The organism is Paenibacillus sp. MCAF9, assembly GCF_052114265.1.
Classification (GTDB): Bacteria; Bacillota; Bacilli; order Paenibacillales; family Paenibacillaceae; genus Pristimantibacillus.
Window position 1 is genome coordinate 1 of record NZ_JBFREL010000012.1, and the last position, 57671, is coordinate 57671.

Genomic DNA, 57671 nt, shown 5'->3' on the forward strand with positions numbered 1-57671 from the left:
AATCGCAGCTGTTGCAGTACTCTTGCTTGCCGCAACTGTCGTGCTCGTCACGTCGTTAGCTACATTTGCGGTGTACGTTAATGTGCCGCTGGCAAATGCCGGACTGAGTGTCACGCCGCTTAACGTCAATGCACTTAGCGTTGCATCTGGGCTTTTAGCACGCATTACGGTTACCGTATAGTATTGTGTGCTGCCGTCTTCTGCTGTTGCATGAACGGTGATCACATTCTCTCCTACCGATAACTGTTTCAAACCTAGATCGGATGCTGTAATCGTTGCTGTTGCATCGCTCTTGCTTGCTGCAACTGTCGTACTCGTCACGTCATTAGCCACATTTGCCGTGTACGTTAATGTACCGCTAGCAAATGCCGGACTGAGTGTCACGCCGCTTAACGTCAATGCACTTAGCGTTGCATCTGGGCTTTTAGCACGCGTTACGGTGACGGTATACTCATTTTTCGTAATGCCGTCTTCCGCTGTTACATGCACGGTAATCACATTCTCTCCTACCGATAACTGTTTCACACCTAAATCAGCTGCTATAATCGTAGCTGTTGCAGTTCCCTTGATTGCCGTAACTGACGTGCTCGTCACGTTGTTAGCTACATTTGATGTATATTCCATTGTTTCACTATCAAACGTTGGACTAAGCGTCACTCCGCCTAACGTAAGCTCGCTAAGCGATGCATCTGCACTCTTCGGATTTCTTACATTCGACTGCACGGTCAGTATTTGCGGCTCAGACTCCGGTTGCAGAGCTGTTGCCGCTATACGAACGGAGATTGTATCATTTTCCTTAACAGCAATATTATCGATGCTTGTTTCAGAAATTCTCTCATACAAATTATTGTTGACTCTATACTCCATCGCTGAGGTAACACCGTTTAACTTGGTTGTCTCACCAATCGTTCCTGGTTCCAAAGTGCCCGTTGTCGGTGCCGCCGCAGACTTGATGTTCTCGCGTGTTACCGTTAACGTTTGGTCAAGTGATGCAGGTTGTGTCGTCACAGCCGCTAATCGAACGGAAATCTTTTCTCCTGCATTGACAGCAATATTGTCCATGCTTGTACCCGTTATTGCCGAGTACGATCCAGAGCCTACTTTATATTCCATTGCACTCGTCACGCCAGTTAGCTTTGTTGTTCCCGCACTTGTCCCAGCGGTCAATGCCGACGTTGTAGGTGCAGTACCCGACTTAATATTCGCTAGTGAAACCGTCAATGTTTTTGTGCTCAATATATCTGCTGCTGCACGAATAAAGACTTTATCTCCCGCATCTGCAATAAGGTTATCCACTTCCATGCCGGTAATTGGAATATAAGTGCTGCCGTCAAGTGAATATTCCATCCCCTCTGCAACGCGGATTAATTTGGTTGAACCGCTGTCCGTTCCTTGAGCCAAGGCTACAAACGCCCATAATTGAGGATATTTTTCCGGGAGAATATACCACTCAGTAATGAAATTCCAGCTGTTAAAATGGGATTTCATTTGCATTTCAGCGGTTAATTTCCCAGTACCTCTTCCTGTATCTCCTTGGTGAGTGGTTTGACTGTCGTAGTAGCTGTTATTGATTGAATCATAAGCTATATTACCGTTCAAGCCACCTACTAAAGAACTCCCCGACACAGCTCCTGTTGCGTAGCTATTGCTTATTGAACCAAATTGAGCGACACCAATCAAACCGCCAACATAACTTACTCCGCTCACACTACCTGTCGCGTAGCTGTTGCTAATGGATCCGTATTGACGAAAACCAACCAATCCGCCAATATAAAAGATCCCGCTTGCATTTACCGCCGCCATGCTGTTTTGTATGGTTCCATTTTCACTATAGCCAACCAAGCCTCCTACAGAGGTAGAACCTTGTACCGTTCCTGTAACGCTGCTGTTGCTAATTTTTCCATAATTAGTACCAGCCAGCCCTCCTACGTTGCTGCTTTGTCCAATTATATTAACATCTTCCAACACCATATTTGTAAGGGTGCCCTCTGCATTCACAGAACCAAATAATCCTATGTTTGCAGCGTAATTAGTATCGATTTTTAAATTTGAAATTGGATATCCGCTGCCGTCTATATATCCTTTAAACGGCTCAATACCATTTCCTATCGGCTCCCAGTTTGCGAAACCGTTTAAATTAATGTTTGCTATGAGCTTGTAATAAGTGCCGCTATCCATATTATTTCTAACCTCATTAAGATGATCAGAGGTTTCTATGAGATATGGATCACTTATTGTTCCCGCTCCTGCTCCTGGATACAGCTTTCTAACAAGCTGGCTTACCCCTACGTCTGGATAGCCAGACGCGGATATGTTGATATTATGATTGCCTTTTGCCAGGACGCCGGCTTTTATCGTGATTTTCCCGTTATTGACCGTATATTCCGTTCCCATAGCGAGTGTGGCAGATCCATCCTTCACCGCCGTGATTGCTTGGCGCCACTCCGAATCGTCAGCGAACGTAAGCTCAATATCATTCGCATTATTGTTATCCGTCGTGTCCGCTATAACTGTGGGCGGGGTGAACGTGATAGCCGTAATTTCTAACGGCAAACCGTAAGGCGTGTTATCGCTATCCAAAAAAGCCCCTGCATCAATCTTTATGGCGTTTGCCGCACCAACTAGATTGTCTTTAAAATTGATTTGAAGCGTGCTAGATGTAGCTGTATATGTTGCGTTCGTAACGGTATCGTCTGCATCAAGAGCTGTAAAGTTGCCGTTACTTGTTTTTTTAATGGTAATCTTGCTTTTCAAATCCTCTAAAGTGCCAGCTTGTATCGCATATACGTTAAACGTAACCGTTAATGTCTTATTGTAATTACTAACGGCTTTGGTCATTTCCCCAGAATCAAGCTGAAGGTTACGGTAGTAACACTTTTTGGGAGTTCCTGCAGCAGGATCATCGAATACGTCATTTGAACAAGCTATACTGTTAGTTGCAATTTTTGTATTAAAGCTATAACTACCACCATCACCCCAGTATCGTACTTCTTTTGTTCCTTCAAAGCTGCACATAGTACGCTCATCCGCACAATATGTCCAACCCGCACTGCCGTCTGGGCCAACGCTTGGCGCATCTGCAAATGCAGGCAACGCAAGAGACGACGAAAACAATGAAAAAACCATTAAACCCAATAGTAAACGAACCATATAACCTTTTAACAATACTCGCGTCGAGCCTGATATTCTTTTTTTAAACATCGCTTTTTTAACTCTCCTATGGATAGACTTTAGTTTTTCCCGATTTCTGCTTTATTCATTTTAGACTTATAGCCTTTATCCCCCTTTTATACTAATTTATTGTTGTAGATTATCTTTTTATGTCGAATCTCCTAATGATCCTTCTAACTATAAGACTATATTTTCAAAAAAAAAACTCCCCGAATGGGGAGGTATGCGTAAGAAAAAGGGGCTATTATACGATTAGCATTAATTGTTTGGCATGCTGCAACGCCTGCACCCGATTGTTAACTCCAAACTTTCTGTACATATTTTTTATATGAAACTTTACAGTTTCAGCCGTTATGTTCAGGCGATTAGCGATTTCCTTGTTTGACAATCCGCCCGCAATCCACATTAAAACCTTTGTCTCTTGTTCGGTTAGCAGGACTTTGTGCGATTTGTCCTCTACCTGTATGACAGTAAATGCTTGAAGCAACTGTCTAACATACTCCAGTGAAACTATGGGAGGAGCGGATAAAACTTTTTCTTGCTTTCCCTTCATATAAGCAGTCAGCAGTACAGCTACTATAGGTCCTTCATCGATAAAGCTGCGTACATACCCCTCTGGTTGCCCTAAGTGTAATGCCTTCTCCAACTGTTTCCTGGCAGCCTCAGTATGACCCAAACGTTGATGCATCACGCTTTGCATAATTAAAACTTTAATTTGATCTCGAAGACGATCCTTCTTCTCTAATATACGATACATCTGTTCCAATAAGAAAAGCGCTTCTTCTATCCGCTCACACGCTGCAAGCACTCTGGCCAAAGATACATACTCTGCCATTCGAGACAATGGAACCTCATCCGTATGCGCCAGACCACATCTTTGCATCCAATCAAAAGCAGCTTGGGGCAAACCTTGCTGCAGTGATAAATAAGCTTGTTCCGCTTCTATGCCCAACATAAATAATTCATAATCAGGTGAGTCAATTTGGCATGTCAACTGAGTGAGCAGCTCTGATGCACGGATTGGATTTCCTTTGGCTTGCTGAATTCTCGAAGCACTTATATAATTCGGAATCATAATCCGGGCATATGGCACGATGTCCCTACGCTCAATAGCCTTATTTACATATAGCTCTGCCTCGTCCAATCGATTCCACTCGTATAGCAATTTGCTATAGGAAGCGTATAAAAAACCGATAAAGGGATATTCTTTTTTATTCTCCCAAACTTTAATCCATTCCAAGAGGAATGTGTCTACGGCATGAAGATCATTGATATGCGCCAAATGATCATCAAATATATCATAAGCTTGATGTCTGTTACGCCCCATCGTTTGAAAAAAGCTGCCTTCCGGCACATATTTCTCTACCAACTCGAGGTAAGTCGACAGTCGCTCCACGTCCTTTTGAAGATACGAGGAAATAGAATAAAAAAAGTAGATATTGCCCATGACCTGGCGCCATTCCACTTCGCTCATCTTTCCCTGCAGCGCTTGTAGGCGAGTTTCTACTTCCCCAATTCTTATGAAGGCGGCTTGCCATTCTCCGATTCCTAGTAAGACCGAAATATACAATAGATCGATCATAGGTTTCTCAGCAAAAGCGTTCTCCGGCAAAAGCGATACCCATTTAACTAACAAAACCGTTTTCGAATGCACTAACTTATGCAAATTTTTCTCAATCAAACGGACAGCGTCCTCTATCTGCTTTCCCTCTAAGTAATGGTCTACTGCTTCTTCGTCAAAGCCATGATGCTCCAGCCAAGCAGCTGCATGAATATGTACCTGCATCCACTTTTCCTGGTCTGTTCGAAACAATACTTGTTGCAAAAAATCTGAAAGCAGATGATGGTACCTATACCAATTTCTCTGATCATCCAACGGGATAACAAACAAATTCAGCTGCACTAATCTCTCCAATTGCTCCTGACTATTCGGGTGGCCCGTTACAGCCTCGCACAATGAATGATTCATCCGACTTAAAATAGAGGTTTCCAATAAAAAAGTACGTATGGATGCCGATTGATGCTGAAATACTTCTTCCAATAAATAATCGGATATATGATGCTGCTGACCCTTAAATTGTTGAATGGTCGCAGCTATGTTATCACTTCGCTTCAGAGAGATTGCTGCAAGCTGCAAGCCGCTGATCCACCCTTCTGTCTGATGGAACAGCTCCGTCACTTGTTCTTTAGACAATGATAAATCAGTCGTATCCCGAAAAAAAAGAACGCCTTCCTCCAGCTTAAAACGTAAATCGTCGATAACGATTCGGTGTAAATCACCTTTTGCCAGCAGTCTGGCGGTAGGTATCGTCAAATCGGTACGGCTTGCGATATAGAGATGAATCTGAGAAGGCAAATGCTCGAGCAAATAGGCCATGGAATGGTTTATAGAGGGAAGTTCAATAACATGATAATCGTCGAGAATGATGACAAGCTCGCTGGTTAATTGACTGAGCTCATTAAGCAGCGCTATAATGGCAAGCTCCATCGAAGTCGATGAACCTTTTTCGAGCAGCACCCCAACTGTGGAGCCAAAGCCGGGAATTCTCTCCTCAATAGAAGCTGTGACATATCTCCAAAACTGAATCCAGTCATTATCCTGCTTGTCCAGTGAAATCCAGGCAACAGCTCCATCGCACTGCCGCACCCATTCACTTAAAGCTGTCGTTTTCCCGTATCCAGCCTGCGCAGAAACAAGCGTCAACTTGGCTTCCATTCCCGCATTAAGCATTTGTATTAGCCGTGGCCTTGATACTAAAGAGTTACGGACATGGGGGATGTGAATTTTTGTACTTACAATCAATGAAAGTTCCTCCGTATACCTGTTGCGATTGGTAGAACATAATTTTTAAATATCGCAGCGAACCTGTTGTTTATAATAGAAAAACCACATCATGAATTTACATTTAATTACCATTTTAGAAGTCTTATCTAATAGGAATAGTATATCAGTTAACTCGGTATTAAAATATGGAAGGATGAATTTGAACCTAAAAAAAGAACCTTACCCCTTTTTACATGGAGTAAAGCTCCTGCTTAATATATTGATATAGCTTTGCACTAGCAAGCTTCAACGTATTGGTTTTACTGACCAATCCAGAGAGCTACAGCGGGCAAACCTTATACCATTTATAGGACACGGTTCTAATGAACGCGAACCTTGTCGCCATCCTGAAGCGGATCTCCGCTCTCGAATACAATCGACTGCTGTTCGAACAGCCCATCTGTAACAGCAGATTGTGTATCATTTGAATCAACGACTGTAATGTACGCTTTGCGAACGTAAAAGGCGTTGCCTAATGGTCCACTCCTCTCCTCCATGGCAAACACATATTTTTTGTCTCCCTCATCGTGAATCGCTTTATTCGGTACCAGAATGGCATCATCTGTCTTCTGAGTCAGCATAACCTCGGCACGCTCTCCCCCCTGCAATTGATTATCCTTTATCGCAACAAGCAATTTCTTCATTGCCGTATGCGAGGCTGCGCTTCCGCCTTCACCTGCTGGGCTAAGAGCATCAGTGTCTTGGATTTCCACTAGGCTGCCCTCGATTTGTCTAGCCTGAGTGCCGCTCAATTGAACATCGAGCTTCGCTCCTTTTTCCAGCGGGGAAGCTGCAGCCTCGGGAACTAGAATTTCAAATTCAAAACCAAGGCTTGTATTGGCAATCATAACAGCAGGCCCTCCTTCGGATGAAGCCAAACCCTCGACCGCGCCAACCTTGGTTACAATCCCGTCAAAAGGCGCAACCAATGTGCTCGTTTCTGCCAGATTATCCTGCAGCTTCTTAATTCTCCGCTGCTGCATATCCCTATCAATCTCGTTTACCTTCAGCGCATGTTTGGCGCTTTCGACGCTCTTCTCATCTCCGCTTTGGGAGGCTTCGACATAGCTTTGCTCCAGCTCTTTATTGAGTAGCTGCAGCTTACTAAGAGCGGCCTGCTCGTCTAGTATTTGATTTTTTGCAGCCTTCTGATCATAAACAATCAATACCAGCCCTTTCTTAACGGGCTCCCCTTCCTTAACATTCACTTTGTTTACCCTCATCCCGGGCTCACCCGACAAAGCCGTTTGCACCCGCCATTTCACAATACCGCTGCCTTGAAAGGCATGATTAAGTTCACCACGGTTTGGCGTGACTAACACGACCTTGGGTAAGGTTAAGGACATTAGCGTATTGCTAAACAGCGTAAATCCGATTAACAGCCCTATAAACAAGCCAAACAGAAGGCGAATTTTTCTTTTGCGTCCAGGCACTGCTTGGCCAGCTAGTTGTAATTCCATTAAAATCCCTCCGTGAATGGGCTAACCTTTAATTCCCGATAGCTGAACACCCTCAACAAAGTACGACTCTGCATATAAAAATAACAGCACCATCGGAGTCATATACAAAACGGAGGCAGCAAAAGCAACGCCCCTTGCACCCTCGCTAATACGCGATAAATAGAGTGACAACGGCTGCTTGAATGTGTCCTCAAGAAATATAAGCGGCTGCTCAACCATGTTCCAATTATCAACAAATAACAAAACAATTAAAGCGGCGATTCCCGGCTTGACGAGCGGCACAATGATTTTACAAAAAATGGTTGCATGCCCTGCCCCATCTATTTTGGCTGCTTCAACGTACGTATATGGAATATGCATCATGAACTGCCTGAGCATAAACACGCCAAAAGCGCTGAATATCCCCGGCAGTATAATGGCGGAAGTTGTATTCATGAGCCCCAGCTTATCCGCAATAATATAATTGGGCACTAACGTCACTTGAAACGGCATAAGCATGGTCATCAAATATACGACAAACAGCTTATCCCTCCCCCAAAACCGCAGCTTGGCAAATGCATAAGCGGCTAGAGATGCGATCATCACTTGCAGAACAATGATGGGTACAACAATAAACACGGAATTCCAAAACATATGGAGAAACATCGGTTTATGAACCAATACCTCCGCATATTGACCGAATGATACCCAATCGGGAATCAGCTTTAGATTGATATATCCGTCTTTTTCTCCTGCCGCAATATTAACCATCTTGCCAATGAGATTGTAGTTATAATCAATTTCGGTCTCTGTCATGAATGAGTTGGAAAACGTAACAATAATGGGGAATAGCATTGCCGCAGCAAGTCCCCCCATGATAATTGACAACACAAGCTTTTTAAATAATGGCAATCCTTTCACCACCCTTTCACCCATCCATGGAATTCCGAAAACGCCGTTCGATGGAAAGCATGATCATTACAAAAGCAAGAATACAGCCTACCATTAGAACTGCAGCGGCTGTCAGCTTCTGTACATCAAGGGATAAAAACATATTATTCATGTAATGCTGCAGCATATAGATGCGGTCATGAGGATAATTGCCTGCGATCAGATACGTTTCACGAAACACTTTAAACGAATTAATAATAGATATAAGGACGACAAAAAACATGGTCGGAGTCAAATAAACGAGCGTAATATGAATCCATTTATGAAAAATGCCCGCACCCTCAATATCCGCCGTCTCATAATAGTCTTTAGGAATGCTTTGGAGCCCCGCCAAAAATAATATGATGTTGTACCCGATGTTTTTCCACGTATATACGATGGCAAGCACACCGATTGACCATTCCGACTTCATCCAATCTATTCGATCCAGATGCAAGCTCTGCATCCAAGCATTCAATGTCCCATTCCAGTCGAACATGATTTGCCATATCATCACAATAGATGCGACAGGCACGACAAGCGGCAGTACAAAGGCAGTCTGCAGCCAATTTCGAATAAACAGCTTTTGATTCAGCAAATGCGCAAACAACAAAGACAGAGCAATAATAAGCGGTACACTAACACCAGTGAACAGAAATGTATTGGCTGCCGCTTTCCGAAAGGATGCGCTGGCCTGCAAATCCTTGTAATTGTCCAAACCAACAAATGAACCGTTAACGGTACTATCCTGAAATGAATATACAAATCCCATGGCAAACGGGACAAGATAAAATAAGGAAAAACCAATCAGGCTCGGTGCCAAAAAGCAGGCTGCCGCAGCACCATCCTTGCGCAGCAGCCTGATCAGAACACTTTTGATGCTTTTCCTATTCATTTAAAACAGTCGTCACTCTATTTTGAATTAGCTTTGCCACGGCTTCAGGCGTTTTCTGTCCGGCGAAGTAAGCTAAGGACTCTTCTCTTACAATGTCATCAATATGAGTATTGTTGAACTGAACCGAATATTTGGCCCCAGTAAGGAATTTATCTAGATCGTCAATATCCTTTTGAGTAATTTCAAACACTTTGCCTTTCATCGGTCCGATCGGTTGAATAGACTCAACCGTCCCTTTTTTTAATACATCCTGGACGACCCTGCTGTATGAAGCTTTACTGAGTGGGAAGCCGGCACTGCCTGCTCGATGCTGCATCTCATTAGAGTGCATAAATTTCAAGAAATCCCATGCCTCCTCTTTTACAGAAGACTTTGCGTTTATGCCCAGCGTTTGATACGTTCTGAAGGAGCCGCCTGCCTGCTGACCGCTTGCGATCGGCTTTAAGTATAGTTTTGTTTTGTGGGATAGGCCTCCTGTCAAAAACTCGCTTTGTTTTACCTCACGAATATAATCTTCAGGCGAGTTAATTTGGGTGTCTCTAAATATAGGAAAGCCTTTATCTCCACTCATAATTTTGTCATCGAACACGGATTTTACTTCTTTCAGCAAATCAGTAATGGCAGCAGAGTCGAAATTAGCCTTTCCGCTCTCCTTATCCACAAACGTCCCATATTGATCATTAACCAGCTGCGTGATCAAATATTCTGGCTCAGTTGTGCCTAATACGGATTGATTTTCATCTGTATGCTTGACGAGCTCTCTAGCCGTTTCTATAAACTGAGTCCAGTTCCAATGGCTGTCATCAATTTTAACGCCGCTTTTTTCGATCAACGTATTATTGCCGAAAAGACCATAAATAAAAAAGCCAAGCGGCATCCCGTATAATCCTCCGTTCACTTTCATTCCGTCCAAAATATTGCCAAAATACTGTTCCTTCTTAAAAGTTGGGTCCTTATCAATCAGCTCACTCATGTTGACCAGCAGCTGTTTTTTTATATAATCCCCTGATGGCAGTTGATCCATCTCAATCAGGTCAGGCCCTTTACCGGACAACAAAGCCGTACCTGTCGTTTTGATAAACTTCTCCAAATTGACTTCTAAATCCGCGTCCTCTGTATCTATGTATTTGAGATCAATGGTGATATTGGGATGCTTGGCTTCATATTTCTTTTTGGCTTCTACAAAAAACTCGTTCGAAAAAAAGGTCGAGAACACAATCGTTTTTTTCTCATTGCTGTTTTTCGGTTCAACCGTTTCTTCCTTCGGCGGATTTGTACCGGCCTGCCCCTCGCTCTTTGTCTGCGTACCTCCTGAATTTCCGCCTGCAGCAGAGCTGCATGCAGATACAACCATCATCATTATCGTCAACAAAATGAACAATGCCTTTTTCATAGGTTCTCTTCCTTTCAATTGCTATCATTGTCTACTGCTTGAACTTTTATCGTTCCGAGGCATTACTTCATCAGTATAGTGACTGGATATATGATAAGTGAGATAGAGTTGTATTGAAGTTGTAAAATATAAAAATGCAAGCAAAAACGCCTTCGGCGTCCTTTAGACGCTGAAGTAGCTTTGACGGTGAAATATAAGCCCTTTATAAGCTAACAAACTTATAAATTCTTATATTTCAAAAAAGCCAATTGCACATGCAATTGGCTCTCTTCATCTCACTCTATTTATAGTCTAGAATAGTAGCTTAACAACGCCATAACGTCCTTGCTAAACCCGACAACCTTATTTTGACTCACATTCACCGTGACGCAATATTTCAACTTCCCATCTTCCTTGCTCGCATAATACAATTCCACAACGCTGTCCCAGCGGGTAATGTCCTCATTCAGCGACAATTCAGATATGGGGTAACTTCCTTTTTTATCGATAAACGCATTTGCGAGATCAATGATTTTCTCTTGTTCACTTTGACTGCTGGAGGAAGGAGCTCGCACGACGCCCACCTCGGAGAGTTTAATCACATCGCCGTCCTTGGCGTTCAGCACAATGTCATACACTTCATTAGGATCAGACAACCTAGTCAGTGTTATATAATACAAGCCGCCAGAAATGTCATCCAGTTCTGTTTGATAATCCAGCTTGGCCTTAGCGCCCTGTTCAATCACCTGCGCCCTTTCCGGTCTGGGGTTAGTTCCATACTCCGCTTCATTTAGCAGCTCTCTAAATTTATGCTGGTCAATAGCCATCAGCTCGAATTGCAGCTCATCGATCGTTAGACTCTTTTCCAAATACTTATTGACTGAATTCAAACTAAGCGTCTTCACCGCCTCTTGGGACAGAACACCCTCGTATTCCACATCGTTGTTGCCCGTTTCTTTCGTTATTTTTTTAACCATTACCGTGTCTTTGGGGGTTCTGTCCAATACGTTGCCACACCCCGTCGAAATGATTGCGAGCGCTGCGAGCACCATAACCAGAATGAGCTTGTTCATTCCTTAATCCCGCCTTTCGGATGACCCGGAGTGAACACAACTTCTACGATTGTGCCCTGATTTTCATTGCTTGCAATATGGATTGCAGCATGATGTACGCCTGCAATACTTTGACATATCGCAAGCCCTAGACCTGCTCCGTTGCTGCTTCTTGTTCTAGACTTGTCCGCCATATAAAAAGGTTCAAATATTTTATCCTGATGTTCCTTGGCAATGCCGATGCCCTCGTCCTGTACCTGCAGAATATATTGATTTCTGCGCCACAGAGCACGCAGTATAATGGTTTGCTGCGGGGCTGAAGCTTTCAGCGCATTGTCAACAAGATTGGAGATCAACACCTTTATCAAATCCTTCTCCACCAGCAGCTCGCACGGTTCGCATTCCACGATCATACCCACATGCTTCTCGCTCGCCATCACACTAAGCGTCGGTTTTAATTCAGCAAAAATCGCACCTAAATCGTGCAGCTCCATCTGGAAATCGTCCTCCTCCAGCAAAATCAGGTTCATGAGCTTCAATGACAACGACTCTAGGCGCTTTCCTTCCGAATAAATGACATTCAAGCTATCCATGAACATTTCCTCGTTATATTTGGTTGTCCTCATAAAATTGGCGTAGGCAATAATGGAAGTCAAAGGTGTCTTCAATTCATGTGTAAAATTGTTGATGAACCGCTGTTTCTCTTCATTATTTCGCTCGAGAATCGTAATTTTGTCCTCAACAACAGCAGCCATGTCATTAAAATTTTGAGCCAGCATGCCAATTTCATCCTTTGATTTTATCCGGACGCGCTCCGAGAAATCGCCTTGTGCAATAACCTGCGCGGTCTGGCTAAGGTGATCAATCGACCTCGTCAGCCCTCGGCTTACAAAAAACATAATCAGCATATAGAGGAAGCAGGCTGCCACATCTACTTTTGCAAAAAACTGATATTGATCCACGCGGTCCTGGTACACAGAAGTTACGTCGATCATATAGGTGAAAACATAGCTTTTATGGTTTATATTCGCAATATTTGATGTGAACAGTATCGTTCGCTGATCGATATCACGCAAAATATAACTAATTTCGTCTACGGCCAGCTTGTCCAGTTCCTCACGCTGCTTTGGGATTTGAAAATCGGTATTGTTAAAGACTGACCGATTTTGCTCGTCCCTAATATCCAAATAAACGAGCTGCTCGTTATTTTTACCAACAAATTCGTTTGCAATTCTCGTTAATACCGTTTTTTCGTAATCAATGGAGTCATAGATTCGAAGGATGGGTACAATCGCATCGACGCTGGAATGAATGCTCATGTTCTGGCTTAAAGCATTGTTGATTTCCTGCTTAAGCATTCGATTATGGCTTCGCTCAATCACCATAATAGAGGCAGCGTTAAAAATAATGATGAAAACTAGAATAGAGAAGACATAAATTTTTTGCCAAAATTTCATCCTCTTAATCCTCCAGCCGATAACCGAGTTTATAAATCGTCTTGATGTAATCCTGCAGCTCTAGCTTCTTGCGCAGCGATTTAATATGCATATCGACCGTTCTCGTCTCGCCATAATAGTCGCCGCCCCATACCTTACTAATGAACTGCTCTCTCGAGAGGGCAATGTTCTTATTTTTTAGCAAAACAACAAGCAATTCATATTCCTTCGGCGTCAGCTCGACTACTTCCCCTTGACTGGTTACTTCTCGTTTATCCATATTGACTGCAATAGATTGAAATTGTAATACACTTTCTTCTTTGCCGTATCTTCGCAATACCGTCTCTATGCGGGCAAGCAGCTCGATAGCCTCGAAAGGCTTAACCATGTAATCATCGGCTCCCAGTCTTAATCCATTCACTTTATCGTAGACAGAGTTTTTGGCCGTCAAAAAAATAACCGGTATTTGGTAAGGCTTCATTCGTTCCATCAGCGCAAATCCATCCAAATGAGGGATCATCACATCCAGCAATATAAGATCAACCTTCTCCCGCTGAAGCAGCTCCAGCGCCGCCAAGCCGTCATAAACCTCCGCCGTATCGTAATTCACAAGGTTGAGATTCATTTTAATGATTTTGGATATGTGAATATCATCTTCAACAATCAAAATCTTTTTTTTCATCGTCCGAATCCCCTAACACGTATTATTAATGTATCGCTCTTAATGCTACGATAACGAAGCAACGTTAAAGATGCAATTCATTAACTTATTTTGTTCTCTCCCAACACTTTTAAATGTCATACGTTATATTTAGTGTAATTACAAAATGATGGGAGCGTGAAGCGTATGGAAAACGTACAGCAAGCTAATGTTCAAGAAAGAGCTTTGGAGAATATGGGTCTTCTCGATTTGACCGGAGTGAAAGCTGAGGATTTGGCCGATGTGACCTCCATTAGCAACATTGGTATCATAATTGCCCCAGAATCGCTAGCTAGTGCTTTGAATCGCATACCCCAGCAAAATATTGGATACGTTTGCTTAGTCCCTTCTACGGCAGGCAAAGTGAAAATCTTGTCCGGGCAAGTTTCATTGGGAGGCGAGTTTTTTGCCAACAGCAATGGCGCTCCTGAGGACATCGTCGTCATTGCGGGGCAGGCGGTCATCACTTCACCGGTGGAGAAGATCGGGTTTCAGGATGTGATTTTAGCTGGACAGCTGATACTGCCTAAAGGGAGCGAAGTCGTATTAGGAAGCGCCATATCGCGCATGATCGGCCAAATCATTTATTATTCCAATACATCCTCCAATGTACGGTTATTTCTAGGAGATGACACGTTCTCCAACAGCTTCTTTGAATTCGTCGAGGAAAAAATGTGTATGGTGCTGATTGGAAATTTCGAAATGGATGATGATGTGCAACTCGAATTAATTAAAAGCAAAGTTTCCGAGATTGTAGTCATTGGCGATATAACAGCTTCGAAAGCTATTGTACCTCTACTCCAGTACCTTGCCATTTCAAAAACAGGAACGATCAAAACCAGAGATGATGAATGAGAAACAAGCTATGCCGATAAACGCAGAGGCTTTGTTTCAGCAATTGTATCGTACACATTCAAGGCAAATCTATTCTTATCTACTTGGACGAACAGAAAGTAAAGAAACGGCCTCCGACTTGCTGCAGGACGTATTCATGAAAATCTGGAACCGCAAAGATGTCGTCGAAAGCATACCCGAGGATCAACAATTGTATTGGATATTTTCGATTGCTGCCAATCGGGTAAAGGATTATTATCGGAAATCACAGAGCTATAAACAAGCTGTATCAAAAATCCAGCTGTATAGCTTTCCAAGTCCGAATGGTGACCTATCACAATTGTTGGCTGGCCGTGAGCAATTTCACGAGCTTGAGTCAGCCATTCGAGAGCTGCCCGAGGAGCTTCGTTCTATACTGCTCATGAAGGCTGTTGGCGGCATGAAAAGCGGTGAAATCGGCGCAGCGCTTGGGCTGCCCTCTGGCACCGTTCGCTACAAAATACTGCTGGCACGCCGTCAGCTTGCCGAAATGCTTGGTATGATGCCCAAAGAAAAGGCTGTAGGAAGGAAGGGAAATGCATGAGCGATTACGAGTCAGACTTGAAGCTGCCTTCGGATGTCGAGCTAATGCTGGATGAATTGCTGGATACCTGGGCTCATCATGTCCAGCTTTCTTCACAGCAAACAGATGAAATCAACACACAACTTTTTACGGTTTCGGACGATCTAGGCTGCGAATGGTGGCATTCTTTATTTAACCAATTGCCATTTCATCATAAATCCTTTATCGTTCCACCCTATTTATATAAACGTTCTGGATAATCGTCTTAACAAATGGAAAGGGACCGCCTTGAGCGGTCCCTTTCTTGCTGTCCTGCAAGCCTAAGCTCTTAAAATGCCACTTCATTCACATCAAGAATAGTAACAAATCTTCTATTCCAAACCTTCTCATGATGTTCGATGATTTTTTGGGCAGTCAGGACGGTGTTATCTAATGTACTATGGCTGTTTTTCGCTAAAATATTGTTCTTGTAACCACGGCTGTAAGCTGTCCGAATGGTGGTGTCCAAACAAAACTCCGTTTGTGCTCCAGCAAATATAAGCTGCTCAATCGACATTTCCTCTAGCGTAGAAGCCAGTTCGGTATCGTAGAACGAATCCCAGCTTGTTTTGCGAATCACTGTGTCTTCAGCCCTTATGGCGAGTCCATGGTGCAGCTTCCAATCCGGCGAATCTACGTAAAATTCATCATCTGCGTTGTCATAATCCGTATGCTGGATAAAAATGATGGGGACATTGCCCTCCCGCGCGGCAGTAATCCACTCATTAATCCGCGCTACCAGCTCTTCTTTTTTGTGAAGATAATTTTCCGGCAACGAAAAAAAAGCTTCCTGTACATCGATAACGACCAATGCTTTTTTCATGAAAACTTCCTCCACATTCGTTATATTCGCAAGAAAAAAACCTAAAACTTAGGTATTACTGGTATAATTTTTAACTATAATCCCTGTTTAATAGGAAAACAAATATTATTTCAGCTGGCTCCCAGAGACTGCTTACTTGGAGGCTTCACCATGATTGATATCCATTCTGAAGAACGTCTGACAAAACTGCTAGAAAGATACGGCAATAACTCACACACGCATTTATACTACCTTGGCGATAAAGAATGGTTCTGGGATTCCAATTACGAGGCTTTGATTGTGTACCGCACAGCCTTAAATAGAAGAATTGTACTTGGCGACCCTGTTGGAAACCCCCGGTTTACTAGGCGCGTTATTGAGCAGTTTGTAGCAGACTGCAATGAGAATAAGCAAATACCCGTATTCTATCAAGCAAAATCCTCATTTCTATCGCTGTATGAGAAGCTTGGGCTGCGCTGCTCCAAAATCGGAGAAGAAGCTCAGGTCGACTTATCTACCTTTCAACTGAATGGTAAGCAATGGCTTAAGCTGCGAAATCGCATGAGTAAATTTGGTCGCTCCGGGTTTACCTTCGAGGTTCTGCACCCGCCATATTCCGACTCATTCCTCCAACGTCTTCAAGACATTTCGGATGAATGGCTGGGGAATCGGAAGGAGAAAAGCTTTTCTGTAGGCTCTTTTGCCAAGGAGTATGTCATGCGTTTTCCAGTCGCGGTGCTTGTTGGGCCTGACGGAAATTATGAAGCTTTTGTCACCATTGCAGGCGATCATCAGCCATTGATTAAACCAACGGAAGAAGAATCTGTTTGTCGGCGATTAACGGTTGATCTCATGCGTTATACAAAAGCATGCCCGCATGGCACAATGGATGTTCTATTTGTTTCACTATTCCTTTGGGCCAAAGAACAAGCCTATGATGTTTGCAGCTTAGGCATGGCTCCGCTTGCTAACGTTACTGATTCGCACATCATCAAGCTTCTCTATAAGTATGGGAACAAGCTGTATAACTTTAAGGGGCTTTATGAATATAAAAATAAATTTGCTCCGAACTGGGAAAATGTCTACCTCGTTTCGCAGGCTGCAGCTACTTCCATAAACGTTGCACTGCTAGCATTAATTATCCATTCCAACGATTCCAATAAACAATCACCCAGCCATATTCCGCCTAAGCATTTTATACATAAAGTGCTGTCTTCAAAGAAAAGGGCTTAGTCGCAGAGCAATGAAGCCACAGCATTACTATACCGATTTTATAAGCAGGCAAAAATCAAGGGCACCCATGCGGGTGCCCTCGTTCTTTCTGGTAAGTATGACGCACAGCTATCCTGCATTACACTTTTTTAAATTCAATCCATTCAATCTGCAAGCCTGGTTTGATGAATTCCAGCTTCAGTTCATAAAGACCTGCTTCCAGCTCGACTTTCACAAGCTTCTGCTTGATCCACTTGCCTTCCGTCCCATTCGTCTGAATAGTCGTCATCAATTGATCGTTCAGCGTCACGTTGCAAGCACTTTGAGCCAGTTCAGGCTCAGGAGACATAATGCTGACAATAATCCGGTATTGGCCAGCTTGATCCACTTTCATAAGGCTTGATCCTGCTGCCGCTGGTTTAACTTGTGCATTCTCGGAAAGTGCTTGTGCTTGCTCCGGAGATAGAGATGCATTCGCTTTGAATGTATCGACCTTCTCTTCAATGACTTGTTTTCTCGAGAATACAGGCGCATGCATAATGAACTCACATATGTTCATCGCAGAGCGTTGAAGCTCGCCCCTTGTTAACGTTCCATTCTCCAGCGATTCAATCGTATTGTCATCCCAGCCATTGATTTCCGCGCCATAGTTAGGAACAACCATATACAGATCATTTTGTGCACGAACCATCCAGTTCGTATATTTACGATCCGCTGCTCCTCCATTGACGACATCGTTCATGATGGCCCACCAGTCTGTCATGACAATGCCTTTAAAGCCCCATTCGCCGCGAAGCACGGTAGTGTTCATATCATAATTAGAAGCCGCCCAATGTCCGTTAATTGGATTATAGGAGGTCATAATTGAATTCGCGCCGCCCTCTTTTACCGCAATTTCAAAGCCTTTCAAATAAATTTCACGAAGAGCGCGCTCTGATACGATAGCGTCTACTTTACTGCGATGCTTTTCTTGGTTGTTGCAGGCAAAATGCTTCAGCGTAGCATTAGAGCCGCCTTTCATAATACCTCGAGTACATGCAGCTGCAAATACACCGGAAATGAGCGGATCTTCTGAAAAATATTCAAAGTTGCGGCCATTCAGCGGGCTGCGGCGAATATTGAGGCCAGGCCCAAGCAGAGCATCTACGTTGTTGCTTAACAATTCTTGCCCTTCCATAACGTAGAGCTCTTCGACCAGCTCAGCATTCCAAGTTGCCGCAAGCAAGGTGCCAATGGCAACCTGAGTCGCTTTCTGCCCGCTATCCATGCGAATACCTGACGGGCCATCTGCTGTACAAGCAACCGGAATTCCGTAATTAAATAAGCTGTCGCTTACTCCGCCGAAAGCCGAAGCTGTACCCGGCGTAACAAGCGGGCTGCTCATGCCCTCTCCTCTGACAATGGCAGCCAAATCTTGATCGCTAAGCTGAGCGATAAAAGCTTCCATGCCAACCTTCTGCTCATAAACATCTCTTAATTTAAATCCTTTGTTTCCAGTTTGCTTAAGTGTTGCAGGAAGATTCTTCTCAATCCGTTCTGCTAAGGAAACGCTGCGAGTGGGTACTTCTTCCGTAATCAGCTCATATGAACCGTCTTCCTTCCGAGCGCCCGGCTTCATTCTGCTAAAGCCCTCTATTGGTGCCAGTGCCTCTTGCAGCTGCTCTACGACTTGAAGTGCTTCCACAACGTAACCGTCTTGACCTTGTACGCTTATTGCAATAAGGTTTTTAACGCTTGTTCCTACATAAAAACGATACGTTCCCGCTTCTAGAACATAAGCGGAAGCATGCCCTGTCACACCAGCGTCATCATAAGATGCCATTGTATCTACAGGAAAACTCACTGTAAGGCGCTCTGATTCACCTGCTTGAAGCACTTTGGTTTTGCCGAATGCAGCCAAAGCTTTAGCCGGTTGTCCCAATTTCCCTTGCGGTGCTTCATAATAAACCTGCACGACCTCTTTACCCGCGTAGTCAGCTCCTGAATTGGTAACCGTTACGTCAATTTCAACGTATTTTTTTCCATCTTTAGTGGTCAGTATTGCTTGCTCAGAATCGACTTTAAATGAGGTATACGAAATCCCGTATCCAAATTCATATTGAACCTTCTCTGGGCAAAATGTTTCAAAATAACGATAGCCTACATAGATGTCCTCTTGATAAAAGTTTTTAAATTCATTGCCGTAGTTTCGAGTGGATGGATAATCATCGATGGAGTAAGCAATGGTGTCCGTCAATTTACCGCTCGGAGTCACTTCTCCGGCCAGAACATCGGCAATGGCGTTGCCGCCTTCCATGCCGCCCTGCCAAGAGTAGATCGCACTTGAAATGGGGTGGACATAACTTTCATCGTTCATCCAGCTCATATCAATAATGTTCGATACATTCAGCACTACGATGGTTTGCTCGAAATAGGCTGTTACCTGCTTCAGCATTGCTTTCTCGTCCGAGGTTAGCTGATAGCTTCCCGGTGCATCGGCATTATCCTGATCTTCTCCCGCTGTACGTCCAATCACAATGATTGCCTTGCTCGATTTAGCTCTTGCGCCCGACACTAGTTCAGCAGTTAACGGCATTTCCTTCTGGTGCCACGGCTCAGCAGCCCAGCCGCCGCCGCCATTATCGAATGGATTTTGCTCAATCCACTTTTCGTAGACAGCCGCAAGCTCTTCATTGACTGTTAGACTCTTTTTACCGCGAAGACCATCTAATAAATTCGTTGTATAAGAAACATGGACGCTCCCGCCCGATCCAGTACCGCTGCGGTAGTAATTCACTTGGGTTCTGCCAAAAACAGCAACGTTTTCGCCGTCTCGAAGCGGAAGCACTTGTCCTTCATTTTTTAATAGTACCGCCCCTTCTGCAGCTACGGTTCGACTAAATTCAGCAAAACCTTCTAATGGAACTCCCAAACTCTGTGTACTCATTTTGTTTCCTCCCGGTTGTCTATTCCACGCATATAGCTGGTACGATAGAAAAGTATTTATTCTCTTTCTACATTTCTAGTTTTCACGAACCCATGCATGTTCCCTATAAAATCCTTTAAAAAATAAAAGATATACTAACAATATACAAGCACAGCTTCTAAAAAAGCAAAGTTAACAGTTGTTACCTCATTGGTGAACATGCAACAACCTTGCTATTCTTTTCACTTCAACAATGTTATTATTCTACAGTAAGTTATTTTACTTATAAATGAAGGAGGGATACTTGATGAAGAAGAGATCGATTAAATCATTATCTGTTGGAATCGGGTATTCTACTGCTGTTTTTTTCTAAAATTGATCAAGACGGGATAGCTCTGTCTACAATCATAAAAAGTTAAAATACAGTGAAAATAGATAACCTATTCATTGTTATTTATTTTCCATCTATAAGGAGACCTTACAAACGATGAATTTAAATAATCATGTTGTTCATAGATATAATCCGGAAAATATAGCGAAGCCGGTTGGCAGCTATAGTCATGTAACGAAAATAAGCAGAAATGCGGAGATGTATGTGTTTTCCGGCCAAATTGGCATTGATCAGAACAATAATATTCCTACCGATTTTAATCAACAAGTAACCAATACAATGAGTAATATTGTTGATATCCTCTCTTCACAACAATTAACTCCTGATCATGTCATTAAAATCAACATTTGGGCTACGGAAGAAATAGATTGGGATCATTTCTATGCCATTTGGGATAAAGTGTTCGGCCAAACGCCTCCTTCCATGACGGTTGCTTATATTAAAGGATTAGGTTTGCCCGAATTAAAAATTGAATTAGACGTTTGGGCAGCGGGCTAGAGCTAGACTCTTTGCACATAAATCAAGCTAAAAGAGGCTCCGCAGATGACATGATCATCTCGCGGAGCCTCTTTTTTGAGCATTCTAACCCTTAATAACATAGAGATTCCCTTCTATTATTCATACTGCATCGTGACGACGCCGGCAAATTAGGATACGTTTTACTTACACTGCGTTCAACAGCAACAATGCGCTCGTGATTACCCGATAATGTATCGGAAGTTTTCCACTGCTTGAAGGTTGGGTGTGGCAAGCCGGTTAATATGATTATAAAAGCTGTACGGGAATTTAAATGTGTGACCAAAATCCCAATCCGTATGTTGAAAGCCTTGCAGCCAATATTCATCTTCAATAGGCAACCACTCTGATCGACATGCCAGTGGAAGAGGCCAACGGTCTACTGAAGAGAACAATTTTGGCGGCTGCTCCGGATTTATGTGATGACTGGTACGAAGTACTTTAACCAGCTTTTGAAGAGAGGGAATGCCTTTCAGAAAATATTCGACATGACCGAGCTCATGCAAAATCGTTAATGCTTGCGAAAAAGTTAGCATATGTCCAATTAAATCATGGTGAGCCTCTGATCTGTAAATGGTTTGAAAAGACGAAAGTTCATTTATGATAAATTCGGATAGCTGCTCAGCATTTTGAATAGCAGGAAACCGATCGCTCTCTGCCACTTCCAGCCGCTTCACGTCCGATGCCGAATACCCTAGCCATGACCTTCCGGGAATGGTTTTATTAAAAGATGCAATCAAGCTCGTAATGCCTTCAATATCATCCGCTTGTCCCCAACCGTCAAGTTCTCTGATCGCCATCAAACTGATAGCTGCATAGATAACATTGTGTCCGACCCAGTGGAGCCCATCCATTGTAGGCAGTAGAGCAGCCAGAATTTGTTTTTCGGCTGTTTCGGCATTCAGCTCTCCTCCGCTGCCAGCGATATGCTCGTATGCTCGACTGCGAAGCATCACGTCTGATTCTGCTGCAATTCGAGCTGACGTCTCGGCTGGCATCAGGTTTTCTTTTACAAAAAAATAGCTTGCGATTGCTGCCGCCCCGAAATGCGCCTCCCATATATCACCCGTTCGACCCTTGCACTGCGATATAATCGATAGGCCTCTTTCTAGGATGCGATTGTCCATCTCCCCACCCCACCTTTAAGCATAAACTTTATCTTTTAAATAAGGTCACGTTTCTGCGCCTATCTCAATGACCTTTTGTTCGATTGTATTCCAGCGCCACCGCGGAAAATATCCCTGCAAATGCACTCCGCCATACCACTCATCTATTCCTTTATTCGCGATCCAGTCCTCTTTTCCATCCAATACCTTTTTTCCGAATTCGGTTAACGTAACGATACAATCGCGGAATGATATCGATGAATCAAGATAAGACGGGAACGTCTGTAATCCCCCGATTTGTATTAATGGATACGGATCTCGAGACATTTCCTTTAAAATATGCCAGTATTGCAAATCACCCATACCCAAGGCGTTGAGTTTGTTTCCAACATGCTGAAATAATTCATATGGACCGTTTATTCCATCCTTGATCATCGCAAGCGTTATCTGCTCTACGATGCCAAGACCATTTTGTATAGATGGGAACCGCGATAAATGAAATTGAAATACTTCTTGCGCAAACGGCAGCACGGACGTATCTTGACTTAACAATTGCTGCAACTCTTGTGGATTCTGTGACGTATAGGCTTGCCAAAACACTCGGCCTAAGTCCAGCTCTTCTGTCCCAATCGATTTCCAAGTTCCCGATAACGTCTCCATTTGCTCCCGAGAAAGCTGTCCCAACCCGCGAAACAATTCAATTCCCGGATATTCCCCGATGCACAATAAGCTCAGCTTTGTTTTCAGCAAAGGCTGCCTTGAGAACCAATGGAGCAAATAGCACAGCATCGTCTGATCGAACAAATCATGCTCAAACCAAAGCACAATCTCCTCATATTTATGAAAATCAGCCAGCACTTTCTCCTGTGCTTCACTACCCTGAACAAATTCAGAGCGAGGGATTCCCATTGTTTGTTCCAAATATTGTGATCGTCTAGAACGATGGTCTAATGCAGCAGAATTTAAAAACACAGGACCATGAGGGTACACTTCCCGCCATACTAAAATCTCGCCCTGCACAATGCCTTGCCGCAGCTTCTCTGCTACTGAATCTCCGTTTACAATATGAAGCACGCCTTTTCCTCCTACATACAAATGATTATATACGGAGATCAAATCGGCTACTGGCAGAGCACCCTTCAATTTTCGACGAGCATCAAAGAGCCGCTTCTTTAATATCGGAACCGAAGTGCCCACAAAGCTCGAAATCTCTTGAAGAGTATACCCTTGAATATAAAACAATTGAACCGCAATTCTCATTTTCGGTGTTAATAAAGCTATAGAATCATGAACGGACTGCTGGAGCTCTCTTTTTTCAATAATATCAGAGACACTAATTTGAGCCTCTGCCGATTGCACAACTTGCTCGTATGGCACCATGGGATGACGCTTTCTACGCGTAATACGATAACATTGCCGTATCACAATAGCTTTGAACCATCCCGGAAATGCTTCTCCTACTCGCAGTTTATTTAAATGCAGAAAGGCTTCAGTGAATGCTTCTTGCACTGCATCTTCCGCTAGTTGAAAATCGTGCAGTTTCTCGTACGCAACCGCGTTTGCCATTGCTGTATAGTGCCGGACAATAGATTCAAAAGCTTGCCGATCCCCTTGTTTTGCGTCTTCAATATACTGAAGCATGCTCCCACTCCTTTCTTCCGTATGATATAGAAGTGCCTACTATCTATGGAAAGGTTACAGGTAAAGGCCAAAACAATAAAATACATATGACATTATGAGAAGGAGAGAAAAAAGGCCTTCCTTTGCAGGACGGCCCTCTCTTTGTAAACATGAATCATGCGAACTATCGTTTTCGCTCGATTTGTGTGATAAGGTCCAACTTTACGGGCTCTTTAGAAGGTAGATCCATTTTGCTCCTCGGCATGTTTCTGCTTCTGTACCTGTCCCACTAACCCATAAAAGAACAACTCCATCAATTGATCCATACTCCTAGTTATGTGTTCTTGAGTCGATGACTCCCAATGACGACCAATTTCATTCTTGAACATCGTGAAGTAACGCATCGACATCTCTTCTGTTTGGCCTTTATGGATATAACCCTCTTGCTTGCCAAGCGCGACAAACTTCTCAAAAAAGCGCACGACCTTCTGCTCGCTATAGCTCTCCATCATTTGCATTAATCCACTCCACTCAGAGGATGGGACCTTTGGAAATTCATCTGCTAACATGTTTAAATTTTTGGCCTCCAACAGCATGATTTCTTTAGTCTTTTCAGGAAAAGACAGTTCCGAATCAAGAATGTTGTCATACAGCACCAACTGCTTGTCCATCCAGTCCATCAATGTATCGGCATAGAGCTGTTCTTTTGTACCGAAATAATTATAAATGGTAGCTGGGGAAACCTTTGCTTTATGAGCAATCTCGTTCACACTAACCTTCTGAAAGCCATGTTTGGAAAACAACTCAAACGATACGCTATATATTTGCTCCATTTTTTTCTGTTTCCGTCTTCCAAAGCCGTCCATCTTCTTCACCTCATCTGTAGTGTAACTCAAGTTTTGTAGCATTTCAATAAAGTGAGTATAAAACTATTGAACTTTTTCTCCTGTATGGCTATAATAAATTTGTAGTTAATGAGTCCATTAACTACAAAACTACAAAAATGGGAGAGTGCAATAAAATGAGACAAATACCAATCCCTTCTTTTTTACATGATGTTTTGGGCGAAAAACAATCTATTAGGTCTATTCTGACGATACTGCTTTTTGGAGGAATGCTAACTGCTGCGTTGTATTGGATCTCCCCTGAAATGACCAAAAATTTTCCGGTATGGCGCAGCGTTCTGGCATTATTATTAATATTCGATATTTTTTCCGGCTGTATAGCCAATTTTACCGCTTCAACCAGCAACTTTTATGCGGTGAGAAAGACGAATCGGATCGTTTTCATTTCGATACATTTCCATATCGTGATTGTTGCGCTTCTTCTCAATGCTGATATTTGGTATTCAGTAGGGGTATGGGCTTATACCATTATTGGAGCCTTTATCGTAAATGCCCTTATTGGGAAGCAATCACAACGATTTGTTGCAGGCTTGCTCTTATCTATTGGCCTCGGCAGCGTACCTTTGCTGCCGGAAATAACGCCCTATATGTTGATCACCAGCCTATTGTTTATGCTTAAAGTGCTCTTTAGCTTCGCAGTTGATCATTATGGTGAAGCAGATCGCAGTAAAGGTGAAGAAGCATGAACGCCTCGCCTAGCATAGTGAAGCTGTCAAAGTCGGACAAGGCCCTCTTCGTTTCGCTCATGAGCAAAGCTTTTTCCCAAGACCCCTTATTCCTGCATTTATTCGGCGACTCTGAGTGCAATAGCACGGCAAGAAGTCATATGACATCTTTTGTATCTTTTATGTTTGATAAGAGCTTTTTGCTCCATGAAGAAGTATGGGGCTGTTTCGAAAATGAAAGTTTGCTTGGCGCATATATCGTAGAGAAGCCGCATGTAAACAAGCTTCAGAGTATATGGGGAGGATTTTTACTCATTGGAAGACTGTTTCCTTTGTTATTTTCAATGTCAGGAACAACATTACATCTCCTTAACTCCTATATGCGAGTGACAAGGTCTTCCGCGCCCCCATGGACGCATCATTACCTCATCATGATCGGTGTGGAACCGAAGCTTCAGGGCAAGGGAGTCGGTAAAGCCCTGCTGAAGCACTTGTTGAATATCGTTAATGCGGATATGAACTCGATGGGAATCGCGCTGGATACGGAAAATAAAGAGAATGTATATTTATATCAAAGATTTGGGTTTTCCTTAAATAGAGAAACGAGTTTCGACAACTTACCGGTTTACTGCATGTTCTATCAAAAAGAAAACTCTAACCGGGAGGATTTCAGTTAATCAAACCACCTCATTTGAGCAGCCATACACTGACATGGAGCTTGCCATTACCAAAGCAGTATACAACATTGAAAATGGGTGCTATATCTGAAAAATGACCTGCTGAACCAAAAAAAACCATCGACGACTGTTTAAGTCGGCAATGGTTGTTAGGTAAACCTGGTTTATCCACTAGAATCTTAAGATCTTAATTAATGCTCTTCTCTTCCCTCATTTTGACACGACAAAACTGACAATAGTGCCTTGATTCGGAACACTCCGGATTAGCAATCCCTTGCCGTATAGTTGTTTCAATCGCCGATCCGTATTGTACAAGCCGATTCCCGCCTTTACGTCCAAGCGGCTGTCCAGGACGCGCCGTACCGTTTCCTCATCCATCCCTATACCATTATCTGTGACCGAAATTTCCGCCTCATGTTCTTTTGCGGTAATTCGGATATGAATTTCTCCGCCTTCAACACGGCTTAGCAGGCCGTGTCTTATTGCGTTCTCGACAAGAGGTTGGATGCAGAGCGGTGGAACTTGCAAATGAATCCTTGCATCCACATCCCAGCGAATGTTTATTCTGTCCTCAAAACGTTCCTTCTCGATATACAGATATGAGCGGACAAGACCAAGCTCATTCTCAAGCGGAACGAGTCGTTCCAAATTCCGAAAGTCAAAGCTTGCCCGCAAGTAATGGCCGAATTCTCCAAGCAACGCTCTCATTTTCTCATTATCGATTTCGCTGAGTGCGGCTATCGAATTAAGCGTGTTGAACAGAAAATGCGGTTGAATTTGCGCCTGAAGCCAAGCCGCTTCCATGCGCAGTCTTTCGCGCACCGATTGCCTCAATTCAGTCAATGCCCGTACCCTGGATTTCAGTTCCAGCGCATCTACCGGTTTCCTCAAGTAATCGTTGGCTCCCGACAGGAATCCGGTATCTATATCTTCCGGTCGACTGCGGGCGGTCAAGAGCAGAATGGGTAGCTCCGAGACGGAGAAGCGCTCACGAATGATACGGGTCAATTCGTATCCGGACATGCGTGGCATCATGATGTCGGTAATGATCAAATCCCATTCTCTCGTATTCAGTATGGCAAGTGCGTCACGACCGCTTGCAGCCGTGACGACTTTATACTTTTCCGAAGTAAGGAGGTTGCTCATTATACTTAAATTGACAGCATCGTCGTCTATGACCAGAATGTTTGGTCGGTCAGAACCGGTCGCTGATTCCAGTTTGGAAATGTCACCGCGAAGTCCAAAGGAAGCGGAAACCACCGCTTCTTCATAAACACCCGATACCGGAGCAATCATAGCCTTCTCGTAATATCGGATGGATGAATCGGATAACTGCAAGGTAAAGCTGAATACCGAACCATTGCCCGGAATGGAGTTAACCTCCAACGTGCTTCCGTGCAACTCCACCAACTGCTTGCATATACTTAACCCGAGCCCGAGCCCGCCTCCAATTGCCGTTATGCCAGGGTCCCCCTGCTCGTAGGGAGCAAACATCCTTTGCTGTGTCTCTAGATCTATCCCGATGCCGGTGTCGGCGACGACAATGTTCGCCTTACCGTCCTTGACCTCGCCCTTTATTATAATATGTCCTTGATCAGTATATTTCACCGCATTGTGAAGCAGGTTGAACAAAATTTGTGTAAGCCGGTTTTCATCGGCCATGACACTAGGAAAGTTGTCGGGAATGTCGCTGACGATGCGAATTGACTTGCCTTCCGTCATAAAACGAAGCATATCGGTTACACCGGAGGCGACTCCCTGAACGTGGACACTCCCTATATGCAAGCGGATGCCATTCTCACGAAGCCGCGTCATGTCCAGCAGATCGTTAAGCATGTATGACATTCGCTTGCCTACGGAAATAAGCAGCTTCATGTTCTCTTTGTTTTTGTCGTCCTGATCTTTAATACCGGTATCCAGAACGGTTTGGGCGATGTTAAGGATGCCATGCAGCGGATTCCGCAATTCATGGGATGTGTTGGCCAGGAAATCGTCTTTCAGCTTGTCCGCTTTCTGAAGCTTCTCGGCGAGCTCCGCCGTTTGGGCGAAAGTATCGGAATAACGTTTGAACCAGAAAGACGCAAAAGCGAGGAACGCAACGATCAGGTCGATTGGATAATAGCCCATATCTAGCAGACTCTTGAGATACCCTCCAATAATATTAGTCAAAACACAGGTTAGACCAACGACCAAATAAATGGCGTTCTTATCGCTCTTCAGGGCCGTACGCAGTGAGAACATCAGACAGTACAAGCAAGCGAGCAAATCTATGGTGTAGTATACAGCTAATGCGCTCAGTGCGTACCTGGCTGGCAAAAACACAATCAGCAGTGTGGCAATCAAACAAAGCAAGGGGAACCAGCGGAACACTCTGTTTTCCGCATGCTCTGGCAAGAGACTTTTGGCAAACTGCAGTAGGAAGGCTCCTACTCCAATAAAGGACAGAAGAACGAGTTTAATGGACCACTCATAGTTGATGGCCGGCAGCCAAACTAGCAAAAGCTTATCATCGTCGAGCAGTGTCATGACAACGGCACTAACAACGAGCATAAAGAAGTAGATCAACGCTTTTTGTCGGGTGCCGATCACATACAGAATAAACGCATACAAGGCCTGAATTATCAAAACGACACTTACGGCTAACTGCATGTTAATGGAAAACCCTACTTCTTTCTCCACCGCAAGTTCACTGCCGAACTTGATTGATCCTACTACACCGCCTCGTATACTGTTGTCATAATTCGCAACTTGTATGACAATATCGATTTCGCCTGTATCGGCCTTGAAAGTAGCGGTATAAGGCATGCTTCGGGCTGTATACTGCTGTTTGATCTTTGCCGGCTGACCCTCTCTCGCCAAAAAACGATCATTCACATATAGCTCGGACGAAGTACGCACGTTCGAAACGCGGATGCCATAGGTTAGTTCATTATCCGGGTTGACCTTGACGCGCAGACGATAGGAGCCATAGCCATATGGCGAGTTGTTCGCGGATAAAGACAGGTTCCACTTTCCGGGAACATGAATGAACATCCTTCCCTCTTCGGATGAGATTGTGTTCGACTCGCTTTGCATCACAAACTTGCCGGGATAGAACTCCCACTCTCCGTCTACTGTAACCGTGCGATCCTTGGTGAAGTCGAAGCCGCGCAAATCCAACTCGCCCCGAACCGCACGAGGGTGCTCTGGTGACGCCTGAAGAAAAGCCCAGATGATTCGAATGAGGAATAAGGTGATAAAGAATGACCCTGTAATAAGGACCGCTTTTCTTTTTGTCATCATAATCCAACCTATTTCGACAAAACCAAAGTAATTCCTTTGATTTTAAATATTAAATCGTGAAAATGGAACATAAGCCTAATGATTTCAAAATTTTTATATCTCAAGCTTATTTCCCAAAAGTAGCGATCGGACCAAAAATAATTATCTAATAAACGTGCATCAATTTCTCATTGCTCCAAATCATACAAGGAACGATCCACGGCTTGAATATAAGGTGTCCAATCTCCTGTCGTGTAGAGGATAAGCTGGTGCATCGCACGTGTACATGCCGTATAGAAAAGCTTGCGTTCGCTTTCCCGATGATAGGTCTGCGAAGAAGCATCGTAGATCAGCACGGCATCGAATTCCACTCCCTTGGCAAGATACGCGGGAATGATATGCACTCCATTCTCGAAGGTAGGCGTCTTCTTCGTAATGAGCCGAAGCGCCTGACAGCCCGCGTCAGTCAACGCTTCGTAGGCATCACAGCTCTCAGTCGCTGTCTTTGTAATGACAGCGATAGATTCGAAGCCTTCAGCTTGAAGGACAGCAAGATCTGCCGCGATTCTTTCCACTCGTTTCTCACTGCTATCCGCCTTAAAGAGAAGCGGCTTCTTGCCACCTCTTTCGAAGGGCACGATTGCCTCCCCGTATGGCAGCAACAACCTCGTAAATTCCACAATTTCTCGGGTGGAGCGATAGCTGCGAACGAGAAAGAAGCGTCTCGTTTCTCCTTCGCCATAAAGCCTTATAAGCGGCGAATCCATCTCGTGCAAGTTCGTCGCCTGCGTAAAGATCGCCTGGCCGAAATCACCGAGCACCGTCATTTGAGCACGGGGAAACAGCTTTTTGAGAAATTCATATTGAAACATCGAGTAATCCTGGCCCTCATCAACAAATACATGCCGAACCTCCGTATTGGTCCGAATACCCTCAATGAGTTCTTTTAAATACAAGTATGGTGTCGCATCTTCATAAAACAATTCGAGCTTGCCCAGCTTCTCTTTCGTTTGCTTGCATATTTCTGTCCAATTACTAGGCGAAACAATTTTATTCGTCATTTCCTGATAGGCATTATTATCACTGAACAATTGATCATAAATACCAACCATATCTATAAATAACAACCGTCTCACACTTTGCCTCAGCGGTTTAAAGTTTTCTTTCACAACCATTCGGCGCAGCAGCTCTTCCTCCTGCTGGGCAAAATCAAATACATCGTCCTCTTGCTGGTGCTTATTGTTCATGATGTTATAGGCTTCGACATATTGCTCTGCAAACTCGAAGATCCCTTTGTCTTTACGCAAAAACTGATAGGCTGCCGCATATTGATCATTATCGAGGTAGTTGAGTTCCTCCTCCACCCAGCTTTCGTCCCGCTCCTTACGCTCCAGCATGACCAGCTCACGCATTATCCACTCCTGCAGTAAAACGACACGATTGACCAAGCGGATGGAGGGGTCGTAGCTGTAAAATTGCGATTTCATTTGCTCCGCGGTAATTAATTCACGATCTCGGAACTGAATCGCCTGAAATCGCATGCCCTTCTGTCCCAGCCATAAAGCATAGTTTCGGAGAGCTTGAAGAAAAACTTCCGACGACTTGTATTGAATCCCCTTCATCCTCGCCTCGTATCCCGCATCGGATTCTTCCGTCAGCACATATTCGAGCTGATCGAACGGGTCCTCCAGACGAAATGTCCGTCCAAGCCAATATTCCAGATATTCCTGAAAGGTCGTCTGCTGCATATTTTCCTCGCCAAGCTCGGGAAGAACGGTAGAGACATAGCTGTTAAACATCGGATTGGGCGAGAAAAGCACGATTTGGTCAGCTTTTAGCCTCTCGCGGTGTTTGTACAGCAAGTACGCCACACGCTGCAGTGCCGCAGAGGTTTTCCCGCTGCCCGCGGCTCCTTGCACAATGAGCATTCGGCTATTGTCATTGCGAATAATCTCATTTTGCTCCTTTTGAATGGTTGCAACGATACTTTTCATCTGTGCATCTGCGCCTTTGCCAAGCACCTGCTGAAGCAGTTCGTCGCCTATAGTTAAGCTTGAGTCGAACAAATTCTGAATCTGCCCGCCCCGAATCTGGTATTGCCTTTTCAGTTCCATTTTCCCAGCCACATGCCCACCTGGTGTTTCAAAAGCGACCGCCCCTGGCGAATAGTCGTAGTATACACTCGCTATAGGTGTACGCCAGTCATACACTAGGAAGCTCATGCCATCTGCATCGACGAAGGACGATACGCCGATATACACTTGCTCCTTGGATTCAAGACCATCCTCATGAAAGTCGATACGCCCAAAATAGGGAGAAGGCAGCAAGCGGTTCATACTCTTCCACTGCCTCTTCAGCTGCTGGTGGCTTCGTTCCCGTTCAGACAACACCGCAGACTGCTGCTTAATCGTTAAGAAGGTCTCTTCAAAATCTTCGTCTGTGCTCGTATCGACCGTAACCTCTTCCCAAAAACGTTTGCGGATGTCCGCCGCCTGATCGCGAAGCTGATCCACTTCAGGCTCTAGCTCAGCGATACTTGCTTGCAGCTGTTTCGTAACCATATCCAACCGTTCCTGCTCTTGCTGCCAATCTTTTGCATTCATCATCCTCCTGAACACGCTCCTTGTTAGTTTGGTCTGGAGAAGTAAAAGAACATTTGACAAACTGTAAATTCATGTGATAAGATAATAGTGTAGATAAGATGTAATAAATCTGTGAATTTTTCATAAAATGATCAGTAGTTCATTAATATTAACATAGTCCTTCTTTGTGCGCAATTTATTTATATAGTTGACCTCGGCAGCGTCTGCCGAGGTCTTTTTAATTTAGCTCATACCACTTGAAAAGAGGCTGTCTCAAAAGCAGCCAGCTTGCTGGATTCATAGCACTCTTAAAACAAGAATGTTAGTTACATGAACAAATAACGAGCTTCATTTATCTGGACGGACAGCGCATAATCCCAAGACCATTTCTCTAACAAACTGTATGATGCTTATTATGCAGAAAACGACTTCTGCTCTATTTTAACGAATCGTATTAACGTTATTTCATGCTTTTTTACGTGTTATGAGCTGCTTTTCTCGAAATAACGATTCCAGGATTCGATACATTTTTAATCCACTACAAATGGTTGAAATAAGACCTGCTAGGTTCGTAAGCTGTAAATATGCTAAGGGGGGACATCGTTCTGCCTAAGCTTCATAAAAAATAGGAGCTGCTCCAAGCGTAGATACATCTACTTGGGACAGCTCCTTTTCTTTTGTAACGATATAGAACTAACTTTTCAAAAAATCCGGTTTAATGAAATTCAGATTCGATTATTTATAAAATCCTTCTCCGGTAGCTCTTCCAAGCCTAAATAAACTTGTCATATGACAAAACTGGTGACAACGCACACTATTTGTAACTTGAATAATAATTTATATTTGATAGTGGCGTTAAATGATGCGGGAGAACTGCGTAAGTTTAGAGCCGCCAATCATTTTGAAAAGGGAAAAGGGGAAGTAAAACGTGCGGATAGTCAAGAACATACGTAAAAGTTTATTGCTAGGTTTAGCTTTTGTGGTTATGGTAAGTTGGGGGTCTACCCTACATTCTTCAGAAGCTTACGCTGCTAGTGCATTACCAGCGAATCAACCTATTGAGCCCATTTATGAGGATGCAACCAAGATAGACTTTGATGATTCCGATGATGGTGTGTCCGGCGCTATTCCAATTGGATTTTCGTTTGATTTCTACGGGACAAAAAATGAACAGGTTTATGCTAATACCAACGGCCTGCTCATGTTCAACAATCCTACCGATGATTACGGAACACCTGAAAGCCTAGAAGAACTGCCTTTAGAGAGTCCAAATCACTATATTACAGCTTTTTTTGCTGATCTTTCGCTAGAGCCGGATGGTACAGTCCTCTACAAAACGATTGGAGAAGCACCAAATCGGAAATTTGTATTACAATATACGAATATGCGCTTTTGTTGCAACTCTAATATGAACCCCTTCGGAACCTTCCAAGTCATCTTATATGAATCTACTAATGTTATTCAACTGCAATACCCTAATCTTATGGCCATCCACTTACCTTATGATCCAGAACGTTTAGCTAATGAACCTTTTGGTTCAAATGCCTTAATCGGAATACAAGAAAGTGACATAGGCGACTATGTAACGTATTCTCTGAGAGAGAAGAGCTTAACCGCTAAGCAAGCCATTCAATTTATTCCGGATGATCAAGGCAGCTATACAATGATTCGTCACGCTCAGTATGAGCCGATTTTATTGAATAATGAACTGTTTCCGGGTTATACCCAGCTCATAGGTCCAGCAGATGGTACATTCGCTCCCCTATCTCCAACTTTCCAGTGGGAGACTGCTGCCAATGCCGTTTCTTATGAATTTATTTATTCTACTGATTCGGAATTTATTAATTGGGACAGTATCACCGATATCGAAGAAAATAACTTAGATATGAAGGAATTCGAAATAGAGTTAGAAGATGGAGCAACCTACTATTGGAAAGTTGCAGCTAGGAATGACGATGGTTATACAACTTACTCTAATACTTACCGTTTTGTAGCTTCCTCTATTGAGCCTGCAACTGTTGAAACGGATCTAGAAGTGAGTCAAATTAACTCTATGTCGGCAATCGCAGGAGGAACAGTAACTTCAGATGGCGGCGGTGAGGTTACAGAACGGGGAATCGTTTACTCCACTCATCCAAACCCTACTGTAATAGATGGCAAATCCTTAGCTGAATTAGATGGGGCAGATGCCTTTTCTGTTCATCTCACAGGACTTCAATCCGCTACAATCTATTATGCACGTGCATATGTGATAAATGAAATTGGAGTAAGCTACGGTAATGAAGTTGATTTTAGAACATTGAGCTCTAGTGCAAGCTTGAAAACATTAACCTTAAGCAATGTGACATTAGATCAAACGGTAAGCGAAAATGTATACGCCTATACGGGCAATGTGCCTAACTCTTTGTCCAGCATTACTATATCGGCTACGGTCAGTGACTCGACGTATGGCACTGTGACAGCAAGTGTATACAATAGTGCCAATATACTTGTAGCTGGTCCGATTAGCTTAGCGAATGGAGAAACAAGCAGTGAGCTTCCCCTTAATGTAGGCAGCAATCGGATTGAACTATTCGTCATTGCTCAGGATGGCACTGGAACTAAATATACAGCAACGATAACAAGAGCTGCTCATGACAATGGTTCAGTAGACAATGGAAATAACGGCGGTGGTTCAAGCAACAGCTCCGAACCAGTCATCTCCACGAATGGGAGCCTAACGCTTCCCGTTGGAAGAGCCGGCGAGGTTAGATTGGACAATGAGCTCGTTATAACCATTCCAGCCAGTGCTAGTAGCAAAGAGCTGAAATTATCGATCGAGAAAGTATTGAATTCTCAAAATCTGCTTAGCAAAAATGAGCTTCTCGCGAGCTCGATCTATGAGGTTCTAAAAAACTTCCCTGAAAACTTCAATAAACCGGTTACTTTGACGTTTGCATTCGATTCAGCCAAACTGAACAGTAATCAAACGGTCGCAATCTTCTACTTTGATGAAGTGAAGAAGGAATGGGTGAAGGTTAACGGCGGCAAAATTAACGGCAGCCATATTGCTGTAGAGGTCGATCACTTTACGAAGTATGCTGTACTCGTTGTAGACCAAGCAACGGGATTGCCAGTAACAGACTCATCCAACTTTAGTGATACTACAGGACATTGGGCGGAAGCTCAGATTAAACAAGCGGTAAGCAAAGGGATCGTCAAAGGTTACAGCGACGGAACGTTCAAGCCAAATGCTACAGTAACACGCGCTGAATTTGCAGTTATGCTGATGAATGCGCTAAAACCTGCCGACAACGATACTAAGCTGAGTTTCACAGATCACATTGCAGAATGGGCTCAGAAGGCCATTGCGCAAGCATCCGAAGCGAAGATTGTAAATGGCTATGAAGACGGCAGCTTCCGTCCAGCAGCGAGCATATCTCGGTCAGAATTAGCAGTTATGATGGCTAGAGCTGCTAAAGCAGATACAACAGCTGCTACAGTGACAAATTTTGCTGATGATAGCCAAATTCCAGTATGGGCAAAAGGTTCGGTAGCCGCAGTGAAGGAATTGGGAATCATAAGCGGACGCAGCGGTAACCTATTTGTACCTAACGATACGGCTACAAGAGCCGAAGCAGTAACGATCATTATCAATTTGCTTCAATTAAAGAAATAAGCATAAATGAGAATATGCCTAAGACCGTCCATAGGACGATCTTAGGCATATTTTAAATAATAGGCAGCTTGCAAAGCTTTACCTATCCTCTTTTTAACAAACTCCAGTACTATTCACCGCAACCACAATCGTGCGTATACAGAAAATCTAGTCCTCTTTATTCAGCTTACTATACAGATTGGCTAGCTGCTCCCGCTCCTGCTCAGTCAATTTGTCTAATAAATTTGTACGCAGCCGTTGCCCCTCCAGCTGTGCTCTTTTAAGAATATCTGCCCCTTTGTCGGTAATGCCCAAATAAATAATTCGACGATCAGACTCATCCATTAATCTGACGGCTAATTTCTTGGCGACAAGTTTTTCTGATAAATAACTAAGCGTAGGCGGGGTAAGCCCTAATATTTTTGCAATATCCGATGGCCTGCTCTTTCCGTTTTGTTTAAGATGGCCGAGCACAAGCACATGAGAAACACCTAAGTCCTCATTGAATGACTTGTTCCACTGAATAATCATTTTATTGGTAAATTTGTCCATGTTATGTATGAGATTGAAGATGGTTTGCTCTTCCATAAATACCTCCTTGGTGCACATAAATGACAGCCCTTAATTAAAATTAAGGGCTGTCATCATATTACACATTATTGGGCTGAGTATCCACCATCAATTACTAACTCAGATCCTGTAATATACGAAGAATCATCAGAAGCTAAGAACAATGCTGCTTGGGCGATATCGTCAGGTTGGCCTAAACGCTGTAGAGGTGTGGCCTGGATTAAGCGATCTAATAGGTCCTTTGAGGTGCTTAAAGCTTGTGTCATTGGTGTCTCAATGATCCCAGGAAATAGTACGTTTACCCGGATGCCTTGACGGCCAAAGGCTGTAGCCGCCGCTTTAGAGATCGCGCGAACCGCACCCTTAGAGGCTGAATAGTGATTAAAGCCTTGGCCGATCAAAGCCGTGTATGAAGAAATATTAACGATGGAGCCTTTCTTTTGGGCTGCCATATAGGGAGTGACATGCTTCATCCCGGCAAATGGGCCAAACCCATTAATGGAGAGCATTTTCTGCCAATCCTCGATATTGATTTGCTCGTATGGTTTTTCAGAAGAAATGCCAGCGTTATTGACGAGAATATCAATTTTACCAAAACGATCATGAACATCCTTTGCCAGCGCCTGCCAATCATCATCAGAGGCAACATTCAATTTCATTCCGTAAACATTCTGTTTTTGACTTGCCAATTCAAGAGCTGCCTCATTAATGTCTGCGGCAATGACGATAGCTCCTTCTTGTGCAAACAGATTAACCATGTGTTCGCCTATACCCGATGCCCCACCAGTAATGATTGCTACTTTATTGTCCAATTTCCCCATATCGCATTCTCCTAACGTAATTTGATTGATCTGCTATTTGTTCCTATCATTAATACCGCATAGCGAATTTTTATTATTCATGTCAGCATACCTTGGCTGGCCGCTTCAGTCGCAAGCTTCAACTGTTATGGATGCTGTGCCAGTTTCATATATTGCTCGAAATCAGGGACGGATGGGTTTGCAATATAATGCCCTCCCTCAACCTGAATCGTCTGTCCCGTAATAAATCTGGATTCATCTGAAGCCAGGAACAGGACGGTATGTCCAATATCATCGGGTTCTCCGTGATAAGGCAGTGCGTTATATTTAGCGAAGATATCCAATACCTCCGAGGGCATATTATTTTTAGCAGCTGGCGTCAAAATCAATCCAGGTGCTACTGCATTACAACGAATGTTATTCTTCCCATATTGGGTAGCGATATATTTGGTAAGATTTATAACACCTGCCTTCGAAGCTCCGTATGCAACCCGAACTGCATCTCCATGAAAACCCGCCATAGAAGCTGTATTAATAATCGAGCCCCCGCCAGCATGAATCATATGAGGGATAGCAAATCTGCAGCCGAGTAAAACACTCTTTAAATTAACATTCATAAGCCGATCCCACTCATCCAGATCAACGTTAACAACATCTATATCCTTCTTCAGGTTTGTCGAGCCAACATTGTTGAACAGGCTCGTGATTTTACCATATTGTTGTACCGTAAATTCAACTGCTTCCTTAATGGACACTTCGTCCCCGGCATCAAGAAATACACTAACGGCTTCGCCGCCTTGAATTTTAATATTTTCGGCAGCTTCTTTGGCCCCCTCAGCATTAAAATCGGCAATGACTACTTTTGCTCCCTCTTTTGCCATCAAGTTAGCTGCGGACAAGCCTATGCCTGAAGCTCCTCCAGTGATAAGCGCCACTTTCTCGTTCATTCTTCCCATTAATCGTAAACCCCTTCCTTAGAGACACTCACGATAAAGTAATATGATCGTATAATACGAGCTTTATGATCGCATTATATTTAGACGTCTAACTATTCGATGTCTAAATATTATCAAATTAATTATTATCGTGCAAGGGTACAATTTGGTATCGGAAATACGCAAGAAAAATAGGGACAAACGCCATCGTTAGAATCGTACAGCATATGAACGTATATCAGCCCTTTTGCTTTACGCAAAAGGGCTTTTTAAGTCGATATGAATAGTTGTTCTACTTATTATTCGTTCTCTATTGTTTTCAAAAAAGAAAGCACCGCAGCATTCATCTGCTCCAGCCCCGGCTGTTCAATTGGAAAATGGCCTGCCCCTTCTAAAGCTGCATATTCCTTTTTGCTTTTTATTTTTTCAAAAAATGGTTTGCTGAAGCTATACGGAGTCATAGGATCCAATTGAGGATGGACGAGCAAAACCGGACAAACATCAAAATGCTCAGGTTTTATTGCCGGTTTCATATTCATGAACGTTCTTAATAAGCGCAAAGGAATCTTCGTGCCTGCGGCATGAGCATCATTCATAATAAGCTTGGTCAACTCGACATTGTTCGTAATTAATTTCATACGAGATACACGATTAACAGAGATAAGTAAGGAATCTAACAGATTAGGAAAACTGTCCATCGAAAATTTCCCCAACCGGCTAATGAGTTTGTTAGGGGCTAATTGATCACGAACGCTGGAATCACTTGTATCAACAAATGTTGTTGCTATTAATCCTTTCACTTGCTTACTTTGTACTGCGGTGTGATAAGCTAACATGCCTCCTATACTAGTGCCCAGCAAAATAATCGGTTTACCGTCCCGCTTCAATTCCTCATCAATTAACGCAGTAAGTATGTCAATCCAAAGCTGATAATCTAATTGTTTTGCAGATTTTGCATAGCTTAGGCCATACGGTGGCAGATCCGGAGATACCACTTCGTAACCGTAGGTTTGCAGTATTCGTGCATATGGGGCCAGCAATCTGCCATTCCCGCCAGCGCCATGGATGAAAATAATTTTTAATTTTGCATCCGGAGCAGGCATACGATCCAGATGAATATGAACATTGTTATAAGTCATCCATTCTTCTTTTGGCAATCCGTTTTCATTTATCTGCATTTCTTCAGGAAAAAACTTCTGATATTGCTTCCAGTAATCCACCGATTGATTATAGGTTTGAGGCGTATTCATGAATTTAAAAATCCCTCTTCCTTGATTTAAGTCAATGACCAGTCATACTCCTCCTAGTTAAAATGAAAACAATACAGGATCTATAGGAGGCTTTCTTATGAATTTCACCGTACAAGAAAAATCAAATCAGCGAACTGCTGCACTAACGGCTGGCATTTCACTTATCATCATGACTCTTGCCTCATTTTTTTCCTATGGCTTTGTCCATGGGAGCCTTGTTGTGGAGGGCGATGCCAGCGCCACATTCAACAACATCGTATCATCAAATAACCTCTTCAAAGGTGAAATCTTTGGCTGGGTCATCATTATGATTTCTGACATTCTAGTCACCTGGGCCTTTTATGTGTTCCTAGAGCCATTGAATAAGAGCCTTTCATTGCTAGGTGCATGGCTCCGTCTTACCTATACGACAATACTCGGAATTGCCATTTTAAACTTGATCCTTGTATGGCTGCTCTCGAAAAATACAGACCAGTTGGTCTCATTCAGCATCGAACAAACGCAATCACTTATGATGCTATTTCTTGAGGCATTCCAATCGGTATGGTCTATTGGATTGATCGTTTTTGGCGGGCATTTGTTCATTGTGGGCTATGTGGCTTTAAAATCAAACCGTATTCCTAAAGTGATCAGCATTTTATTGCTGCTTGCTTCAATAGGCTATATCGTCGTTCACCTTAGCAAAACGTTTCTTTCACAATATAATGGGGTAATTGATGTACTTAATGTCGTATTTATGGCGCCAATGATTGCAGGAGAGCTAGGCTTTGGAATTTGGCTGCTGCTCAGAGGAGGAAAGCTCCCCAAAAGTGAAAGATAGCTTCCTTAACTATCACTGTTGTTGACCCGTTTCTTGATTCTGCTTAATGACTCTGGCGTTATGCCAAGATAGCTTGCCAATTGATGTTGGGGTACACGATCGACGAGATGAGGCCTTTTTCGCAAAAGCGCTTTGTAGCGTTCTTCAGGTGCAGAAGCAATGAATGATGTCAACTCATCTTGCACCTCACCCAGATTTTCTTCTACCATTATGCGTACCATCGATTCGAGTTGTAAGTGTTTATTGAACATGCCTTTTTCATCATCTAGCTCCCCAACCACCAATATACAATCTTCAAGGCAAGTTAAGTTGTACGCGGACGGTTTATTTTGCTGATGACGATTGAAGATCGATACGGCTTGCTCTTCTGTGAAAAAATTCGATGTAACCTCTTTTCCCGCTTCATCTATTAAGTGCTGTCTGACAATGCCCTTCAGCACGAAATAACACTTTGTGGGAACATCTCCTTGTCTAAGGAGTACTGTTCCCTTTTTATATTCATCGATAAGGATGTCATCGACGATAGCCTGTTGTTCCTCATCGCTAAGAGACGTAAATTTAGTCATATATTTAAACAATATGCTTTTCATTTCGTTATCCTTTCATCAATACCGCTTTACGGTTCAGCATATCATCTAGATAGCCAATTTTAAAGCGCATCTGCCCCTAAAATAAGTCAAAGCGCCTCGCTTGCTGCAACCTTATTATTGGGGATTCGAACCTTCCGTTTATGTGTCGTAAATAATATGAAATAACCTAGCGTTACGAGGATACAGATTAGGATATCAACAAAAATCAGGTTCTGATAATTACCAAAATAGTCAAAAGATAAGCCTCCGATTAATGCCCCCACTATACCGCCTCCCTGATGAAATAGAAGAAGGACACCCGTATGTTTTCCTTTCCCTTTTGCAAATTCATTAATGACAAGGATTCCTCCCGGTACTGCGGTTAAGTAAGTAATTCCGAACGCAATTGCAAATACAATAGGTGAGCTTCCCAAGTGCATAAAGAGGAAAACAAAACCCAAAATACGTATGCCATACAATATGGACATCATCATTAATTTATTGTATCGATCCAGAAAATAGCCGCAAATGAGAGCCCCCGTAATTTCCATAATTCCAAGTATACTCATGGATAAGGCGATCATGCTTGGTGACACTTCTGCCAACTGATGTATAGCTACCAAGTTCATTTCGACGGAACCCATATTAATACCGCAGGTAAACAGCGCAATAGCGACAACGACAAAGATAGGAAGATAGACAAATTTCTTAGGTGCTGTTGTTACTTTAAGCGGTATACCATGCTTTACGACCTCTACTGGACGATCGGTTTGAGCTTTATTTATATTTTGCTGTTGAGAGCTCTTAATTCCCAGCCAAATGACAGGTAATGTCACAACTATTCCTAGGGCAAAAGAAGCCATAAAAGCATCCTTCCAAGTCAGCCATCCCGCGGATACAAAAATTGGCGTAATAATCGCTAATCCTACAGAGGAAGCACTCCCAAGCAGCGCCATTGCTTTAGCACGATGATGCCTAAACCATTCAAACATCAATATATAACTTGTCGTCAGCCCAATACCAGCTAAACCAGAGATTACGCCATATCCAATGAAAAACAAGGTAGGCTGGTTCCCTAACACGACAACGCCAGTACCCAAGGTACTTAAGACTGCACTTATAAACAATATCCTTTTTGCACCGTAACGATCTACAAGCCAGCCACCCAAAGGAGCGCATATCGCTGTAATTAATAAATTAGTCGACCATGCCATCGAAATAAATCCCCTGCTAATCTGTAAATCCATTGCTATTTGCACCTGAAAAAAAGACATGCTGAACCTGGTCAATGCACCAATAAATCCAATAATCCAAAGAGACCCTAATCCAATCCATGCGTAGCTGGATTCCTTAAACCATGTTGTGCCCATTATCATTTCACCCCTGCCGCTCATAAAAGATACCGTTCGGTATCTTTTATGATAACATAGATGGTATGTTTTGCAAGAGTGCAAATTCGTTTGATATACTACGTGTACAAATACAGTTACGTACGGGGGGATGACGATGGAGAAAGGTGAAAAGACACGCCATTACATCATAACGAAAGCCGCTGAACTTTTTAACCAAAAGGGATATTCGGGCTCATCCTTATCTGATATAACAGAGCTGACAGGCATTAAGAAAGGCGGCATTTATCGTCATTTTTCCAGTAAAGATGAGATTGCATTTGAAGCCTTTAGTTATGCCGGGCGTATTGTTGGGGCTCAGCTTGCTCATGCAATCAGTCAACAGGAAACGGCCTCCGGCAAGCTGCTGGCGTATTTGCGAATATATGAGAATGTCGTTGAAGCGCCTCCGTTCATCGGGGGCTGCCCGCTCCTTAATACTGCTATTGAAAGCGACGACAGTCATCCAGGCTTACGTGAGAGAGCCCAGCAAGCCCTGCAAGGTACATTGGAAGCCAAGAAAAAAATCATTTCCGATGGTGTGCAAAGCGGTGAATTTAAGGCAGACCTTGATATAGAGGCGCTGGCTACCTTCTCCCTTTCCATCATGCAGGGCGGCATTATGATGAGCAAGCTTGAAGGCAATAATCAGCATATCCGGATGAATATTAAGAGCTTTGCTGCTTATTTAAAAACAGCGTGCTTACGCGAACCCAGTTAGATGATTTCAAGCCACAAAAAGAGCCTCGTGAGTAGTCACGAGGCTCTTCTTAATAATTTATAATGAGCAAACATTTAGGAAAATTGACTGCCGTTATTCCTTACGCCTCAACAGCTGTTTTTCGGTTCAGAGCTATTTTAGTATCTTCTGCTTCCTCGGCTTGCCCTACACGCTTAATGAAGAAGGAAAGCACCAGACCTACTACTCCGATTCCAATGATGACAAGATACGCATCATTAATCCCTTGAATAGAAGCCTCCATCATAATATGCTCCTTCGAAAAATTAGCCGCGTCGCCTGCTGCAGACATGTCTAGAAGATGTGCCTTTGTCCGGCTAGCCATTACCGTAACAAGCAGAGAAGTACCTATTGCGCCAGCTACCTGTTTGATGGTGTTGGATATTGCAGTACCATGCGCATTTAGTCTTGCAGGCAGTTGGTTGAGACCTGCCGTAGTGATTGGCATCAGGAACATTGCCATACCGAAGCGTCGTCCTGTGGACATCAGCACTAAATACGTATAGCTAGTCGAATCGGTCAGATTAACGAAGCCGATCGTTGTGATAATCGTAATAGCCATACCGATGATGGACAGCCATTTTGCTCCAAACCGGTCGAATAGCTTTCCTGTTACCGGCATCATAAGTCCCATTAGAAGCGCACCAGGGAGCATAAGCAGCCCTGACTCCAAAGCGGTGTATCCACGTGCACTCTGCAAATAGAGCGGAAGCAGCATCATATCTGCATACATGACCATGGTTACAGCAATATTAATAATGGTGGTTAGGGAAAACATGCTGTATTTAAAAGCTCTTAGATCCAGAAGCGGATCCTTCGAAATCAGCTGTCTCCATGTAAACAAAATCAATGAAACCACACCAATAACAATCGATGCAATCACTTCCGCGCTTGACCAGCCTTTGCTTCCAGCACTGCTGAAGCCATAAAGAACGGTACCAAATCCGACTGTTGACAGAACGACGCTCAAAATATCAATTTTAGGATAGGTTCGTTCAGCTACATTTTTCAAGAAAATATAAGCAACCACAATAATGAGGACGACAATTGGAAGCATGCCATAAAACATCGTACGCCATGAATAATGCTCCATGACATAACCAGCGACTGCAGGCCCAATTGCAGGAGCAAAAATAATAGACAATCCAACCATTCCCATGGCAGCTCCGCGCTTATCAGGAGGAAATACGGTCAGAATAACATTCATTAACAGCGGCATAATAATCCCCGCTCCAGCGGCTTGAATAAGGCGGCCAGTTAGCAAAATGTCGAAGTTAGGCGCAACTGCCGAAACAATCGTACCGACGAGAAAAATGATCATGGAAGACTGAAACAGCTCACGGGTCGTAAAACGCTGCATTAAGAATGCAGTGATTGGAATAAGCACCCCGTTAACCAGCATGTATCCGGTTGTCAGCCACTGCGCTGTAGACGCCTCAATGCTAAAGTCAATCATCAACTCTGGCAGCGCAACGCTCATTATCGTCTGATTCAGAACTGCGATGAACGCACCCAGTATCATGACAAACAACAAGGGACCTTTCTTAATTGAATTACTGTCAAAAGCTAAACTTGTACTCATGATGTTCAATCCCTTCAAATTGTTCGTGAATTTAATAAACACTTTGTAGTATAATAAACTCAATGTAAAAGATTATAATTACATCACGCCTAATTTACAAACTACAGATTTTTTGAAAATGTTTATTAGTTTACAGATCATCAGATTCTGTCGTCTATACCGAGAATAAACTACATAAATAACTATTCTTGTCGTTTAAATCATTTGTAGGGAAAGGAAATGAGTACCTATGTCAACTACAACACCGCGAATGGATCCACGTGTACTTCGCACGCGTCAATTGATTCGAGATGCCTTTGTGGATTTGCTGCAGGAGACGGATCTAGAAAAAATAACTGTGAATCGTATTGCGGAACGCGCGACCATCAATCGTGTTACATTCTATCTTCATTACCGAGATATTCCGGAAATGCTTGAGAGATTATCAGACGACATGATTAATGAAATACATACTATTCTTCATGACATTCGAAATCAGCCTCGTTCTACTGATTTGGATTGGTCCATTCTACTTAAAGTGCTCGAGCATATTGCTGAAAACTCTAAGTTTTATAAGGTCCTGCTCGCTTCACAGCGCATACCAATCTTCACGGATAAGCTTTCGAATTTAATTGTTGATCTTATCACTAGCAGAAGAGAGTACCAAAACAACTCCTCATCTAAACCGGCCGTAATCATATCAAAAGATATTGCAATCTGGTACGGCTCCTCCGCCTTTATTGGTACAATTGTCTGCTGGCTTCGCAATGATATGCCTTATACCCCGCTTTTTCTTGCCAAGCAGCTCTCTCAGCTGTTCCGTTTGCATCAAAATACAGACCAGCTCGTAGATCTGGAATAACTTCTCCGAAAACATAAATAAGCTCTCAGTCGAACGAATCAGTTCTACTGAGAGCTTATCTATGTTTTCAGTATTGTTGCTTTAAATGCTATATGGTTGCGATGACATCAACACTCCATCATCTTTTTGTTATATATTCCCGATGTAAGTGTTTTTTTACACTTCATTCCGAATATTTTTGCGCCGGACGCCGTTCACTCTTCCTATATGCCTTCGGAGACATTCCATTCCATTTTTTAAATACCTTGTTGAAATAGCTTTGATCGTTGAAGTTCAGCCATGCTGCGATATCGGTAATCGGATAATCGGTCAGTGTGAGCAGCCTCTTCGCTTCCTCAATCCGTTCACGCTGGACATACTCGGAAATAGTCAGTCCAACCTCCTTCTTGAATAGGCTCGACAAGTAGTTGGGGCTAAGATTCGCACTCTCGGCTAGCCGTTCAAGAGTAATGTCACCATATAAATGGTTAGCGATTTCGTGAAGACTATCCTGTATTGCGGGTGAGTAGTGACCCCGGCGAACCTCCGAGACCCGGTCAACGAAGTCGAACAGTACCTCGGTCATGATGGCGCTTATCGCTTGCAGCGTATCCTTCTCCTCCAGCTGCTGAATATAGAAATCACTCAGCGTAAACGCATCCTCCTCGTGCATTCCTCCTTCAATTGCAGCTCGGCAAATCAGGGCGATTCCCGTAATCATCAGGTTCTTCTCGCTTCGAATCCTGCTCCGCTTGGCCAGCACGCCAAACTCGTCCTCGGCAATGATGGATTCCATGACGAATGTTCTTATTCTCTCCCGCTCTCCGCTACGCACATAGTGCAGCATGACACGCTCATGCGACAGGTTGGCGTGCAGCATACCGCTTCGACGTCTTCGCGACAGCTCAGCATCCGGCTCTTTCTTCTCCACAACCGGTTCCTGCATCGACATTGCATCCGCTAGAAGACTAATCGACGAGTCAACGAGCTGCCTGCGAAGCACATAATAAATCATTCGGCTACATGCGGCTATGCGCTCCGTGGAGAGCAGCGCAATCTCTTCGTACAGCTCCAATAAATGCCTCCGGTTATCAATGGGGAGGGAGCTTATGGTCTCGTTCCATTCACCCTCTTGCGGCTTCTCATTCATGTACGGACCGACGACAAGCGTGCCAGTAAGCTGGTTCTCATCCATCGCATTCACAAAAAAATATTGGAGCCGTGATCGGGTAAAATGAACCGGCTGCTCTGCAGCATAAAGCGCATAAGCGTAGCCCGCCACCTGTTCACGAATGGACGTAAAGTAAGGATTAGACTGAAGCGAACGGTCTGCATATTCCGCTTCAATTGCCCGACCCGGATGAATGATAAATACAGGGATTCCAATCACATCAGAGAGAAGCTGGCCAAAAACAACCAGCTCAGAGAGCTTATTCATACGAACCTCCATTGGGTACGATTAAGGTTAAAAAAGAAGATGATAAGAAAGTACTACAAATCGTTGAAAAATACAATTTTCAAAAATGAAAGCGCATTACAATGAAGAAAGCAAAGATCCTTTGCTATTACACTCGAAAGGGATGAACTCATATGTTGGAAAATAAAATAGCTATCGTTACTGGAGCAGGGAGCGGCATCGGCCGTGCAAGCAGCTTGAAAATGGCCAGCAACGGCGCAACGATTGTCGCTGTTGATTTTAATCAGGAATCCGGTCAAGAGACGGTTCGAATGATTCAGGAACAGGGCGGCGAAGCCATCTTCGTACCGGCCGACGTGTCAAAAAGCGAGGATGTTCAGCGTTATGTAAAAGCGGCCGTCGATACTTACGGACGTATCGATATTTTCTTCAACAATGCCGGCGTTGTACAGAAGTTCTCGAAGCTCGCGGATATTGATGAGAACGAGTTCGACCGAATTATGAACGTTAATGTCCGGGGCGTCTTCCTCGGTATGAAATATGTATTAAAGGTAATGGAGGAACAAGAAAGCGGAACGATCATTAATACCGCTTCGACAGCTGGAGTCAAAAGTGAGCACAGCGCATCCGCTTATTCCGCCAGCAAACATGCGGTTGTCGGCCTGACGAAAGGTGCGGCAATCGAGTATGTGAAAAAAGGCATCCGTATCAACGGCATTTGTCCAGGTGGTGTGGAAACGGCTCTGACGAAGAGCGTAGAACAGGCTTTCATGTCCGGTGGATATGTGCCAGAGGAAGTCGGAAATATGCGTATGGGCCGCTATGCTAAGCCGGACGAGCTAGCGGAGGTAGTCACATTCCTTGCTTCCGATCGCTCCAGCTACATGACGGGCTCCATCGTACTGGTCGATGGTGGGCTGACACTTTAAACGAATGAGAATTCTTTTTTACTGAATTCAATCCGTTCAAAGTATACGCGAGTAAAGTTTCCCCCCATCCAGACTATAGCGAAAATAGGGCATCCCCAATAAGGGTATGCCCTATTACTCTTGGCTTTACAGTTGTAACTCCGTCTATTCTTCTTCCCCCACAAACGATCCCAAGCAGCTATTTTTTCAACTTTGATACAGCCATATGTTTGAAACTGTCATGACCGCTGGCAGCGCTGTTTCATCCACCGCCACATTGTCATACCAGCCCCCAACAGCAAGGTTAAGCACCAAATAAAAAGGCTCGTCAAAGGGCATAATGCCCGGCTCCATAGGGCGCTCGGCGAAGCAATGTCCATCTACCAGCCACCTTATGGAGCTAGCATCCCATTCCAATGAATAATCACGGAATTCGTTAATGGTTCCCTGTTCAAGCTGGTAGGAGAACTCATCGGTAACTTTATGGTCCCAATCCTTCCCGTAGTGCAGCGTTCCGGATACTTGCCTCGGCAAGCGGCCTTTAGCTTCCATAATGTCAATCTCGCCAGAGGCAGGCCAAGGACCGTAAGCCTGATGCTGCGGGAGCAGCCATATGGCTGGCCATAACCCCTGTCCTACTGGCAGCTTTGCGCGAACGATAAGCTTTCCATAGCAAAAGGAGAGGTGGTCTTTTGTATCTATACGGGCCGAGGTGTACGTAAATTGTCGACCGTCTTTTTCAATGGCTTCACGTCGCGCGCATAGGTTTAGCCCCAATTCATCGATATATAGATTGTTAGCATGTCCGGTATAAAACTGCTGTTCCCCATTGCCCCAGCCCGGGTCTATTGGTTTGCCATCATTATCAAGCAAATCGTTGCCAAGGCGAATGTTCCATGCGCTCAAATCGGTGCTTCTATTTAAAAAATCCTGCTCCCATAAAAGCTTGCTCATCCCTTGCACACTCCCTTCATTTATTCACAGCATACTTAATTTTGACGCCCAGTCAAACAAATCCAAAAAAATGGGATAGGGTCAAAAATCATGGCCTTTTTTTCCTAGGTCTATTTTCATACGATGAAAAGGAAGGGGGCGCAGAACATGTTTCAAAACAGGATGGGACAAATAAAAACTTTTTTTAGGCAGTGGCAATTGCAAAGCATGGTAATCCCAGGCATTATATGGATGTTCATCTTTTGTTATATTCCAATGTTTTGGCTGATTATTGCATTTATGGACTTCAGTATCGCCAAGCCCATGCTGCAATCACCCTTTGTAGGGCTGAAACACTTTCAAGATTTTATTACGGATGACCGTTTTTGGCGCTCGATCCGCAATACGCTAGGGATGAGCAGCATCAAGCTGCTGCTAGGTTTTCCCATTCCCATCTTTTTCGCCCTGATGCTTAATGAAATACGGACGATTCGATTTAAGCGCACAGTACAAACCATTTCATACCTTCCGCACTTTATTGCCTGGACCATTTTTGGCGGCATTATGCTCAATTGGCTGGGCGAGGGCGGTGTCATCAACCAACTGATGATGGCGCTCGGATTGCAGGATCGCGAAGTTTTGTTTAATAGTGACGCTAAATATTTTTGGTGGATTACCTATTTCTCCGATACGCTGAAGGAAACGGGCTGGAGTGCCATCATTTATATCGCTGCAATCGCTGGCATTGATCCAGGGCTATATGAGGCAGCGGAGCTCGATGGCGCCAACCGTTGGCAGCGGATGTGGCATATTACCATTCAAAGCATACGTCCTACCATCGCTATTTTGTTCATCCTCGCTGTCAGCGGGATACTCGGCAGCAACTTTGAACAGATCTTTATGTTGAAGAACAACATGAACATGAAGATGGCCGAAAGCCTGGATTTGTACATCTATAACATGGGCTTGGTATCTGGGCGCCATTCCTTCTCAACAGCCGTCTTGTTTGTCCGCTCCATTGTGGCGTTAGGGCTATTATTTTTGGCCAATTACACATCCAAGAAATTAACTGGCGACAGCATTTTTTAAGAAAGAGAGGGCAGATACATGGAAAGACGCAGAAGATTGCGGCGAATTGGAGTATTTGAGGTGTGCAATGCGCTGCTGATGCTGGCAGTTTGCTTCATAACGCTGTACCCGATGTGGTTTGTATTTATAAATTCGCTTAATGCGCCGGAGCAAGCCATGCTGGGCACCGTAAACTGGTTTCCCAAGGAATTCTCACTAGCCAGCTACAGTGTTGTATTCAATGATAAAAGTCTAATGCACGGCTTCTACATTACTACGCTGCGCACGGTGATAGGAACAGCGGTACATGTGTTATTTACCGCCATTGTAGCTTATGGAATGAGCAAATCCAACTTAATCGGCCGCAAAATCTATCTCAAAATCGCCTTGATTACGATGTTGTTTTCAGGCGGCTTAATTCCTTCCTTTATTCTGATGACCAAGCTGGGCCTTTACGACAGCTTTTGGGTATTCATCATCCCGGCTATGTACACTTTTTTCAATATGGTTATATTCATGAGCTTCTTCCGCACTATTCCGGACAGCTTAGAGGAATCCGCAAAGGTAGACGGTGCTTCTGATTATGGCGTTCTGTTTCGAATCGTATTGCCTAACAGCATGGCCGTACTGGCTACCATATCGCTTTTCTCAGCCGTCTATCACTGGAATGATTATTATCAGGGCGTAATCTACATTCGCTCGCAGGATCAGCTGCCTATGCAAACCATACTGTACAAAATCATTGCGGAGAACTCCATGTCCTTCATGCAGCAGCAAGCCATGGCTCAATTCGGCGCAAGACTGCCTGGCAACTCCATCAAGTTTGCATCAATGATGGTGGCAACGCTGCCAATTCTCGTGTTCTATCCCTTTATTCAGCGCTATCTGGTCAAAGGCGTAATGATTGGTGCGATTAAAGGGTAAGTGCTGTACGTTTCTCTAAGCAATCGTTAGCGAGGCGTATGGAACCTATAAAAACAATAGTAAAGAAAGGGTGTTCATGTCATGAAGCACAACCTCATCAAGCTAAGCATGGTAATCATTTTAGCCGTAATACTTACATTAGGCTTGGCCGCATGTACAAAATCGGAGAATAACGAAAACAAGCCGACTTCAACGCCTGCGGAAAGTACCGAGCAGCCACAAGGCGAATCAACGCCAAGCCCCGAACAGCCTGCTTGGCAGCTGGATACCAGTCCAGTCGAGCTCTCGTGGTTCGTAGGCGCATCCTGGTATGCCCACAGCTGGGGAGAGAGCTTGACTTCCAAGTACGTGACCGAAAAAACAGGCGTCAATATTAAGCTCGAAGTTCCTTCAGGAGAAGCAAACGAGCATATTACCTTGATGATGACCTCTGGCAAGCTGCCAGACTTAATTTCTATGGGCTCTTGGGAAAACGCTGTCAAGAAACTATGGGAAGGCGACCATGTATATGCTTTAAATGAATTGGCGGAGCAGTATGATCCCTACTTCTTCAAGGTGGCGGGAGACGGCACACTGAAGTGGTATCGTCAAGAAAATGGCAATACGTATGGCATTCCGAATGACTCCTATAGCCCTAATCTCATGCATGAAACAGGCATGACAGCCGCCAATCAAACTTTTTTGGTGAGAAAAGATCTGTACGAAGAGATGGGCAAACCAGATTTGAGCACGCCGGAGGGCTTTCTAAATGCACTGCAGCTGCTCAAGGATAAGTATCCCGAGTATAAAGGCCAACCGATTAGTCCCTTCTTTGCACAGGGGAATGTTCCTTACGGGATGAGTGAATACCTGCAAAATCTACTCGCTGTTCCGCATGAAAAAGACGGCAAAGTATACGACCGCATTACCGATCCAGATTACCTTGCTTGGCTGAAAACCTTCCGCACAGCATACGAGCGCGGACTAATTAATGTAGATTTCCTAGTGGACTCCGATACGCAAGTAGAGGAAAAAACGAACAACGCCCGCTACTTCATGATGATTCGCGAGTGGACGGGAATGACGGCTGTCAATCCGATGCTGGCCGCAAGCGGGAACCCGGATTCCAACTACATTGCAGTAGATGGACCGCAGAACAGCAAGGGTGATTCTGCGAAGCTGTTCCCTGGCAACATGGACGGCTGGATGGTTACAATGATTAGCAAATCAACTAAAAATCCTGAACGTGCTATCCGCTTCCTGACGTACCTAGCCAGTGAAGAAGGCCAACGAGATTTATTCCTTGGCAAGGAAGGCGAGACGTGGGAAATGGTGAGCGGCAAGCCGCAGCTGAAGGCTGAATTGGTGAAATTGCTTGAAACGGATATTGAAAAGTTTGAAAAGGAATACGGCATTATGGATACCTACTGGATGATGCGGAACCCTGTTATTATCAACCAATGGAGACCGGAGAAAGCTCCCGTCATTAAGCAAATGGAGGACTTCGCCAATGCGCAGGCCGATATTGACAGCGGCATCTACAAAGGCTTAGATCCACTGGGTGATTCTGAGGTAGCGGTAGCCTGGTCACGCATCTCTCAAAATTGGGAGGAAGTGTTGCCTGAGCTGATTACGGCTAAGGATGAAGCAGCTTTTGATAAAATCTTTGATAATTTTCTTGCCCGCCGCGTGAGTTACGGTTTCGACAAGGTGATGGAATATCGCCAAGCCGAGCTGGATGTACGAAAAGCAAAAATGGCGGAGTAATTACACCTATACGCTATTTACTGCCGGCTGCCGAAATGGTGGCCGGTATTTCCGACTTTACTTGCACATTTGTAAGTAACGCCTTGTTACCTACCAGCCGGTTTGTAATATATGGTATATTACGGAGGTAGGGAGGGCCGTTAAATGAAGTATATGCTGACCAAAATGAGAAAGCTTTACCGCAATGCCCGCATATCCCAAAAGCTGTTTCTAGCCTTTAGCCTAGTCATTGCGATCCCTGCCATTTTGGTGTCCTTTTTATTTATCCGTATACAGGAAGCCCAGTTATACAAAGACGCTATGGCCACCGGCAGCAGCCATGTCGCACGGCTGAACGAACAGCTGCGCAGCAAAATGGACATGTTTGAAAACGCTTCCTCAACAGCGCTGACTCAAAAGGCATTCGTGGATTTTATCCACTCCAATATGCGCGGGGATGGCCTCCGCCTCGTGAAATTTAAACAAAATCAATTTGAGCAGATGCATAATATCATTGAAAGCCATGAGATGATCAGTGAGCTCAGCTTTTATGTCGATAACCCTAACCTGTTCGAAATTTGGCCTGAAATTTATCATTATGACAAGTTTTGGCCGCAGGATTATTGGGAGACCCTTCGAGATGAAGGCGGCGCAGCATACCGCCTGTTTGCATTTAAAGATGGCGAGCATACGCTAGCCTATTATCGGTTGGTACGCCTTCAGGGCCAACAAAACAAATTTCCTACCATTATGGAAATTCGTGCCGAGCACAGCATATTTTTCAACGACCTGCTGGAGGAGAGCGGAGGAGATTTCTTCTCGGTTGTCATGGACGGAACTAACCCTTCAAAAAATATATACAATCCGCAGCATCTATTTTCTCAAACCGCTGGGGAGGGGCTGAACAGTATTCTTGGCAGCATTCATCGGCAGCTGGACGTACTTCAACAGGATAGCCCCTTGAAGGTCCAAGTAGGAGATCAAACCTACTACGCACTTTATCGTTATATCGCTCCACTGAACGCTTATGTTGTAGATATTGCTTCCCATCAAGCACTTATGAAGGGTCCGCGCAGCTGGTATGCCTTTGTGGTAGTAATTGCTTTATGTGTATTGATGCTGATCATGCTGCTCGTATCGCATACGACCCGCCGCATTTTCCGTCGACTCGACAGCGTATTATCTTCTATGCGTCAGGTGCGGAAAGGCCAATTGGATGCGAAGATTAATATCGGCCTAGATGAACACGAGACCGGTGATGAAATCGATGAGGTAGCCATCAGCTACAACAAAATGCTGGACGAAATTAGTCGTCTGATGACGCAGGTGGTGGACAAGCAGCTCATTGCCAAAAACGCACAGCTGCACTCACTCCATTCGCAGATCAATTCACACTTCTTGTATAACGCGCTGGAATCCATTCGGATGCTAGCGGAGGTTCAGCAGCAGCCTGCAATCGCCGATGCGCTCGTATCGTTAGGCTCGCAGCTGCGCTACAGCATGCAGTGGCGAAGCGATACCGTCGCCCTCCGTGAGGAGCTCGCCAACATTGAAAGCTATATCAAATTCATTAACTTTATGGAGGGCGGCAGCATCGTATTAACGGCGGATCTCCCGCAGGAGGTGCTTCACTTTGCTATTCCTAAAATGTGCATGCAGCCCATCGTTGAAAATGCGGTTCATCATGCGGCACCTTTAGGCGGCAGTGTGCACATACAAATGACCGTACAAGTGGAGAATGACAGCCTATTGCGAATTGAGATACGCGATGACGGTGCGGGTGTTGATCCGAAGATGCTGGCTAGTCTGCAGGCTGTGCTGAGCGGCGATTCAGATACGCCAATTGTGACCAGCAAAAACGGCCTCGGCCTCGAAAACGTGCATAAGCGCCTGCAGCTTCATTATGGCAAGGGCTGCGGTCTTTCAATTGACAGTGTACAGGGCGCTTATACCTGTGTAACCTTACGTTTGCCTTGGGAAAATGTGAATCTTGGAGGATGGTAGGGCATGATCAATATTCTAATTGTAGATGATCAAAAGCACATACGCGATGGCCTGCAGGCCATGCTGCGCCAATTTCCACTGCAGCTTGATGCTATTTATTGTGCCGCTAACGGAATTGAGGCGCTGCACTTATTGCGTCAGCATAACATTCATCTGGTGATTACCGATATTATGATGCCGGATATGGACGGACTGGCGCTAATGGAGCAAACCAAAGAAGAGCACCTCAACGTGGATTACCTCATAATTAGCGGCTATAGTGATTTTGCTTATGCCCAGAAAGCCATTGGGCTTGGGGCAAAAGGCTACCTGCTCAAGCCGGTAAAACGGGAGGATCTGCTTACCGCAGTAGAGCATATTGGTCAGGAAATAAAGGCGCGGCAAGCCCTTTCCCGCAATATGGAGCATATGTCCCGCCGCGCTGAGGAGACAGACCGTAAAGAGCTTTGCATGTTTATGCAAGGCGCAGTGAACGATGAGGCATGGATTCGGCAGGTTCAGCAGCAAAACCCAAAACTTTGGCACAATTACCGTCTATGCCTGTTGCGGGAAGAACTATGGATCAACCAACCGGGGGCAGACAGTGCCCATAGCATCGAATCTATTGCTTACCGTGTCTATGGCAGTCAAGGATATATATGCCTGCAGCACCGCCCATACCTGATTCTTGCGGTCGATGCGGCCACAGATACGAATGCTTTGCCTGCTGCACTTAAGGCAAGTCAGATTGATGCCACAGCGGCTATGACTGGAACCCAGCAAGGCTTAAAAGGGCTTCCCGGCAGCTATACACAGGTGCTTGAACTATATCGCCATAGCTATTTATTCCCTGATAAGAGGTGCATCCTACCCGCGCATATGGAGAGGCTGGAGTCGCAATGGGAAATTCCCTATGAAGAGCTATATGCCCTGTTTCAGCTTATTGGCACCAAAAACAGCGGAAAGATTGCCCAAGGCATTTCTACGCTATTCCACAAAAATGTGCTGCAGCGATATCATATACGGTACACGCAGCAGTTATGCAGCGCAACGGTGCAGATGCTGGAGGAGTATGAGCGGGTGATCCGTCCCTACATGGGGGAAGAGGCGCTTGATATCGAATGCTTGCGGAATCTATTCGATTATCCGGGGATTCGAGATTATATTCAGGCGCTGCAGCAGCAGCTGCTTCGGCTGAACCAGTTTTATTATGATTACAAGTGCAGCTATCGCAAAACGCAGGACTTAAATGAAGCCATTCGTTTTATACACGAATGTTATCATAAGCCGCTGGACCTCGCGATGGTATCTAACCACGTGTCGCTTAATTACGCCTATTTTTCCAACCTGTTTAAAAAGAATGTTGGCAAAGGCTTTGCAGAATACCTGCGCGATGTGCGCCTAGATAAGGCTCGCCGCTTGCTAGCTGAAACCGATCATAAAATCGTCGAGGTAGCCACCATGGTTGGGTATGAAAGCTACAAAAGCTTTACAAGGGCATTTCGCGATGTGATGAATATGCAGCCCACGGAGTACCGGCAGCTGATGCGGCGGAAGCTTGAAAGAGAAGGAAAATATCAGGGCAAAGCGCTATGAGCCTTCAAAAATAATCAAAACCTAAAAAATTGGGTCATAACAAAAACAAATGGACCTATCCAGCTGTTAATTGTATTCGATAGAATAAAGGTGCACTCCAATGTAAGCGGTTTCCTATGAGAGCTTACAGAATCAATTGCCTCAAAATAAAAGGAGCCGCAGGGGTAACCATATTTTATTGAAGGAGGACAATAATGAAGGTACTTCACCATTCACAGAAACGGTTTAAGCGGAAGGTACTGAGCTTGTTCTTGGCGGTAGCGATGATGGCGAGCGTTGGGCTATTGCCATTTTCGAAAATTCAAACCGTCGATGCAGCAGGCACCACCGTTACCTCTATGGCTTACTTTTCAGCAGCAGACGGGCCTGTCATTTCAAAATCAGGGGTTGGGCAAGCAAGCTACGGTTTCGTTATGCCTATATTTAACGGGGGCTCCGCCACATGGAACGATGTTTCCGATGACGTAGGCGTAAAAGTGAAAGTAGGGGGCAACTGGGTCAATATTGACAGTGCCAGCGGCTACGTCTATAACCAAAACTGGGGGCATTGGAACGACAGCGGAACGTATGGCTACTGGTTCACTCTGTCCGCAACAACAGAAATTCAGCTGTATTCTAAAGCTAATGGAACGACCCTTAACTACACGCTTGTGTTTCAAAATATAAACAAAACAACGATTACGGCTATGACCCCTACCCAAGGGCCACAAATTACAGCAGGCTTTACAGGAGGTGCAGGCTTTACTTATCCTACCTTCAACAACAATCCAGCCATTATTTATGAAGCCGTAGCGGATGATTTGAAGGTGTTTGTAAAACCCGTAAACAGCAGCACTTGGATTGATATTAACAATAATGCTGCCAGCGGCTGGATCTATGATAGCAACTTCGGTCAATTCACCGAAGGAGGCGGCGGCTTCTGGTTTACGGTAACAGAGTCTATTAACGTAAAACTTGAATCAAAAACCTCTTCGGCTAACGTCATTTATACGATAACCTTTAATCAACCCGTAAGAAATTCATATGTCATTACTCCCTACGATGGAACAACCTTTACAGCAGATTCGAAAGGCGTCATAGGCATACCGCTGCCAAAAATTGATGGTGGCGCGCCAATAGGCACTGAGCTTGGAAAATTCGTTTACCAAATTAATATCAACGGGCAATGGGTGGATATGGCAAACTCCAGCCAGAGCGGATTTTCATATTCCGGCAATGGTTACAATAACATGTCCGATGCCAATCAGTGGGGATATTGGGCCGACTATATCTATGGTCTTTGGTTCCAGCCCGTCCAGGTGAATATGCAAATTCGAATCGGCTACCCATTGAATGGGCAGGCAGGCGGAAGTGTTGGCAGCAACTTCGTTAACTATACCTTTATCGGGAATCCGGATGCTCCCCGTCCAGATGTATCCGATCATGACGATGTGGCAATCGGAACGCCAAGCGACCCAGCCATTGCGGGCATGAATCTCATCTGGCAGGATGAGTTTAGCGGTACAGCGCTCGATACGAACAAATGGAACTATGAAACCGGCTATTATATCGGTAACGATCCCAACAGCTGGGGCTGGGGCAATGCAGAGCTGGAGCACTATACCAATAGTACACAAAATGTATTTGTACAGGACGGAAAGCTGAATATTCGGGCGTTGAACGATCCAAAATCGTTCCCGCAGGACCCAAGCCGGTATGCTCTATATTCCTCAGGCAAAATTAATACCAAAGATCATCTATCCTTCCAGTACGGCAGAGTGGATATTCGCGCGAAGCTGCCTACAGGCAATGGTGTCTGGCCCGCGCTCTGGATGCTTCCAAAAGATTCGGCTTACGGCGCATGGGCCGCATCGGGTGAAATTGATATTATGGAAGCCAAAGGACGTTTGCCTAGCACAACTAGCGGCGCTGTGCACTTTGGCGGACAATGGCCAGTGAATCGATATATTGCTGGGGAATATCATTTCTCGGAGGGGCAAACCTTTGCCAATGATTATCATGTGTATACGATGATCTGGGAAGAGGATAACATTAAATGGTACGTGGATGGGGAATTCTTCTTTAAAGTCTCCAGAGACCAATGGTACTCTGTAGCTGCACCGAACAATCCG

Annotated in this window: 43 protein-coding genes (1 of these 43 running past the window's edge); 18 read left to right on the plus strand and 25 right to left on the minus strand. The window is 44.2% G+C overall.

The window, feature by feature from the left end; all coding sequences use genetic code 11:
- The 9 genes from AB4Z45_RS18890 to AB4Z45_RS18930 all read right to left on the minus strand — a co-directional run.
- Nucleotides 1-3201: hemoblobin-interacting domain-containing protein (locus AB4Z45_RS18890; protein ID WP_441910835.1), on the minus strand; the 3201-nt coding region annotated here is incomplete at its 3' end.
- 214 nt (nucleotides 3202-3415) lie between these two features.
- On the minus strand, nucleotides 3416-5974 hold the full coding sequence (locus AB4Z45_RS18895) for a LuxR C-terminal-related transcriptional regulator (RefSeq protein WP_441910837.1): 2559 nt from the start codon (nucleotides 5972-5974) through the stop codon (nucleotides 3416-3418).
- A 341-nt stretch (nucleotides 5975-6315) separates the two neighbouring features.
- Entirely contained in the window at nucleotides 6316-7455 is a 1140-nt protein-coding gene (locus tag AB4Z45_RS18900; protein WP_441910839.1) for an efflux RND transporter periplasmic adaptor subunit, read from the minus strand.
- Nucleotides 7456-7476: 21 nt separating this feature from the next.
- Nucleotides 7477-8310: a carbohydrate ABC transporter permease gene (locus AB4Z45_RS18905; protein WP_441910999.1), complete on the minus strand. Its 834-nt coding sequence runs from the start codon at nucleotides 8308-8310 to the stop codon at nucleotides 7477-7479.
- A gap of 52 nt (nucleotides 8311-8362) precedes the next feature.
- On the minus strand, nucleotides 8363-9259 hold the full coding sequence (locus AB4Z45_RS18910) for a carbohydrate ABC transporter permease (protein ID WP_441910841.1): 897 nt from the start codon (nucleotides 9257-9259) through the stop codon (nucleotides 8363-8365).
- Complete coding sequence (locus AB4Z45_RS18915) at nucleotides 9252-10652, minus strand: ABC transporter substrate-binding protein (RefSeq protein ID WP_441910843.1); 1401 nt, start codon at nucleotides 10650-10652, stop codon at nucleotides 9252-9254. The genes AB4Z45_RS18910 and AB4Z45_RS18915 overlap by 8 nt, the downstream gene beginning before the upstream one ends.
- 284 nt (nucleotides 10653-10936) lie before the next feature.
- Nucleotides 10937-11704 (minus strand): hypothetical protein, encoded by a 768-nt coding sequence (locus AB4Z45_RS18920; protein WP_441910844.1) that lies wholly within the window; start codon nucleotides 11702-11704, stop codon nucleotides 10937-10939.
- Nucleotides 11701-13140, minus strand: coding sequence for a sensor histidine kinase (locus AB4Z45_RS18925; protein ID WP_441910846.1), 1440 nt, complete (start codon nucleotides 13138-13140; stop codon nucleotides 11701-11703). The genes AB4Z45_RS18920 and AB4Z45_RS18925 overlap by 4 nt, the downstream gene beginning before the upstream one ends.
- A gap of 4 nt (nucleotides 13141-13144) precedes the next feature.
- Nucleotides 13145-13801: a response regulator transcription factor gene (locus tag AB4Z45_RS18930; protein ID WP_441910848.1), complete on the minus strand. Its 657-nt coding sequence runs from the start codon at nucleotides 13799-13801 to the stop codon at nucleotides 13145-13147.
- A 165-nt stretch (nucleotides 13802-13966) separates the two neighbouring features.
- Here AB4Z45_RS18930 and AB4Z45_RS18935 point away from each other — a divergent pair, with 165 nt between their 5' ends.
- Genes AB4Z45_RS18935 through AB4Z45_RS18945 form a run of 3 tightly spaced genes read left to right on the plus strand, consistent with a single transcriptional unit; the run spans nucleotide 13967 to nucleotide 15475 of the window.
- Entirely contained in the window at nucleotides 13967-14674 is a 708-nt protein-coding gene (locus tag AB4Z45_RS18935; RefSeq protein ID WP_441910850.1) for a hypothetical protein, read from the plus strand.
- Nucleotides 14664-15236: an RNA polymerase sigma factor gene (locus AB4Z45_RS18940; RefSeq protein WP_441910852.1), complete on the plus strand. Its 573-nt coding sequence runs from the start codon at nucleotides 14664-14666 to the stop codon at nucleotides 15234-15236. Before AB4Z45_RS18935 ends, AB4Z45_RS18940 begins: the two co-directional genes overlap by 11 nt.
- A complete protein-coding gene (locus tag AB4Z45_RS18945) occupies nucleotides 15233-15475 on the plus strand; it encodes a hypothetical protein (protein ID WP_441910854.1) in 243 nt (80 codons plus the stop codon). Before AB4Z45_RS18940 ends, AB4Z45_RS18945 begins: the two co-directional genes overlap by 4 nt.
- 68 nt (nucleotides 15476-15543) lie before the next feature.
- Here the strand turns inward: AB4Z45_RS18945 and AB4Z45_RS18950 are convergent, their stop codons facing one another.
- The gene (locus tag AB4Z45_RS18950; protein WP_441910856.1) at nucleotides 15544-16077 is read right to left on the minus strand and encodes a cysteine hydrolase family protein; all 534 of its coding nucleotides are present in this window, start codon (nucleotides 16075-16077) and stop codon (nucleotides 15544-15546) included.
- A gap of 150 nt (nucleotides 16078-16227) precedes the next feature.
- Between AB4Z45_RS18950 and AB4Z45_RS18955 the strand changes: the two genes are divergently transcribed.
- Complete coding sequence (locus AB4Z45_RS18955) at nucleotides 16228-17289, plus strand: phosphatidylglycerol lysyltransferase domain-containing protein (protein ID WP_441910857.1); 1062 nt, start codon at nucleotides 16228-16230, stop codon at nucleotides 17287-17289.
- 118 nt (nucleotides 17290-17407) lie between these two features.
- On the opposite strand, the gene AB4Z45_RS18960 is transcribed toward AB4Z45_RS18955, so the two are convergent.
- Nucleotides 17408-20194 (minus strand): glycoside hydrolase family 3 C-terminal domain-containing protein, encoded by a 2787-nt coding sequence (locus tag AB4Z45_RS18960; RefSeq protein WP_441910858.1) that lies wholly within the window; start codon nucleotides 20192-20194, stop codon nucleotides 17408-17410.
- 466 nt (nucleotides 20195-20660) lie between these two features.
- Between AB4Z45_RS18960 and AB4Z45_RS18965 the strand changes: the two genes are divergently transcribed.
- Nucleotides 20661-21062, plus strand: a complete 402-nt coding sequence (locus AB4Z45_RS18965; RefSeq protein ID WP_441910860.1) for a RidA family protein — start codon at nucleotides 20661-20663, stop codon at nucleotides 21060-21062.
- Between the two features lie 200 nt (nucleotides 21063-21262).
- Here AB4Z45_RS18965 and AB4Z45_RS18970 read toward each other — a convergent pair whose 3' ends face one another.
- From AB4Z45_RS18970 to AB4Z45_RS18980, 3 genes are all read right to left on the minus strand, one after another.
- Nucleotides 21263-22207, minus strand: a complete 945-nt coding sequence (locus tag AB4Z45_RS18970; protein ID WP_441910862.1) for a hypothetical protein — start codon at nucleotides 22205-22207, stop codon at nucleotides 21263-21265.
- Between the two features lie 45 nt (nucleotides 22208-22252).
- Complete coding sequence (locus AB4Z45_RS18975; protein WP_441910864.1) at nucleotides 22253-23827, minus strand: sigma-70 family RNA polymerase sigma factor; 1575 nt, start codon at nucleotides 23825-23827, stop codon at nucleotides 22253-22255.
- A 212-nt stretch (nucleotides 23828-24039) separates the two neighbouring features.
- A complete protein-coding gene (locus AB4Z45_RS18980; RefSeq protein ID WP_441910865.1) occupies nucleotides 24040-24672 on the minus strand; it encodes a TetR/AcrR family transcriptional regulator in 633 nt (210 codons plus the stop codon).
- A 155-nt stretch (nucleotides 24673-24827) separates the two neighbouring features.
- On the opposite strand from AB4Z45_RS18980, the gene AB4Z45_RS18985 reads away from it, so the two are divergent.
- Both AB4Z45_RS18985 and AB4Z45_RS18990 read left to right on the plus strand, forming a co-directional pair.
- Nucleotides 24828-25397, plus strand: coding sequence for a hypothetical protein (locus tag AB4Z45_RS18985; RefSeq protein WP_441910866.1), 570 nt, complete (start codon nucleotides 24828-24830; stop codon nucleotides 25395-25397).
- 140 nt (nucleotides 25398-25537) lie between these two features.
- Entirely contained in the window at nucleotides 25538-26053 is a 516-nt protein-coding gene (locus tag AB4Z45_RS18990; RefSeq protein WP_441910868.1) for a GNAT family N-acetyltransferase, read from the plus strand.
- A gap of 210 nt (nucleotides 26054-26263) precedes the next feature.
- Here AB4Z45_RS18990 and AB4Z45_RS18995 read toward each other — a convergent pair whose 3' ends face one another.
- Nucleotides 26264-29335, minus strand: coding sequence for an ATP-binding protein (locus tag AB4Z45_RS18995; RefSeq protein ID WP_441910870.1), 3072 nt, complete (start codon nucleotides 29333-29335; stop codon nucleotides 26264-26266).
- A 167-nt stretch (nucleotides 29336-29502) separates the two neighbouring features.
- Nucleotides 29503-31917, minus strand: a complete 2415-nt coding sequence (gene helD, locus AB4Z45_RS19000; protein ID WP_441911000.1) for an RNA polymerase recycling motor HelD — start codon at nucleotides 31915-31917, stop codon at nucleotides 29503-29505.
- A gap of 907 nt (nucleotides 31918-32824) precedes the next feature.
- Between helD and AB4Z45_RS19005 the strand changes: the two genes are divergently transcribed.
- A complete protein-coding gene (locus AB4Z45_RS19005; RefSeq protein WP_441910871.1) occupies nucleotides 32825-35554 on the plus strand; it encodes an S-layer homology domain-containing protein in 2730 nt (909 codons plus the stop codon).
- Between the two features lie 147 nt (nucleotides 35555-35701).
- On the opposite strand, the gene AB4Z45_RS19010 is transcribed toward AB4Z45_RS19005, so the two are convergent.
- The 4 genes from AB4Z45_RS19010 to AB4Z45_RS19025 form a co-directional block, all read right to left on the minus strand.
- Nucleotides 35702-36121, minus strand: coding sequence for a MarR family winged helix-turn-helix transcriptional regulator (locus AB4Z45_RS19010; protein WP_441910872.1), 420 nt, complete (start codon nucleotides 36119-36121; stop codon nucleotides 35702-35704).
- Nucleotides 36122-36189: 68 nt separating this feature from the next.
- On the minus strand, nucleotides 36190-36924 hold the full coding sequence (locus AB4Z45_RS19015) for an SDR family NAD(P)-dependent oxidoreductase (protein ID WP_441910874.1): 735 nt from the start codon (nucleotides 36922-36924) through the stop codon (nucleotides 36190-36192).
- Nucleotides 36925-37049: 125 nt separating this feature from the next.
- A complete protein-coding gene (locus AB4Z45_RS19020; RefSeq protein ID WP_441910876.1) occupies nucleotides 37050-37859 on the minus strand; it encodes an SDR family NAD(P)-dependent oxidoreductase in 810 nt (269 codons plus the stop codon).
- 278 nt (nucleotides 37860-38137) lie between these two features.
- On the minus strand, nucleotides 38138-39058 hold the full coding sequence (locus AB4Z45_RS19025) for an alpha/beta hydrolase (protein WP_441910878.1): 921 nt from the start codon (nucleotides 39056-39058) through the stop codon (nucleotides 38138-38140).
- Nucleotides 39059-39185: 127 nt separating this feature from the next.
- On the opposite strand from AB4Z45_RS19025, the gene AB4Z45_RS19030 reads away from it, so the two are divergent.
- Nucleotides 39186-39908: a DUF4386 domain-containing protein gene (locus tag AB4Z45_RS19030; RefSeq protein WP_441910879.1), complete on the plus strand. Its 723-nt coding sequence runs from the start codon at nucleotides 39186-39188 to the stop codon at nucleotides 39906-39908.
- 5 nt (nucleotides 39909-39913) lie between these two features.
- Here the strand turns inward: AB4Z45_RS19030 and AB4Z45_RS19035 are convergent, their stop codons facing one another.
- Both AB4Z45_RS19035 and AB4Z45_RS19040 read right to left on the minus strand, forming a co-directional pair.
- The gene (locus AB4Z45_RS19035) at nucleotides 39914-40498 is read right to left on the minus strand and encodes a Crp/Fnr family transcriptional regulator (RefSeq protein WP_441910880.1); all 585 of its coding nucleotides are present in this window, start codon (nucleotides 40496-40498) and stop codon (nucleotides 39914-39916) included.
- A gap of 86 nt (nucleotides 40499-40584) precedes the next feature.
- Nucleotides 40585-41847 carry an MFS transporter gene (locus AB4Z45_RS19040; RefSeq protein WP_441910882.1) on the minus strand — a complete coding sequence of 421 codons (1263 nt, stop codon included), beginning with the start codon at nucleotides 41845-41847 and terminating at the stop codon, nucleotides 40585-40587.
- A 136-nt stretch (nucleotides 41848-41983) separates the two neighbouring features.
- Between AB4Z45_RS19040 and AB4Z45_RS19045 the strand changes: the two genes are divergently transcribed.
- Entirely contained in the window at nucleotides 41984-42586 is a 603-nt protein-coding gene (locus AB4Z45_RS19045) for a TetR/AcrR family transcriptional regulator (RefSeq protein WP_441910883.1), read from the plus strand.
- Between the two features lie 100 nt (nucleotides 42587-42686).
- Here AB4Z45_RS19045 and AB4Z45_RS19050 read toward each other — a convergent pair whose 3' ends face one another.
- Nucleotides 42687-44186 (minus strand): DHA2 family efflux MFS transporter permease subunit, encoded by a 1500-nt coding sequence (locus tag AB4Z45_RS19050; RefSeq protein ID WP_441910885.1) that lies wholly within the window; start codon nucleotides 44184-44186, stop codon nucleotides 42687-42689.
- Nucleotides 44187-44415: 229 nt separating this feature from the next.
- On the opposite strand from AB4Z45_RS19050, the gene AB4Z45_RS19055 reads away from it, so the two are divergent.
- Complete coding sequence (locus tag AB4Z45_RS19055) at nucleotides 44416-45027, plus strand: TetR/AcrR family transcriptional regulator (RefSeq protein ID WP_441910887.1); 612 nt, start codon at nucleotides 44416-44418, stop codon at nucleotides 45025-45027.
- Nucleotides 45028-45190: 163 nt separating this feature from the next.
- Here AB4Z45_RS19055 and AB4Z45_RS19060 read toward each other — a convergent pair whose 3' ends face one another.
- Complete coding sequence (locus AB4Z45_RS19060) at nucleotides 45191-46444, minus strand: helix-turn-helix domain-containing protein (RefSeq protein WP_441910889.1); 1254 nt, start codon at nucleotides 46442-46444, stop codon at nucleotides 45191-45193.
- Between the two features lie 152 nt (nucleotides 46445-46596).
- On the opposite strand from AB4Z45_RS19060, the gene AB4Z45_RS19065 reads away from it, so the two are divergent.
- Complete coding sequence (locus AB4Z45_RS19065) at nucleotides 46597-47352, plus strand: SDR family NAD(P)-dependent oxidoreductase (protein WP_076266514.1); 756 nt, start codon at nucleotides 46597-46599, stop codon at nucleotides 47350-47352.
- A gap of 186 nt (nucleotides 47353-47538) precedes the next feature.
- Here AB4Z45_RS19065 and AB4Z45_RS19070 read toward each other — a convergent pair whose 3' ends face one another.
- The gene (locus AB4Z45_RS19070) at nucleotides 47539-48285 is read right to left on the minus strand and encodes a glycoside hydrolase family 16 protein (protein ID WP_441910891.1); all 747 of its coding nucleotides are present in this window, start codon (nucleotides 48283-48285) and stop codon (nucleotides 47539-47541) included.
- Nucleotides 48286-48432: 147 nt separating this feature from the next.
- Between AB4Z45_RS19070 and AB4Z45_RS19075 the strand changes: the two genes are divergently transcribed.
- From AB4Z45_RS19075 to AB4Z45_RS19100, 6 genes are all read left to right on the plus strand, one after another.
- Nucleotides 48433-49353 (plus strand): ABC transporter permease, encoded by a 921-nt coding sequence (locus tag AB4Z45_RS19075; protein ID WP_441910893.1) that lies wholly within the window; start codon nucleotides 48433-48435, stop codon nucleotides 49351-49353.
- A gap of 18 nt (nucleotides 49354-49371) precedes the next feature.
- A complete protein-coding gene (locus AB4Z45_RS19080) occupies nucleotides 49372-50256 on the plus strand; it encodes a carbohydrate ABC transporter permease (RefSeq protein WP_076266517.1) in 885 nt (294 codons plus the stop codon).
- Nucleotides 50257-50337: 81 nt separating this feature from the next.
- The gene (locus AB4Z45_RS19085; RefSeq protein ID WP_441910895.1) at nucleotides 50338-52002 is read left to right on the plus strand and encodes an extracellular solute-binding protein; all 1665 of its coding nucleotides are present in this window, start codon (nucleotides 50338-50340) and stop codon (nucleotides 52000-52002) included.
- 144 nt (nucleotides 52003-52146) lie between these two features.
- Nucleotides 52147-53985 (plus strand): sensor histidine kinase, encoded by a 1839-nt coding sequence (locus AB4Z45_RS19090; RefSeq protein WP_441910897.1) that lies wholly within the window; start codon nucleotides 52147-52149, stop codon nucleotides 53983-53985.
- A gap of 3 nt (nucleotides 53986-53988) precedes the next feature.
- Nucleotides 53989-55560 (plus strand): response regulator transcription factor, encoded by a 1572-nt coding sequence (locus AB4Z45_RS19095; RefSeq protein WP_441910899.1) that lies wholly within the window; start codon nucleotides 53989-53991, stop codon nucleotides 55558-55560.
- A gap of 194 nt (nucleotides 55561-55754) precedes the next feature.
- On the plus strand, nucleotides 55755-57671 hold the 5' portion of the coding sequence (locus tag AB4Z45_RS19100; protein ID WP_441910901.1) for a family 16 glycosylhydrolase. Its footprint extends 711 nt past the window's final position; only the first 1917 of its 2628 coding nucleotides appear in the window; its start codon is at nucleotides 55755-55757; its stop codon lies off the right edge, out of view.

Coding starts and splice junctions, on each gene's coding strand:
- AB4Z45_RS19070 (WP_441910891.1), bottom strand. CDS start 48,285: ATGAGCAAGCTTTTATGGGAGCAGGATTTTTTAAATAGAAGCACCGAT.
- AB4Z45_RS18945 (WP_441910854.1), top strand. CDS start 15,233: ATGAGCGATTACGAGTCAGACTTGAAGCTGCCTTCGGATGTCGAGCTA.
- AB4Z45_RS18900 (WP_441910839.1), bottom strand. CDS start 7,455: ATGGAATTACAACTAGCTGGCCAAGCAGTGCCTGGACGCAAAAGAAAA.
- AB4Z45_RS18990 (WP_441910868.1), top strand. CDS start 25,538: ATGACATCTTTTGTATCTTTTATGTTTGATAAGAGCTTTTTGCTCCAT.
- AB4Z45_RS18950 (WP_441910856.1), bottom strand. CDS start 16,077: ATGAAAAAAGCATTGGTCGTTATCGATGTACAGGAAGCTTTTTTTTCG.
- AB4Z45_RS19090 (WP_441910897.1), top strand. CDS start 52,147: ATGAAGTATATGCTGACCAAAATGAGAAAGCTTTACCGCAATGCCCGC.
- AB4Z45_RS19040 (WP_441910882.1), bottom strand. CDS start 41,847: ATGGGCACAACATGGTTTAAGGAATCCAGCTACGCATGGATTGGATTA.
- AB4Z45_RS18935 (WP_441910850.1), top strand. CDS start 13,967: ATGGAAAACGTACAGCAAGCTAATGTTCAAGAAAGAGCTTTGGAGAAT.
- AB4Z45_RS19045 (WP_441910883.1), top strand. CDS start 41,984: ATGGAGAAAGGTGAAAAGACACGCCATTACATCATAACGAAAGCCGCT.
- AB4Z45_RS19060 (WP_441910889.1), bottom strand. CDS start 46,444: ATGAATAAGCTCTCTGAGCTGGTTGTTTTTGGCCAGCTTCTCTCTGAT.
- AB4Z45_RS18980 (WP_441910865.1), bottom strand. CDS start 24,672: ATGGACGGCTTTGGAAGACGGAAACAGAAAAAAATGGAGCAAATATAT.
- AB4Z45_RS18915 (WP_441910843.1), bottom strand. CDS start 10,652: ATGAAAAAGGCATTGTTCATTTTGTTGACGATAATGATGATGGTTGTA.
- AB4Z45_RS19055 (WP_441910887.1), top strand. CDS start 44,416: ATGTCAACTACAACACCGCGAATGGATCCACGTGTACTTCGCACGCGT.
- AB4Z45_RS18960 (WP_441910858.1), bottom strand. CDS start 20,194: ATGAGTACACAGAGTTTGGGAGTTCCATTAGAAGGTTTTGCTGAATTT.
- AB4Z45_RS18930 (WP_441910848.1), bottom strand. CDS start 13,801: ATGAAAAAAAAGATTTTGATTGTTGAAGATGATATTCACATATCCAAA.
- AB4Z45_RS19050 (WP_441910885.1), bottom strand. CDS start 44,186: ATGAGTACAAGTTTAGCTTTTGACAGTAATTCAATTAAGAAAGGTCCC.
- AB4Z45_RS18920 (WP_441910844.1), bottom strand. CDS start 11,704: ATGAACAAGCTCATTCTGGTTATGGTGCTCGCAGCGCTCGCAATCATT.
- AB4Z45_RS18995 (WP_441910870.1), bottom strand. CDS start 29,335: ATGATGACAAAAAGAAAAGCGGTCCTTATTACAGGGTCATTCTTTATC.
- AB4Z45_RS19080 (WP_076266517.1), top strand. CDS start 49,372: ATGGAAAGACGCAGAAGATTGCGGCGAATTGGAGTATTTGAGGTGTGC.
- AB4Z45_RS19030 (WP_441910879.1), top strand. CDS start 39,186: ATGAATTTCACCGTACAAGAAAAATCAAATCAGCGAACTGCTGCACTA.
- AB4Z45_RS18905 (WP_441910999.1), bottom strand. CDS start 8,310: ATGGGGGGACTTGCTGCGGCAATGCTATTCCCCATTATTGTTACGTTT.
- AB4Z45_RS18965 (WP_441910860.1), top strand. CDS start 20,661: ATGAATTTAAATAATCATGTTGTTCATAGATATAATCCGGAAAATATA.
- AB4Z45_RS19065 (WP_076266514.1), top strand. CDS start 46,597: ATGTTGGAAAATAAAATAGCTATCGTTACTGGAGCAGGGAGCGGCATC.
- AB4Z45_RS18955 (WP_441910857.1), top strand. CDS start 16,228: ATGATTGATATCCATTCTGAAGAACGTCTGACAAAACTGCTAGAAAGA.
- AB4Z45_RS18940 (WP_441910852.1), top strand. CDS start 14,664: ATGATGAATGAGAAACAAGCTATGCCGATAAACGCAGAGGCTTTGTTT.
- AB4Z45_RS18985 (WP_441910866.1), top strand. CDS start 24,828: ATGAGACAAATACCAATCCCTTCTTTTTTACATGATGTTTTGGGCGAA.
- AB4Z45_RS19020 (WP_441910876.1), bottom strand. CDS start 37,859: ATGGGAAGAATGAACGAGAAAGTGGCGCTTATCACTGGAGGAGCTTCA.
- AB4Z45_RS19035 (WP_441910880.1), bottom strand. CDS start 40,498: ATGAAAAGCATATTGTTTAAATATATGACTAAATTTACGTCTCTTAGC.
- AB4Z45_RS19015 (WP_441910874.1), bottom strand. CDS start 36,924: ATGGGGAAATTGGACAATAAAGTAGCAATCATTACTGGTGGGGCATCG.
- AB4Z45_RS19010 (WP_441910872.1), bottom strand. CDS start 36,121: ATGGAAGAGCAAACCATCTTCAATCTCATACATAACATGGACAAATTT.
- AB4Z45_RS18975 (WP_441910864.1), bottom strand. CDS start 23,827: ATGCTTCAGTATATTGAAGACGCAAAACAAGGGGATCGGCAAGCTTTT.
- AB4Z45_RS19085 (WP_441910895.1), top strand. CDS start 50,338: ATGAAGCACAACCTCATCAAGCTAAGCATGGTAATCATTTTAGCCGTA.
- AB4Z45_RS18925 (WP_441910846.1), bottom strand. CDS start 13,140: ATGAAATTTTGGCAAAAAATTTATGTCTTCTCTATTCTAGTTTTCATC.
- AB4Z45_RS19075 (WP_441910893.1), top strand. CDS start 48,433: ATGTTTCAAAACAGGATGGGACAAATAAAAACTTTTTTTAGGCAGTGG.
- AB4Z45_RS19095 (WP_441910899.1), top strand. CDS start 53,989: ATGATCAATATTCTAATTGTAGATGATCAAAAGCACATACGCGATGGC.
- helD (WP_441911000.1), bottom strand. CDS start 31,917: ATGAATGCAAAAGATTGGCAGCAAGAGCAGGAACGGTTGGATATGGTT.
- AB4Z45_RS18970 (WP_441910862.1), bottom strand. CDS start 22,207: ATGGACAATCGCATCCTAGAAAGAGGCCTATCGATTATATCGCAGTGC.
- AB4Z45_RS18910 (WP_441910841.1), bottom strand. CDS start 9,259: ATGAATAGGAAAAGCATCAAAAGTGTTCTGATCAGGCTGCTGCGCAAG.